The 49,343-nt window shown below is 72.2% G+C and carries 35 protein-coding genes and 1 pseudogene; 16 read left to right on the top strand and 20 right to left on the bottom strand.

What is annotated here, in order from left to right:
- Window positions 1-123: 123 nt before the first annotated feature.
- From AB0G16_RS06825 to AB0G16_RS06800, 6 genes are all read right to left on the bottom strand, one after another.
- A complete protein-coding gene (locus AB0G16_RS06825; protein WP_362799785.1) occupies window positions 124-966 on the bottom strand; it encodes a M55 family metallopeptidase in 843 nt (280 codons plus the stop codon).
- Window positions 963-2,186 (bottom strand): DUF6395 domain-containing protein, encoded by a 1,224-nt coding sequence (locus tag AB0G16_RS06820; protein WP_362799782.1) that lies wholly within the window; start codon window positions 2,184-2,186, stop codon window positions 963-965. The genes AB0G16_RS06825 and AB0G16_RS06820 overlap by 4 nt, the downstream gene beginning before the upstream one ends.
- Entirely contained in the window at window positions 2,183-2,674 is a 492-nt protein-coding gene (locus tag AB0G16_RS06815; RefSeq protein ID WP_362799779.1) for a hypothetical protein, read from the bottom strand. The genes AB0G16_RS06820 and AB0G16_RS06815 overlap by 4 nt, the downstream gene beginning before the upstream one ends.
- A gap of 136 nt (window positions 2,675-2,810) precedes the next feature.
- Window positions 2,811-3,581 carry an enoyl-CoA hydratase-related protein gene (locus AB0G16_RS06810; protein ID WP_362799776.1) on the bottom strand — a complete coding sequence of 257 codons (771 nt, stop codon included), beginning with the start codon at window positions 3,579-3,581 and terminating at the stop codon, window positions 2,811-2,813.
- 106 nt (window positions 3,582-3,687) lie between these two features.
- Complete coding sequence (locus AB0G16_RS06805; RefSeq protein WP_362799773.1) at window positions 3,688-4,875, bottom strand: glycosyltransferase family 4 protein; 1,188 nt, start codon at window positions 4,873-4,875, stop codon at window positions 3,688-3,690.
- A gap of 126 nt (window positions 4,876-5,001) precedes the next feature.
- Window positions 5,002-7,122: a glycogen debranching N-terminal domain-containing protein gene (locus AB0G16_RS06800; RefSeq protein WP_362799770.1), complete on the bottom strand. Its 2,121-nt coding sequence runs from the start codon at window positions 7,120-7,122 to the stop codon at window positions 5,002-5,004.
- Between the two features lie 289 nt (window positions 7,123-7,411).
- Here AB0G16_RS06800 and AB0G16_RS06795 point away from each other — a divergent pair, with 289 nt between their 5' ends.
- Entirely contained in the window at window positions 7,412-9,289 is a 1,878-nt protein-coding gene (locus AB0G16_RS06795; protein WP_362799767.1) for an FAD-dependent oxidoreductase, read from the top strand.
- A gap of 96 nt (window positions 9,290-9,385) precedes the next feature.
- Here the strand turns inward: AB0G16_RS06795 and glgP are convergent, their stop codons facing one another.
- Window positions 9,386-11,965 (bottom strand): alpha-glucan family phosphorylase, encoded by a 2,580-nt coding sequence (gene glgP, locus AB0G16_RS06790; RefSeq protein WP_362799764.1) that lies wholly within the window; start codon window positions 11,963-11,965, stop codon window positions 9,386-9,388.
- 349 nt (window positions 11,966-12,314) lie between these two features.
- Here glgP and AB0G16_RS06785 point away from each other — a divergent pair, with 349 nt between their 5' ends.
- The 3 genes from AB0G16_RS06785 to AB0G16_RS06775 are packed head-to-tail and all read left to right on the top strand — an operon-like array spanning window position 12,315 to window position 17,560.
- On the top strand, window positions 12,315-14,492 hold the full coding sequence (locus tag AB0G16_RS06785; protein WP_362799761.1) for an alpha-1,4-glucan--maltose-1-phosphate maltosyltransferase: 2,178 nt from the start codon (window positions 12,315-12,317) through the stop codon (window positions 14,490-14,492).
- 46 nt (window positions 14,493-14,538) lie between these two features.
- The gene (treS, locus tag AB0G16_RS06780; protein ID WP_344893948.1) at window positions 14,539-16,242 is read left to right on the top strand and encodes a maltose alpha-D-glucosyltransferase; all 1,704 of its coding nucleotides are present in this window, start codon (window positions 14,539-14,541) and stop codon (window positions 16,240-16,242) included.
- A 4-nt stretch (window positions 16,243-16,246) separates the two neighbouring features.
- The gene (locus AB0G16_RS06775) at window positions 16,247-17,560 is read left to right on the top strand and encodes a phosphotransferase (RefSeq protein ID WP_362799757.1); all 1,314 of its coding nucleotides are present in this window, start codon (window positions 16,247-16,249) and stop codon (window positions 17,558-17,560) included.
- Between the two features lie 108 nt (window positions 17,561-17,668).
- Here the strand turns inward: AB0G16_RS06775 and AB0G16_RS06770 are convergent, their stop codons facing one another.
- A complete protein-coding gene (locus AB0G16_RS06770) occupies window positions 17,669-18,574 on the bottom strand; it encodes a phytanoyl-CoA dioxygenase family protein (protein WP_362799754.1) in 906 nt (301 codons plus the stop codon).
- A 221-nt stretch (window positions 18,575-18,795) separates the two neighbouring features.
- Between AB0G16_RS06770 and AB0G16_RS06765 the strand changes: the two genes are divergently transcribed.
- The gene (locus AB0G16_RS06765; RefSeq protein WP_362799751.1) at window positions 18,796-19,854 is read left to right on the top strand and encodes a LacI family DNA-binding transcriptional regulator; all 1,059 of its coding nucleotides are present in this window, start codon (window positions 18,796-18,798) and stop codon (window positions 19,852-19,854) included.
- Between the two features lie 125 nt (window positions 19,855-19,979).
- On the opposite strand, the gene AB0G16_RS06760 is transcribed toward AB0G16_RS06765, so the two are convergent.
- Window positions 19,980-21,575 (bottom strand): glycoside hydrolase family 13 protein, encoded by a 1,596-nt coding sequence (locus AB0G16_RS06760; protein WP_362799749.1) that lies wholly within the window; start codon window positions 21,573-21,575, stop codon window positions 19,980-19,982.
- Window positions 21,559-21,894: a hypothetical protein gene (locus AB0G16_RS06755; RefSeq protein WP_362799746.1), complete on the bottom strand. Its 336-nt coding sequence runs from the start codon at window positions 21,892-21,894 to the stop codon at window positions 21,559-21,561. The genes AB0G16_RS06760 and AB0G16_RS06755 overlap by 17 nt, the downstream gene beginning before the upstream one ends.
- Window positions 21,895-22,223: 329 nt before the next feature.
- Here AB0G16_RS06755 and AB0G16_RS06750 point away from each other — a divergent pair, with 329 nt between their 5' ends.
- Window positions 22,224-23,543, top strand: coding sequence for a GNAT family N-acetyltransferase (locus tag AB0G16_RS06750; RefSeq protein ID WP_362799743.1), 1,320 nt, complete (start codon window positions 22,224-22,226; stop codon window positions 23,541-23,543).
- A 47-nt stretch (window positions 23,544-23,590) separates the two neighbouring features.
- Here AB0G16_RS06750 and AB0G16_RS06745 read toward each other — a convergent pair whose 3' ends face one another.
- On the bottom strand, window positions 23,591-24,280 hold the full coding sequence (locus tag AB0G16_RS06745) for a hypothetical protein (protein ID WP_362799741.1): 690 nt from the start codon (window positions 24,278-24,280) through the stop codon (window positions 23,591-23,593).
- A 37-nt stretch (window positions 24,281-24,317) separates the two neighbouring features.
- Here AB0G16_RS06745 and AB0G16_RS06740 point away from each other — a divergent pair, with 37 nt between their 5' ends.
- Window positions 24,318-24,959 carry a helix-turn-helix domain-containing protein gene (locus AB0G16_RS06740; RefSeq protein WP_362799738.1) on the top strand — a complete coding sequence of 214 codons (642 nt, stop codon included), beginning with the start codon at window positions 24,318-24,320 and terminating at the stop codon, window positions 24,957-24,959.
- 31 nt (window positions 24,960-24,990) lie between these two features.
- Here the strand turns inward: AB0G16_RS06740 and AB0G16_RS06735 are convergent, their stop codons facing one another.
- From AB0G16_RS06735 to AB0G16_RS06720, 4 genes are all read right to left on the bottom strand, one after another.
- Window positions 24,991-26,289: an amino acid permease gene (locus AB0G16_RS06735; RefSeq protein ID WP_362799735.1), complete on the bottom strand. Its 1,299-nt coding sequence runs from the start codon at window positions 26,287-26,289 to the stop codon at window positions 24,991-24,993.
- Between the two features lie 68 nt (window positions 26,290-26,357).
- Window positions 26,358-27,485, bottom strand: coding sequence for a 50S ribosomal protein L11 methyltransferase (locus AB0G16_RS06730; protein WP_362799732.1), 1,128 nt, complete (start codon window positions 27,483-27,485; stop codon window positions 26,358-26,360).
- A 9-nt stretch (window positions 27,486-27,494) separates the two neighbouring features.
- On the bottom strand, window positions 27,495-27,815 hold the full coding sequence (locus tag AB0G16_RS06725; RefSeq protein ID WP_362799729.1) for a Rieske (2Fe-2S) protein: 321 nt from the start codon (window positions 27,813-27,815) through the stop codon (window positions 27,495-27,497).
- Window positions 27,812-29,050, bottom strand: coding sequence for an iron-containing redox enzyme family protein (locus tag AB0G16_RS06720; protein WP_362799726.1), 1,239 nt, complete (start codon window positions 29,048-29,050; stop codon window positions 27,812-27,814). Before AB0G16_RS06720 ends, AB0G16_RS06725 begins: the two co-directional genes overlap by 4 nt.
- 813 nt (window positions 29,051-29,863) lie before the next feature.
- Here AB0G16_RS06720 and AB0G16_RS06715 point away from each other — a divergent pair.
- From AB0G16_RS06715 to sppA, 7 genes are all read left to right on the top strand, one after another.
- Entirely contained in the window at window positions 29,864-30,355 is a 492-nt protein-coding gene (locus AB0G16_RS06715) for a GNAT family N-acetyltransferase (protein WP_362799723.1), read from the top strand.
- Between the two features lie 394 nt (window positions 30,356-30,749).
- Window positions 30,750-31,436 (top strand): hypothetical protein, encoded by a 687-nt coding sequence (locus AB0G16_RS06710; protein ID WP_362799720.1) that lies wholly within the window; start codon window positions 30,750-30,752, stop codon window positions 31,434-31,436.
- 3 nt (window positions 31,437-31,439) lie between these two features.
- Window positions 31,440-32,708 (top strand): copper amine oxidase, encoded by a 1,269-nt coding sequence (locus AB0G16_RS06705; protein WP_362799718.1) that lies wholly within the window; start codon window positions 31,440-31,442, stop codon window positions 32,706-32,708.
- A 227-nt stretch (window positions 32,709-32,935) separates the two neighbouring features.
- A complete protein-coding gene (glgB, locus tag AB0G16_RS06700) occupies window positions 32,936-35,233 on the top strand; it encodes a 1,4-alpha-glucan branching protein GlgB (RefSeq protein ID WP_362799715.1) in 2,298 nt (765 codons plus the stop codon).
- A 322-nt stretch (window positions 35,234-35,555) separates the two neighbouring features.
- Window positions 35,556-37,166 carry a glycosyl hydrolase family 18 protein gene (locus AB0G16_RS06695; RefSeq protein ID WP_362799712.1) on the top strand — a complete coding sequence of 537 codons (1,611 nt, stop codon included), beginning with the start codon at window positions 35,556-35,558 and terminating at the stop codon, window positions 37,164-37,166.
- A 148-nt stretch (window positions 37,167-37,314) separates the two neighbouring features.
- Window positions 37,315-39,540: a S8 family serine peptidase gene (locus AB0G16_RS06690; RefSeq protein WP_362799710.1), complete on the top strand. Its 2,226-nt coding sequence runs from the start codon at window positions 37,315-37,317 to the stop codon at window positions 39,538-39,540.
- Window positions 39,541-39,698: 158 nt separating this feature from the next.
- Entirely contained in the window at window positions 39,699-41,399 is a 1,701-nt protein-coding gene (gene sppA, locus AB0G16_RS06685; protein WP_362799707.1) for a signal peptide peptidase SppA, read from the top strand.
- Between the two features lie 75 nt (window positions 41,400-41,474).
- Here the strand turns inward: sppA and AB0G16_RS06680 are convergent, their stop codons facing one another.
- Complete coding sequence (locus tag AB0G16_RS06680; RefSeq protein WP_362799704.1) at window positions 41,475-41,945, bottom strand: flavin reductase family protein; 471 nt, start codon at window positions 41,943-41,945, stop codon at window positions 41,475-41,477.
- A 230-nt stretch (window positions 41,946-42,175) separates the two neighbouring features.
- Here AB0G16_RS06680 and thrS point away from each other — a divergent pair, with 230 nt between their 5' ends.
- Entirely contained in the window at window positions 42,176-43,219 is a 1,044-nt protein-coding gene (gene thrS, locus AB0G16_RS06675) for a threonine--tRNA ligase (RefSeq protein WP_362799701.1), read from the top strand.
- Window positions 43,220-43,354: 135 nt separating this feature from the next.
- On the opposite strand, the gene AB0G16_RS06670 is transcribed toward thrS, so the two are convergent.
- The 4 genes from AB0G16_RS06670 to AB0G16_RS06655 are packed head-to-tail and all read right to left on the bottom strand — an operon-like array spanning window position 43,355 to window position 46,864.
- Complete coding sequence (locus AB0G16_RS06670) at window positions 43,355-44,272, bottom strand: ABC transporter substrate-binding protein (protein WP_362799698.1); 918 nt, start codon at window positions 44,270-44,272, stop codon at window positions 43,355-43,357.
- Window positions 44,273-44,308: 36 nt separating this feature from the next.
- On the bottom strand, window positions 44,309-44,980 hold the full coding sequence (locus AB0G16_RS06665) for an ABC transporter permease subunit (protein ID WP_362799695.1): 672 nt from the start codon (window positions 44,978-44,980) through the stop codon (window positions 44,309-44,311).
- Complete coding sequence (locus AB0G16_RS06660) at window positions 44,977-45,639, bottom strand: ABC transporter permease subunit (RefSeq protein ID WP_362799692.1); 663 nt, start codon at window positions 45,637-45,639, stop codon at window positions 44,977-44,979. The genes AB0G16_RS06665 and AB0G16_RS06660 overlap by 4 nt, the downstream gene beginning before the upstream one ends.
- The gene (locus AB0G16_RS06655; RefSeq protein WP_362799689.1) at window positions 45,632-46,864 is read right to left on the bottom strand and encodes an ABC transporter ATP-binding protein; all 1,233 of its coding nucleotides are present in this window, start codon (window positions 46,862-46,864) and stop codon (window positions 45,632-45,634) included. Before AB0G16_RS06655 ends, AB0G16_RS06660 begins: the two co-directional genes overlap by 8 nt.
- A gap of 290 nt (window positions 46,865-47,154) precedes the next feature.
- Here AB0G16_RS06655 and AB0G16_RS06650 point away from each other — a divergent pair.
- A pseudogene (locus tag AB0G16_RS06650) lies at window positions 47,155-49,343 on the top strand (hypothetical protein); the annotation flags it as partial.

Raw genomic sequence — 49,343 nt, 5'->3', positions numbered from 1 at the left:
GCAGTGGCGGCAGTGGCGGCAGTGGCGGCAGTGGCGGCAGTGGCGGCAGTGGCGGCAGTGGCGGCGGGAGCGCCCGGGGCGGGACGTGAGGGATCGGGGGGGATCGGGGAGGACATCGCGGGATCAGCCGTACGCGCCGCTGCCGCAGGCGACCTGGCCGCCGATCATGGCGAAGAGCCCCATGAGCGCCATGATCTGCGAGAAGTCGTCGGTGGTGAACTCGGTGTGCCGGGGGCCGGCGGCCGTCACGCCGGGCACCAGCGCGCACCCGGCGGCGATCGCGGTGGAGTTCCACTCGACGCCCAGGGTGAACGGCGGCTCGGGCGCGTACAGGCGGAAGTCGGCCACCCGGTCCAGCGCGCGGGCGGCGGCCTCGCGGATGCGCGCCTGGGCCACGGCGGGCGGCAGCAGCTCGGCGGCGAACCGGTCGACGCCCCGTTTGACCGCGACGGTCTCCACGTCGCCGAGCAGCTCCCTGGCCTCCTCGCAGACGGCCTCGTCCCCGGTCACCAGGACCACCGGCACGCCGAGCGACCCGGCGAAGGCGGCGACCAGGCGGGTCTCGCCGCACACCTCGCCGTTGAGGTGGACGTCCTGGATCTCCCTGCCCATCCAGGTGTGGTTGAGGACGCCGTGCCGCACCCCGGCCCGCGCGTGGTAGCCGGCGAAACAGGCCGCCCGGTAGCTCGCGTCGAGCCCCTGGCCCATCCGCAGCGGCTTGCCCGGCCCGCGCAGCAGGGTCGCCCGCTCGTCGAGCAGGTCGATCCTGAGGTTCTTCGTCGACCCGTGGGCGTCGTTGACCCGCACGGCGGTGGCGCCGCCGTCGAAGGCCCCGGCCACGACCGCGTTGACGTCCGCGGTCATCAGCTCGCAGCCGCGCTCGTAGCCGCGCCCGCCGGCGTGCATCTCCTCGGGGTCGGTCAGCCCGGTGACGCCCTCCATGTCGGCCGAGACGTAGACCTTCACGCCGCCCCCCAGGTCTCGACGCGCCGCGCCTCGTCCTCGCTCATGAGACCGATCTCCCCTGTCACGACGTCACGAATCCGCGCGCGCCACGGCTCGGGGATCTCCTCGATCGCGGGCGGGTAGCAGCGCTCCAGCCAGGCGGTGGAGGACTCGGTCGCGCCCAGGTACCGCGCCGCCGCGCCGAAGACCGTGTCCTCGACGCCGGGCACGCGGGCGCAACCGTACTCGATCATCTCCTGGCCCCCGTACGGGGGCGGCTCCTGCCACTTGCGCGCGACCGGGCGGCCCGCGGTGATCGTGGTGCGCAGCGGGCGGCGTTCGACGGCGGCCTGGATGAGCTCCTTGTACAGGCACTTGCCGCAGGTCCCGCAGGGGCCGCCGACGCCGCGCAGGCACCAGCGGAGCTGCTCGCGCAGGTCGGAGTTCAGGGCCAGGCGCATCGTGACGGCCTCGCTCACCCCGCCCACCGGGAGCACGATGTGTACCCCGGCCGCGGCGAACGCCCGCCCCCAGGCGCCGTGCGGGGCCCACATCGGGTTGTCGGGCGTGTAGCGCAGCAGGTAGCGGTCGCCCCCCAGCCAGCGTGAGCCCAGCTCGTAGCCGAAGGCCAGGCCGCCCAGGTCGAGCTCGTCGGCCATCAGCAGCGCGCCCGCGGCGACCGCGTGGTGCTCGGGGTAGCCGGGCCGGGGCTCGGCGAGCGTGAACTCCAGGTCCGAGCCGACCACGGTGAGGTCGCGGCCGGTCTTGCCCGCCAGCTCGGCGAGCACGTCGGCGCGGTAGTGGGTCCAGCGGTTGGGCACCCTCGGGTGGGAGAGCCGCCGGAAGTGCACGAACGGCGCGTCCGGCAGCATGGCGGCCACCGCGACCGAGTCCGCGCCGCCGCTGTAGGAGATCGCCAGCGTGCCGCCGGACCGCGCGCCCTCGCCGGCGGGACCGGCCTCGACCCCCCAGCCGTCGCCGATCGCCCCGGCCAGGCCGTCGGAGATCGGCCGGTCGAAGACGATCCGGCGCCTGGTCCACGGGGCCACCACGGTCCACGCGGCGAGGGCGAGCAGGTCGGGGTGGATCTCGCGCGGGGTCCGCGGCAGCTCGATCCGGAACGAGTTCGTGGCCAGCCTCAGCGGCTGGCCGTCGGCGCACAGGCCGGTGACGTCGTCCTCGGCGTCCAGGCGGAACACCATGCGCCAGACGTCGCCGCCGGCCGTCCAGGTCACCCTCACCCGGCGCTCCCCGCGAGCGCGGGCCCGCCGGCGGCGGGGCCGTCGGCGTCAGGGCCGTCGGCGGGCCCCGGCGCGGCGTTCTCCCGCGTGGCGCCCCCCCGTGCCGTGTTCTCCCGCTTCTCCCGCGCGGCGTCTCCCCGCGCGGCGTCCCCTCGCGCGGCGTCGGAGCGGTCCACGGCCTGCCAGAGCAGCACCTCGTTCCTGAGCACCTCCTCCAGCGCCACCGCGGTCTCCCGGGCCAGGCGGTGGGCGTCGTCCCAGCGTCCGGCCCGCGCCGGGTCGAGGCGGGTCCCGGCCACCTGCGCGCGCAGCTCGACGACCTCCGCGCGCAGCGAGGTGACCTCCCTGGCCAGCGTCCGGACCTCCCAGAGCGCGTCCTTGACGTCCTGCCGGTGGTCGGCCCTGGAGATGTACCGGGCGTCGAACCAGCCGAGGACGGCCCTCCGCAGCGGGGTGGGCACCAGCGCACGCCTCGTCAACCGCACCATGGTCGGCACGATACCGGCAACGCCGGACCAACCAGGACCAATCCCCGTAAGCCTCGGCGTTCCCTGCGGGTCCGGCGGACCCGACGGGCTCGGCGAACCCGGCGAACCCGGCGAACCGGCGGACTCGGCGGACTCGTCAGCGGCCGGTGAACTCCGCCTTCGACCTCTCGGAGAAGGCCCGCATGCCGGTCGTGGCGTCCTCGGTGGCGAACAGGCCGGAGAACTGCAGGCGCTCGATCTCCAGACCGGTGTCCAGATCGGTCTCCAGGCCGCGGTCGATCGCCTGCTTGGCCGCGCGCAGCGCCAGCACCGGGCCGCCGGTGAACCGGCCCGCGTAGGCGAGGGCCTCGGCGTGGACCTCCTCGTCGGGGACGACCCGGTCCACCAGACCGAGGGAGAGCGCCTCGGCGGCGGACACGTGGCGCCCGGTGAGGATGAGGTCCTTGGCCCGGGAGGGGCCGATCAGCCGGGGCAGCCGCTGGGTGCCGCCCGCGCCCGGGATGATGCCCAGCAGGATCTCCGGCTGGCCCAGCTTGGCCGACTCGCCGGCGATCCTGACGTCCGCGCACAGGGCCAGCTCGCAGCCGCCGCCCAGCGCGTACCCGTTGACCGCCGCGACCACGGGCTTGCCGATCCGCGCCACCGCGGTGAAGCAGTCCTGCAGGACGCGCGAGTGGGCCGCCATGTCGGCGTACGACATGCCGGCCATCTCCTTGACGTCCACCCCGGCCGCGAAGACCGGCCCCCCGTAGAGGACCACCGCGTACACGCCGGCGTCGGCGTCCACCTGCCGGGCGCACTCGGCCAGCTCCAGCTGGGCCTGCAGGTTGAGCGCGTTCATCTTCGGCCGGTCGATCCTGATCGTCGCGACCCCGCCGTCCGTCTCCACCCGTACGAACTCGCCCATGAGCGTCCCTTCGCCGAACCTCGCCCCACGCGGCCGGCCCGCGACCGGCCGCGGGTGTCCCACCGTGTCGTGGTCCACCGTGCCGTGGTCCAACATAGGGCGCGGCTCAGTTGACGGGCATCGCCAGGTCCCTGCTCTCCTCGGCGCCGCCGCCGGTGCCGTCCGTGCCGGCGGCGCCCTCGGCGGCGGCGCCGGTCGCGGCGCCGGTCGCGGCGGGCAGGGCGGCCAGGACGGACGGGGCGGCGATCGTCCTGCGGTAGATAGCCTCGTAGCCGCGGGCCATCGCCTCCACGCAGAAGAAGCGCTCCACCCGCGAGCGGCAGTCGCGCGGGGAGATCGCCCCCACCGCCTCGACGGCGGCGGGGAGATCGGCGGGGTCGCCGCGCACGAAGCCGGTGAGCCCGTCCACGACCACCTCGGGCACGGCGCCCCTGCCGAGGGCGACCACGGGCGTGCCGCAGGCCATGGCCTCGATCATGACCATGCCGAACGGCTCCTCCCAGAGGATCGGGAAGATCAGGCATCTGGCCGCCGCCAGCAGCTCGTGCTTGCGCGCGGTGCCGGCCTCGCCGAGGTACTCGGCGTCGGGGCCCAGCCTGGGCCTGACCTGGGCGTCGAAGTAGGCGTGCTCGCCCTTCTCGACGAGCTTGCCGGCCAGCAGGATGCGCCGCCCGGCCGCGCGGGCCGCGTCGATGGCCAGGTGGGCGCCCTTGTCCTCGTTGAACCTGCCCAGCCAGAGCACCCAGTCCTCCTTGTGCTCCCTGAACGGGAAGGTCCCGGCGTCGACGGCGTTGTGCACCACCCCCGCCCAGTTCAGCTCGGGGGCGACGCGCCGCTGGGCCTCGGAGATGGCGACCATCGAGGCCGTGGCGCCGAGCACCCGGTAGTAGTCGCCGAACTCGCCCCCCACGTCCCCGTGGCAGGTGACCACCGTCGGGGCGGTCCTGGCGGGCGCGGACAGCGGACCGGCCAGGGAGTGGTCGTGGACGACGTCCACCGCGAGCCCCCCGCTCATCGCGTGGACCCTGGCCGCGTGCAGCACCTCGGGCAGCGACTCCCCGATCCGCTCGGAGGGCGCCTGCCCGCAGGTGGCCAGGAAGCGGGCGGACGTGCCCGCCCTGCCCGCCCCGATCAGCGTGACGTCGTGCCCGCGCCGGGTCAGCCCGGTGACGAGACCGGCCACCATCGACTCGATGCCGCCGTAACCGCGGGGCGGCACGTCGTACCAGGGCGGCGCGACCATCAGGACGCGCATGCGCCCGGACCGGTCCGGGATGTCTGTGGAAGAGAACATGGCCACCTCACCTGCGAGGGCGCCGAACGACGCGTGGGACGCGTAGGGCACCGACGGACACGTGGGAACAGCGGGGAGCGACGGGAGCGCGTGCGGGCCGCGGAGGGGGCGCCGGGGACACGCGCGTCAGTGGGCCGGCCACATCGCCCTGGCCGGTGGCCCGCGCGGCTCGTCGATCAGCGTGATGCCCGGGGGCAGGCCGCGGACGGACGCGCCGGCGCCGCCCACCTCGATCGTGACGTCGGAGCCCGCCAGCGCGAGCCCGTCGATCCGCAGGCCCTCCAGCCCGGACGGGCACAGCCGGACGTACCCGCCGGGTATGGAGGGGTCGAACCGGAGCATGCTCCGCAGGAGCTGGATCGGGGCGGCGGCGGCCCACGCCTGCGGGGAGCACGAGGACGGGTAGGGCACCGGCCAGGTGAACTCGGCCCGGTCGAACCCGCAGAACAGCTCCGGCAGCCGCCAGCCGAACGCCTCGGCCGCGTCCAGCAGGCCGCAGGCGACCCGGTTCGCCTCCCGCTCGAGGCCGTAGCGCATCAGGCCCGCCGCGATCAGGGCGTTGTCGTGCGGCCAGACCGAGCCGTTGTGGTAGCTCATCGGGTTGTAGGCCCCCATGTCGCCGGCCAGGGTGCGCACCCCGTACCCGGTGAACATCCGCGGTGAGAGCAGCAGCTCGGCCACGGTCGCGGCGCGGTCCTCGTCCACGATGCCGGTCCACAGGCAGTGGCCCATGTTCGAGGCGAGGCTGTCGACGGCGCGCCCGGCACCGTCCAGCGCGACCGCGTAGTGGCCGCGGCCGGGCAGCCAGAAGCGCTCGTTGAAGGCGTCCCTGATCCGGCCGGCGCGGGCCGTCCACTCCGCCTCCGCCGCGCCCTCCCCCGCCTTGGCGGCGAAGTGGGCGCGCGCGAGGTAGGCGGCGTAGACGTAGCCCTGGACCTCGGCCAGCGCGACGGGCGGGCGGGCCAGGGTGCCGTCGGCGAAGCTGACGCCGTCGAAGGAGTCCTTCCACCCCTGGTTGACCAGCCCGTGGTCGGTCTTGCGGCGGTAGGACAGGAAGGGGTCGGCCGACCTGCGGATCCAGTCGAGGGCGGCGTCGGCGTGCGGCAGGAGCTCCTCCACGGCCTCGTCGTAGACGCCCCAGCGGCTCAGCTCGCCCAGGACCATCACGAACAGCGGGGTGGAGTCCACCGAGCCGTAGTAGGCGCGGCTCGCGTACGGCGAGGCGCCGCCCCGCCGGTCGAAGCGGAGCTCGTGCAGGATCTTGCCCGGCTCCTCCTCGGTCAGCGGGTCGCTCACCGCGCCCTGCAGCCTGGCCAGGCGGCGCAGCGTGCCCAGTGCCAGCGACTGGTCCATCAGGAGCGCCATCCACGAGGTGATCAGCGAGTCGCGGCCGAACAGGGTCATGAACCACGGCGCGCCCGCGGCGACCGTGGGAGGGTCGTCGGGCCGGTCCGGCTCGAAGAGCCGCAGCGCCCCGAGATCCTCGGCCGAGCGTTCCAGGACCTTGGACAGGATCCGGTCCGGAGTCGTGATCACCGGGCTCCGTCGCTCCCAGTCGGCGCGGCGCCTGGCCGGCTCGGCGTGCTCCAGCGGGCGATGGGCCGGGAACCGGCCCGGCGACTCCTCGCCCTCCAGGATGGGGGTGACCTGCAGGCCGGTCGTCCATTCGCCGCGCGCGGGAACCAGCACGCGGAAGACGAGCAGGCCGGGCACGGCGAACGGCGCCGGTTCGGCCACCACCCTGGTGCCGCGCGCGCGGCAGGCCGAGACGATCAGCAGCCCCGACCGGTCGGCCGTCGTCTCCATGTCGGTCACGTGCCGGACCCGTCCCGCCTTCACCTCGAACAGGTCGGCCATGTCGGAGCCGACGTGCAGGGCGACCACGCACCCGGCGGGCTCGTCGGCGAGGTTGCGCAGGGTCAGGTCCTCGCGCAGGCCGCCGCCGACGTAGCGCTCCCTGATCACGAGCAGGCTGCTCTCGACCCGTCCCGGGCGCGGCCCGGCCCGTCCGAGGAAGGTCGCGTGGTACGGCTCCCCCGACAGCACCCGCAGCGCCTCCACCGGCAGCTCGTCCACCCGCAGCTCCCAGCGCGACAGCAGCCGGGTGTCGGCGTGGTAGACCCCCTGCACCCCGCCCTGCAGGATGTCGCCGTTGCGCGCGGACACGCAGAACGAACCGCCCTCGACCAGGGTGACCGTGGTGTCGCCCAGCGCGGCCGGCTGTCCCTCGGACGTCCATGCGCTCACTGACCCGCCCCCAGCTTAGGGATATGTCGGTCATATGGGGATTCCCGGGATAAAGAGCGGAGAACGCCACAAAAGGCATTATTAGCGTCTTTTACCTGTTAAGAGGGGCCGTGGGTTCGCGTCCGGCGCCCGCCCGGCCCCGGGCCGGTCTCCCGCGTCCCGACAAAGGCCGCGAAAAGCGAAGCCTCCCCACATCGGTTGGAGTCACAGCCCGGCGGATCCTGGCATACCCGCTCGTTAACAGATAGTAGTCATCTCATTACCATTGGTGACGATCGAAGGAGGGCACGTGCCAGGTATCGACCGTCGGGGGTTCGCCAGGCTGGCCGGGCTGGGCGCGGTGGGGGCCGTGGGCTCGGCAGTGGGCTCGACCCCGGTGGCCCAGGCGGGGGTCCCGCTCGCCGATCCGGCCCCCGCGCGCACCGGACAGCGCAACGCGAGGCGCTGGGACACCTGCGTGTCCGTGGCGCGCGACCTGCTGCTGGTCGGCGAGGACGGCTCCGACCTCAAGCTGAGGTACCTCAAGGTGCTCATCGACGACGGCCTGCCCAGGGCCCGCTCGCCCAAGCGGGTCCTGGTCGTCGGCGCCGGGATCTCCGGGCTGGTGGCCGCCACCCTGCTCAAGCGGGCCGGGCACCGGGTCACCGTCATCGAGGCCAACGGCAACCGGATCGGCGGCCGGATCAAGACCTTCAGGTCCGGTTTCGCCGACCGGTCGCAGTACGCCGAGGCCGGGGCCATGCGCATCCCGGACTTCCACCCGCTCACGCTCGCGCTCATCGACAAGCTCGGCATCTCCCGCCGGCTGTTCTACAACGTGGACGTCCGCCCCGGCGACGCGGCCACCGGCCCGGTCCCGCCCGTCGTCTACACCCCGCGCCAGGGGCCGGCCTGGCGGTCGGGCCCCTCGCGCGGGGAGTTCACCGCGCCCGCGCGGGCCGACCACACCTGGATCCGGGTCAACGGCATCTCCCAGCGCCGCGACGAGTACGCCAGGGACCCGCGCCGGATCAACGCCTCGTTCGGGCTGGACGACCGCAGGACGGCCGGGAGGATCCTGGACGACGCGCTCGACCCGGTCCGCGACCTCTTCTCCGTCGTGCGCGGCTCCGGGCGGGTCGACAAACCGCTGCCCGAGCTGATCGAGGGCTGGGCCCGGGTGCTGCAGGAGTACGACGACCACTCGATGAACCGCTTCCTGCGGGAGCGGGCCGGGCTGAGCGACGCGGCGATCGACTGCATCGGCACCCTGGAGAACCTCACCTCCCGGCTGCCGCTGTCGTTCATGCACACCTTCCTCACCCGCAGCCTGGTCAACCCCTCGGCGACCTACTGGGAGATGAGCTCCGGGAGCTGGGAGCTGCCCCACCGCCTGCGTCCCGGGCTGGGCGGCGACATCCGGATGGACCGCCGGGCCACCCGGATCGAGCAGACCGCCCGCGGCGTGCGCGTCGAGACCGTCACCGAGACCGGCAGCACCGAGTCGGCCTCCCGGCCGCAGCGCAGGGGCGAGACGTTCGAGGGGGACGTGGCGATCATCACGATCCCGTTCTCGGCGCTGCGGCACGTGGAGATCGCCCCGGCCCTTCCCTACCCGAAGCGGCGCGCGATCATCGAGCTGCACTACGACTCGGCGACCAAGGTGCTGCTGGAGTTCCGCAGGCGCTGGTGGGAGTTCGACGAGCGCGACTGGCGGCGCGAGCTGGGCTCGCGCTACCGCCCGGGGCCCGCGAGCCACACCGTGGGCGGCGGCTCGGTCACCGACAACGCCAACCGGTTCGTCTACTTCCCCTCCCATCCGGTGCCCGGCAGCGAGGGCGGCGTCGTGCTGGCGAGCTACGCCTGGGCCGACGACGCCTCCCGCTGGGACTCCATGGACGACGCCGAGCGCTACGGTCACGCGCTGCGCGGCCTTCAGGAGGTGTACGGGGAGCGCGTCGCGGAGTTCTACACCGGCCGCGGCCGCACCCAGAGCTGGCTGCGCAACCGCTACGCCTTCGGCGAGGCCGCCGTCTTCACCCCCGGGCAGATGACCGAGATCCACCCGGCCATCGCCGCCCCGGCGGGACGGCTGCACTTCGCCGGGGAGCACACCTCGCTGAAGCACTCCTGGATCGAGGGCGCTCTGGAGTCGGCCGTCCGCACCGCCCTGGAGGTCAACGCCTGACCGCCGCGTGAGGTGGACGCCGGGAAAGGACCAGGAAAGGACGAGGCCCCGTCCCGCGACGTGAGCGCGGGGCGGGGCCTTCGGTTGTGCCGGACCTCAGCGCAGGGTGCCGTTGGTCATGCCGACCGGCTCCTCCGGGACGGTGACCAGGCCGAGCTCGGCCGAGGACGCCACCAGGGGGTGGTCGGGGACGACCCTGACCGTGTAGCCGAAGGGACCGGTCCGCTCCAGCGGGACGGTCCCGGCGAAGACGGCCCTGCCGTCGTCACCGGAGGACTCGACGGTCAGGTCGGCGTAGGCGGGGTCGGCGAGGTCGTCGTGGTCCCCGACCCGGCCGTAGGCCGCCTGCACCCGGATGTCGCCGGGCTCCAGCTCGCCCAGCGCGATGGTGGCCCTCAGCTCCAGCGACGAGCCCAGCTCCGGGGTGTCCCCCAGGCCCGAGGTCTCCACGTGCTCGACCCGCACGCCCGGCCAGGCCCGGCCGACCTTGAGCTTCCAGGCCGCGAAGCCCCTGGCCCGCTCGTAGCCGTCGCCGGACAGGGCCCGCGCCGAGGTCGCGGCCGGGGCGTACAGCCCGACCACGTAGTCGCGGAGCATCCGCCCGGCCAGCACCTTGGGACCGAGCGAGGCCAGCGTGTGCCTGACCATCTCCAGCCAGCGCCGGGGCAGGCCGTCGGCGCGGTCGTAGAAGCGGTCGGCCACCTCGTGCTCGATCAGGTCGTACAGGGCGGTGGCCTCCAGCTCGTCACGCCGGTCGGGGTCGGTGACGCCGTCGGCGGTGGGGATCGCCCAGCCGTTGGTGCCGTCGTACCACTCGTCCCACCAGCCGTCGCGGATCGACAGGTTGAGCCCGCCGTTGAGCGCGGCCTTCATGCCGGAGGTGCCGCACGCCTCCAGCGGGCGCAGCGGGTTGTTCATCCACACGTCGCAGCCCTGCACGAGCAGCTGGCCCAGGGCCATGTCGTAGTCGGGCAGGAACACGATGCGGTGCCGGACGTCCTCGGAGTCGGCGAACTTCACGATCTGCTGGATGAGCTTCTTGCCGCCCTCGTCGGCCGGGTGGGCCTTGCCCGCGATCACGATCTGGATCGGCTTGACCGGGTCGAGCAGCAGCGCGCGCAGGCGGTCGGGGTCCGACAGCATCAGGGTGAGCCGCTTGTAGGAGGGCACCCGGCGGGCGAAGCCGATGGTCAGCACCTCGGGGTCGAGGGCCTCGTCCACCCAGCCGAGCTCGGCCCGGGAGGCGCCCCGGTTCAGCCATGACTGGCGCAGCCGCTCGCGGGCCGCCCGGACCAGCCGCTCGCGCATCCTGCCGCGGATGCCCCACACGTCGCCGTCGCTGACCTTGGCGATGCTCTCCCAGCCCTGGGCGCGCTCGACCAGCGTGGGCAGCTCCTGGCCGGCCAGCTCCATGATCTCGCGGCCGACCCAGGTGGGGGCGTGCACGCCGTTGGTGATGAAGCCGATCGGCACCTCGGAGGTGTCGAAGCCCGGCCACAGGCCCTGGAACATCCCCCGGCTGACCTCGCCGTGCAGCTCGGAGACGCCGTTGACCCGCTGGGCCAGCCGCATGCCCATCGCGGCCATGTTGAACTTGCCGGCCTCCTCCTCGGCGCCGAGCGCGAGGATGCGGTCGACCGGGACCGTGGGCCAGGCGTTGTCGCCGCCGAACTGGCGGGCGATCATCTCGGCGGGGAAGCGGTCGATCCCGGCGGGCACCGGGGTGTGGGTGGTGAAGACGGTGCCGGCCCGGACCGCCTCCAGGGCCTCGTCGAAGGAGAGCCTGGCCTCGGTGAGCTCGCGGATGCGCTCCAGGCCCAGGAAGCCGGCGTGACCCTCGTTGGTGTGGAACACCTCGGGCTCGGCGTGCCCGGTGACCCGGCAGTAGGCGCGGATGGCGCGCACCCCGCCGACGCCGAGCAGCAGCTCCTGCAGCAGGCGGTGGTCGGTGCCGCCGCCGTAGAGGCGGTCGGTCACGTCGCGGGCGGCGGCGTCGTTCTCGGCCACGTCGGAGTCGAGCAGCAGCAGCGGCACCCTGCCGACCTGGAGCACCCAGACCTGGGAGTGCAGCGTGCGGCCCTCGGGGAGGCTGATCTTGATCCGGACGGGGGTGCCGTCCTGCTCGCGGAGCAGGGTCAGCGGCAGGCCGCCCGGGTCCAGCGAGGGGTAGTGCTCGAGCTGCCAGCCCTCCGGGGAGAGGGACTGGGTGAAGTAGCCGTGCCGGTAGAGCAGGCCGACGGCCAGGATGGGCACCCCCAGGTCGCTGGCGGCCTTGAGGTGGTCGCCGGCCAGGATGCCCAGGCCGCCGGAGTACTGCGGCAGGGCGGCGGCGATGCCGTACTCCGGGGAGAAGTAGGCGACGGCACGGGGCGCGTCCGCGATGGTCTGGTACCACCGGGGCGCGGTCATGTACTCACGGAGATCGTCGGCCGCGTCGGCCAGCCGCCGCAGGAAGCGGCGGTCGGCGGCGAGCTCGCGGAGCCGGTCGGCCTCCACGGCGCCCAGCAGGGCGACGGGATCGTGACCGACGCGCGCCCAGATGGCCGGATCGACCTCGCCGAAGAGGTCCAGCGTCTCCGGATGCCATGACCAGCGCAAGTTCAGGACGAGCTCGCCGAGGGAGGCCAGCTCCGGGGGCAGGACGGTGCGGACGGTAAACCTACGGATTGCTCTCACGGTGCCAGACCCTAGTTACTCAGCGCCACGAGGGCGACCTCAACACTCAACGCGTCTCCCCCTCACCGGTATCAAACCGTCCCAAACACATCAGAGACAGGTCATCAACTGTGAGGACGGCTCGCCGGAGAGTAAGAGGTCTCGCACTCTATCCAGAGCCACGCATGAAGATGGACTATTGGGGCACCGGACATACGAGCCAGCCGCACTGCCCTCGGGAACCGGCCGTCCCAGCTGGGCAGGGTTCAACCCTGCCCGAGGACGGCCGCCGGGAACGCTTGAAAAACGAAGATCTTCCTTGCTGACTTCCCCGGCGGCACCGGGCGTGCCGCCGCTACCTTGAGACGCGATGATCGGACGAATTCCCATTCAGGACATCCACCCCACGGTCGATTGCGGGCGCCGCCCCGCGAAGGCCGCCGCGGGTGAGACCTTCGAGATCTCCGCGACCGTGTTCCGTGAGGGACACGACGCGGTCGCCGCGGGCGTGGTGCTGACCGGCCCCGGCAAGGTACGCGGCCCGTTGCTGCCCATGGCCGAGCTCAATCCCGGCACCGACCGCTGGGGCGTGGAGGTGACGCTGCCCACCGAGGGCGAGTGGCGCTTCCGCGTGGAGGCGTGGGGCGACCCCATGGCCACCTGGCTGCACGACGCGGCCATCAAGATCCCTCGGGATCTGGACGCCGACCTGATGTGCGAGGAGGGGGCCCGTCTCTTCGAGCGCGCGGCCAAGGCCGTCCGCCCGGCCGACTGCCGCCCGGTGACCGCTCCGCTGGCCGCCACCGTGGCGACCGCCGGAGGGGCCGCCGCCGTGGCGACCGCCGGGGGGACCGCCGGGGGGACCGCCACGGCGGCGGGCCGCAAGGGCGGGCGGGCCAAGAAGCCCGAGGTCGCCCCGGAACAGCACGTCTGCGGGCACCGCGCCGCGCTCCAGGCGGTGGCCGCCCGGCTGCGCGACACCGGCATCGACCCGCGCGCCCGGTTCAGCGTCGCGCAGGCCCCGGAGACGGCGGCGCTGCTGCGCGCCCACCCGCTGCGGGACCTGGTGACGCGCTCGGCCCCGCGCACGATCCTGGTCCACCGCCGCAGGGCGCTGTTCGGGTCGTGGTACGAGTTCTTCCCGCGCTCCGAGGGCGCGATCGTCGAACACGGTGTCGCCCCCAAGTCCGGGACCTTCGCCACCGCGGCCGAACGCCTGCCCGCCGTGGCGAGGATGGGCTTCGACGTCGTCTACCTGCCGCCGATCCACCCGATCGGGCACAGTTTCCGCAAGGGGCGCAACAACACCCTGACGCCTGAGCCGTACGACCCGGGCTCGCCCTGGGCGATCGGCTCGGCCGAGGGCGGCCACGACGCCATCCACCCGGACCTGGGCACGTTCGACGACTTCGACGCCTTCGTGGCCAAGACCCGCGAGCTGGGCATGGAGGTCGCCATCGACCTCGCCCTGCAGTGCGCGCCCGACCACCCGTGGGTCAAGGAGCACCCGGAGTGGTTCAACATCCGCGCCGACGGCTCGATCGCCTACGCCGAGAACCCGCCCAAGAAGTACCAGGACATCTACCCGCTGAACTTCGACAAGGACCCCAAGGGGATCTACGAGGAGATCAGGCGGGTGGTGCGGCTCTGGATGGACCACGGGGTGCGGATCTTCCGGGTGGACAACCCGCACACCAAGCCGGTCTCCTTCTGGGAGAAGCTGCTGGCCGACATCCACACCACCGACCCGGACGTGCTCTTCCTGGCCGAGGCGTTCACCCGGCCGGCGATGATGCGGATGCTGGCCAAGGTCGGCTTCCACCAGTCGTACACGTACTACACGTGGAAGAACTCCCGCGCGGACGTGGAAGAATACCTGGGCGAGCTCTCCCATGAGACGTCGCACTACATGCGACCGAACGTGTTCGTGAACACCCCTGATATTCTCCACGAATACCTGCAACACGGGGGAGTCCCGGCATTTCGGATCAGAGCCATACTCGCGGCCACGTCCATGCCGACCTGGGGCGTGTACGCCGGATACGAACTTGCGGAGAATGTCCCGGTAAGACCAGGCAGTGAAGAATACCTGGATAGTGAGAAATACCAGTACAGACCCCGAGATTGGGAAGCGGCCGAACGAGAGGGCCATAGCCTGGCCCCGCTCATCACGCAACTCAACTTGTTCCGAAGAGCCCACCCGGCGCTCCAGGAACTGCGTAACCTACGTTTTCACAGCGTCAACAATCCGGACGTGGTCTGCTTCTCCAAGCGGCTGCCCGGCGCCTACGACACGGCCACACGACGGCACGGCCTGGGCGATGTGGTCCTCGTTGTCGTGAACCTGGACCCGCACCACACCCATGAGGCGACGGTGTCGCTGGACATGCCGGCCCTCGGTCTCGACTGGCAAGCCGAGTTCGTCGTGGACGACGAACTGTCGGGCGAGTCGTACCGCTGGCGGCAGGACAACTACGTGCGCCTCGATCCCCACATCCACCCAGCGCACGTCTTCACTCTGCGTGCCGCGGCGGCGAACCAGCGGTGAGCCGGCCGGGTACGCGTATACCGGCAGAACAGCGGGGAGTCCACTGGTGAGTCAGCTACACGAGCCCATCCCGAACACCTTCGACGAGGAAAAGCCGCGCGATCCGTACTGGTTCAAGCGTGCCGTCTTCTACGAGGTTCTCATCCGGGGCTTCGCCGATTCCAACGGCGACGGCACCGGAGACATCCGCGGTCTCATCCAGAAACTGGACTATCTCCAGTGGCTGGGCGTCGACTGCCTCTGGCTGCTGCCGTTGTACGAGTCGCCGTTGCGTGACGGCGGGTACGACATCGCCGACTTCATGAAGATCCTGCCGGACTTCGGCGACCTCGGGGACTTCGTGAAACTGGTCGACGAGGCGCACAAGCGCGGCATGCGGGTCATCGCCGACCTGGTGATGAACCACACCAGTGACCAGCACCCGTGGTTCCAGGCCTCCCGGCACGACCCCGAGGGGCCGTTCGGCGACTTCTACGTCTGGAACGACAACGACGAGCTCTACAAGGACGCCCGGATCATCTTCGTCGACACCGAGACGTCGAACTGGACCCACGACCCGGTGCGCGGGCAGTACTACTGGCACCGCTTCTTCAGCCACCAGCCCGACCTGAACTACGAGAACCCCGACGTCCAGGACGCGATGCTGGAGGTCCTGCGCTTCTGGCTGGACCTCGGCATCGACGGCTTCCGGATGGACGCCATCCCGTACCTGTTCGAGGTCGACGGCACCAACTGCGAGAACCTGCCCCGCACCCACGAGTACCTCAAGCGGGTCAGGGCCGAGGTCGACCGGCTCTACCCCGACCGGGTGCTGCTGGCCGAGGCCAACCAGTGGCCCGCCGACGTGGTGGAGTACTTCGGCGACCCCGCAACCGGGGGCGACGAGTGCCACATGGCGTTCCACTTCCCGCTGATGCCGCGCATCTTCATGGCGGTCAGGCGGGAGTCGCGCTACCCCATCTCCGAGATCATGGCCCAGACGCCGAAGATCCCGGAGAACTGCCAGTGGGGCATCTTCCTGCGCAACCACGACGAGCTCACGCTCGAGATGGTGACCGACGACGAGCGCGACTACATGTACTCGGAGTACGCCAAGGACCCGCGGATGCGGGCCAACGTCGGCATCCGGCGGCGGCTGGCCCCGCTGCTGGAGAACGACCGCAACCAGATCGAGCTGTTCACGGCGCTGCTGCTCTCCCTGCCGGGATCTCCCGTGCTCTACTACGGCGACGAGATCGGGATGGGCGACAACATCTGGCTGGGCGACCGCGACGGCGTCCGCACCCCGATGCAGTGGAGCCCGGACCGCAACGCGGGATTCTCCGAGTGCGACCCGGGCCGGCTCTACCTGCCGGTCATCATGGACCCGATCTACGGTTTCCAGGCGCTCAACGTCGAGGCCCAGCAGCGCAGCGCGGGCTCGCTGCTGCACTGGACCAAGCGGATGATCGACATCCGCAAGCGTCACCCGGTCTTCGGCCTGGGCGAGTTCACCGAGCTGAACTCCTCCAACCCGAGCGTCCTGGCGTTCGTCCGGGAGCTGGGCGACGACCGTATGCTCTGCGTCAACAACCTGTCACGGTTCCCCCAGCCGGTGGAGCTCGACCTCCGCCGTTTCGAGGGTTCCGTACCGGTGGAGACGATGGGCGGCGTCCCCTTCCCTTCAATCGGCGAACTTCCGTATCTTTTGACGCTTCCTGGGCATGGGTTCTACTGGTTCACCTTGCCGCCCGCGTCCCAGGAGGCGTAACGCCGTGTTGACGGAGCTCCTTACCGGTTGGATCACCCACCAGCGATGGTTCGCCGGTAAGGGGCGCCCGATCGACGATCTCGTCGTCGACTCGGACGTCGAGCTCTCACCCCGCCTGCGCCACCTGATCATCTCGGTCCACCAGGCCGGTGCCCGCGACCGCTACCAGCTCCTGCTGGGCAGCGAGGCACCGGACTGGGCCCACTTCAAGGCCGCCCACATCGGCGAGGGGTACTACGACGCCGCCTACGACGCCGACCTCACCGTGACCCTGCTGGAGGGCATGGCCGAGGGCCGCGACTCGGGGCCGCTGCGCTTCCGCCACGTCGAGGGCGCGGAGATCGACACCTCCCTGCGGAGCCTGGTGCTGGGCGCCGAGCAGTCCAACACCTCGCTGGTCTACGGCGAGACCTACATCTGCAAGCTTTTCCGCCGCCTGAACGCCGGGGTCAACCCCGAGCTGGAGATCGTCACCGCCCTGGCCCGCCGGGGCGGCGAGCACATCGCCCGCCCGTACGGCTGGATCGAGGCCGACCTCGACGGCGAGCCCACCACGCTGGCGATGATGCAGGAGTTCCTGCCGAACGCCAACGACGGCTGGGCCCTGGCACTGGCCAGCGTCCGCGACCTGTACGGGGCGCTGGAGGGGTCGGCCTCCGACGCGGGCGGCGACTTCAGCTCCGAGGCCTACCGCCTGGGGATCACCACCGCCCAGATCCACCACGAGCTCGCCACCGCCTTCCCGACGGAGACGATCGAGCCGCAGGAGGTCAAGCGGATGGTCGAGGAGTTCCGCCGCCGCCTGGCCGCCGCGGTCCAGGAGGTGCCCGAGCTGGGCGAGCACGCCCACGTGGCCGAGGAGGCCTACCAGCGCGTCGCCGACGTGGCCTCCGAGACGCGGGTCCAGCGCGTGCACGGCGACTACCACCTGGGCCAGGTGATGCGCACCACCACCGACTGGATCGTCCTGGACTTCGAGGGCGAGCCCGGGCAGCCCATGGCCGAGCGCCGGGCCCTGGCCTCCCCGCTGCGGGACGTGGCCGGCATGCTGCGCTCCTTCGACTACGCCGCCCGCCATCTGCTGGCCGACCACTCCAACGCCGACGAGCTGCGCCCCCGCGCGGTGGAGTGGGCCGAGCTGAACCGCTCGTCGTTCCTGGCCGGCTACTCCGCCGGGGGCGGCCACCTGCGCGCCGAGGACGCCGTCCTGCTCCGCGCCCTGGAGCTGGACAAGGCCGCCTACGAGGTCCTCTACGAGGCCCGCAACCGGCCGGCCTGGATGCACATCCCGATGTCGGCCTTCCAGATGGGCCGCTGACGCCGGCGGGCCGCGGCCCGCGACCGGGCGGTCACGACCGGCCCGCGACCGGCCCGCGACCGGTGTGGTCCGGAGGGCCCTCGACCGGAGGGCCCTCGGCCGGAGGGCTCACGCCTCCCCCATCACCAGGCCCTCGATCGTGTGCTTCTGCGTGATCGGCACCAGCTTCTCCACCACCGGGCAGGGCAGGTGGTCGCGCACCAGTTGCGGCAGGCTCTCCCGGTACCCGCGGGTGACCGCCATGTCGTGGTGGGCGGCGTTGCCCGCGCCGGGGGCGTCGACGCCCAGGACGAGCACGGGGCGGGCCTTCTCCGAGCGGTTGACCGTGCCCCGGTGGATCGTCAGGGCCGAGCGGGCCGAGATGTCGCCGCGCTGAGGGTACTTGCGGGTCGCGCGCTCGAAGTACCGCGACCAGGTGTCCCGGGGCGGGAACATGCCGTGGTCGAACGACGGCTCGTCGTCCCACTGGGTGCCCGGGGCGATCTCGAAGGGGCCCATGTCGGGCTCGGTGTCCACGGCGGTGAGGTTGAACGCCAGGGAGGTGAGCCTGCGGTGCGCCCGGGTCTCCTCGGGCATCGGGAAGTCGCGGTGCCACGGCTGGTCGACCGCCCCGGCGAACGGCACGTCGAAGCCCAGCTCGACGATCTCGTACCGGGGGCCGAGCACGGCCGTGCAGACCGCGACCACCCACGGGTGGGTGACCAGGTCGACGAAGCCGCGCAGTTGCTCGGGGTGGATCTCGACGTAGAACCGGTTCGGGCCGCGGCCCACCGCGCCGCCCTCGCGGGCGCGCGCCTCGTGGAAGGCGGCGTCGATGTCCTCGGCGACCCGGTCCACCCAGGCCGCGTCGAAGGCGCCCCTGCGGGCCGTGATGCCGTCACCGTAGAGGGCGGCCACGGCCTCGGCCGTGGCCGCCTCGTCCACGTGCGCGTTCTTCCAGCCCGGCCGTACGGGCCCCGCGAGCCCCTCGCCGGTCGTCGCCGGGGCCGTCGCCTGATGCGTCGTGTCGGTCATGGCACTCTCCTCCTCTACCGTTTCCCTCTATGTTGCAGCGTTGCATGCAACGCTGCAACAGCTTCCGGCAGAATAGGATCGTTGATCGGTGACGACCCCGGGTCCCGTGGCGGACAGCGGTCGCGATCGCCGGGTGCCGGACGTCGCGACACGCGCGGCCCGTCCGCGCGGGCGAGGCCGATCACGGCCGGGGACGAGGCGGACGCGAAGAAGGAGGGGCGATGGCCGGCCTGAAGGAGGTGGCGGCACGAGCCGGGGTCTCGGTGCGCACGGTGTCGAACGTCGTCAACGACTTCCCGCTCGTCGCCCCGGAGACCCGGCGGCGCGTGCTGGAGGCCCTCGAGGAACTGCAGTACCGCCCGAACGCGGCGGCGCGTCGGCTGCGCGGCGGCCGGTCCGGGCTCGTCGGGCTGGTCATCCCGGAGATCGACTCACCGTACTTCGGTGAGCTGGCCTCCCTGCTGGTCCAGGAGGCGCAGGAACACTCCTGGACGTTGCTGGTGGACCAGACCGACGGCGACCCCGACCGCGAGCGCCGGCTGCTCGAGGGCATGCCCGGCCAGATGATCGACGGACTGATCATGAGCCCCTGGGGCCTGTCCCCCGCCGACCTGCGGCGGCGCGCCGACGCCGTGCCCATGGTCCTGCTCGGCGAGCAGGACGCCGCCGGGCTGATCGACCACGTGAGCGTGGACTCGGTGGCCGCCTCCGCCGAGGCCACCGGGCACCTGATCGGCCTGGGCCGGCGCCGGATCGCCGCGATCGGCGTGCAGCCGCACCTGGCCAACGGCACGGCCCGGCAGCGGGTGGCGGGATACCGGCGCGCGCTGCGCGACGCCGGCGCCCCCCACGACCCCGCGCTCGAGGTGCCGGTGGACGCCCTGCACCGGGCCGACGGGGCGCGGGCGATGGGGCGGCTGCTGGACGAGGGGCACGCCCCGGACGCGGTCGTCTGCTTCAGCGACCAGCTCGCCCTGGGCGCGCTGCGGGTGGCACTGGAACGCGGCCTGACCGTGCCGGGGGACCTCGCGGTGTGCGGGTTCGACGACATCGAGGACGGCCGGTACGCCACCCCCTCGCTGACCACCGTGGCCCCGGACAAGGCGGAGATCGCCCGGCAGGCCGTCTCCTGCCTGGCCGACCGGCTCAGGCGCCCGGCCCCCGGTGCTCCCCGGACCGCCCCGGAGGCCGCTCCTCCGGCCGGCCTCCCTCCGGCGCGCAGGATCGTGACCCCGCACCGGCTGGTGATCCGCGAGAGCACCGCCGGCCGTTCCCGGTGACCCCGTACCGGTGATCACGAGAACGCCGCCGCCTCTTCCGCCGGCCCCGTGCCGGTGATCACCAGGACACCGTCGCCTCCTCGGGTGACCCCGCCCTGCGCGGGAGCCGCACCCCGCGGCCTCGCTCAGCGCAGGAGCCACACCCCGGTGTCGGGAGGCAGCCGCCCGTCGTCCAGCGGACCGCTCGCCAGCACGACGCTCTCGTACGGCGGCAGCGCCACCGCGTCGCCGGAGAGGTTGATCACGCAGGTGAAGCCCGCGTCCCTGGAGAAGGCCAGCACGTCCGGCGGGGCGTCGATCCAGGTCACGTCGCCGGTGACGCCGCGCCGGGCGTGCAGGGCCGCGCGGTAGAGGGCGAGCGTCGAGTCCGGGTCCGCGGCCTGCGCCTCGGCGGTGCGCGCGGCCCATCCGGCGGGTTGCGGCAGCCAGGGCTCGCCCGTACCGAACCCGAACGGCGGCTCCGTACCCGACCAGGGCAGCGGAACCCGGGAGCCGTCGCGGCCCTTGACCGTGTGGCCGGAGCGGGTCCACGTCGGATCCCGCAGCACCTCCGGCGGCAGGTCCTCGACGCCGGGCAGGCCGAGCTCCTCGCCCTGGTAGACGTACACGCCGCCGGGCAGGGCGGTGCTCAGCAGCGCGGCGGCCCTGGCGCGCCGGGTGCCGAGTTCGAGGTCGGCGGGCGTGCCGTGCACGTCCGCGAAGTAGCGGGGGCCGAAGGTGGTGTCCGCCCGGCCGTAGCGGGTGACGAGGCGGGGGACGTCGTGGTTGGACAGCACCCAGGTCGGCGGGGCGCCCACCCGCGCGTGCTCGGTCAGCGTCGTGTCGATCACCTCGCGCAGGTCGCCCGCGTCCCAGGCGCAGGTGAGCATGGCGAAGTTGAAGGCCGTGTGCAGCTCGTCCGGCCGCAGGTAGCGCGCGATGCGCGCCTGGTCGGGCAGCCAGATCTCGCCCACGAAGATCCGCTCGCCCGGGTAGGAGTCGGCCACCGCCCGCCACGCGCGGTAGATCCCGTGCACCGCCTCCTGGTCCTTCCAGGGCAGATGCCCCCGGTAGCCGGCCAGGTCGGGCAGCCCCTCGGCCTTCACCAGGGCGGGGGCGACGTCGATCCGGAAGCCGTCCACCCCGCGGTCGAACCAGAACCGCAGGGTGCGCTCGAAGTCCGCGTGCACGTCGGGATGGTTCCAGTTGAGGTCGGGCTGCTCGGGCGCGTACAGGTGCAGGTACCACTCGCCGTCCGCCACCCGGGTCCACGCGCGCCCGCCGAAGGCCGCGGGCCAGTCGTTCGGCGGCCCGTCCCCGGCGTGGAACCAGAACCGCTCGCGCGCGGGCGACCCCGGCCCGGCCGCGAGCGCCTCCTGGAACCACGGGTGCCGGTCGGAGCAGTGGTTGGGCACGATGTCGATGACGATCCTGACGCCCAGCGCGTGGGCCTCCTCGATCAGCGCCTCGGCGTCGGCGAGCGTGCCGAAGAGCGGGTCGATGTCGCGGTGGTCGGCCACGTCGTAGCCGCCGTCGACCATCGGCGACGGGTACCACGGGGTGATCCACACCGCGTCCACGCCAAGCTCCGCCAGGTAGGGCAGACGGTCGCGCAGCCCCGCCAGGTCCCCGACGCCGTCACCGTCGCCGTCGGCGAAGCTGCGCAGGTAGACCTGGTAGATGGCGGCGGTACGCCACCAGGACTCCCGCCCCGCGGGGAGCCGGTCAGCCACCGAGCTCACGGACCACGGTGTCCAGCCGGTGCGCCAGCTCGTCGAGCCGCTCGTCGCTCACCTCGCCGGCCGCGCCGGCGCCCGCCCCGCCCCCGCCTCGGCCCCCGACCCGACCCTGGCCCTCGTTACCCTGGCCCTCGTTCCGGCCCTCGCCCTCGCCCCCGCCCTCGCTGAGCTGGCCCTGCAGCTCGCGGCGGCTGACGACGACCAGTCCCTCGACCTGGTCCGCCGGGACGACCCGGCACGCGCCCCCGACGAAGATCAGCGTCGCGTCGGGGTCCGGCGACGTCAGCAGCTCGCGGACGTCGTCTCGATCGACCAGTGCCATGGTTGTCGTCCTTTTCCTGTTCGTCGTGTGGTGTGCCGTTCCGCCTCGTCCGCACGTCCCGCTCCGCCCGGGTGTTCCGCGTGTCCCGCCGGGGGCGGTGCCCGGAAGACGGGAGCGGTGCCCGGGAAGGGGGTGAGACGCGCGGCCCCGGCGAACCGGCGAATCCCGGCCCGGTCCGGTGCTACCCGTGAGGCCCCGCCGTACACCGGGCGGAGGTTCGTCCCCGGAGCCCGGGAGCCGGTCCGGGAGACCCCGCGAGTCCCCCGGGGGGCATGGCCGGTCGCGGAAAAGCGGTGGACGGGCCGTCCGGGCGGTGGGACAGTCCCCCCGTGACCGTGACCCCTACTCCCCCGCCGGTCCCGCTGCCCGGTGGCCTCGTCCTGAGACAGGCGCGTCCGGCCGACCTCGACCAGATCGGGGCGCTTCTCACCGACCGCGGGGAGCCCGCCGACGCCCTCGACCACCGGCTGGTCGTGACCGATCCCGACGCCGGATGGGCGTCGTGCGCCGTGGTCGCCGACGGTGACCGGATCGTCTCCACCGCGACGCTCCTGGACGAGGAGACGCGTCTCGCCGACGTGCGGCTTCCCGCCGGTCAGGTCGAGCTGGTGGCCACCCACCGGGAGTACGAGGGCCGCGGGCTCGTGCGGGCCCTGATGGGGTGGGCGCACGAGCGCTCCGCCGCCCGGGGCCACGTCCTGCAGATGATGATCGGCATACCGTACTTCTACCGGCTGTTCGGGTACGAGTACGCCGTCGGCATACCGCCCGCGCCGCTCGTGCGCGTCCCGCCGGCCGGCGACGCCCGCTCACCGGCGCTACGAGCCGCCCGGCCCTCGGACATCCCCGCGATGACGGCGTTGCAGGAGTCGGCGCAGAGCCGGTTCGACGTGGCCGTGCCGCATTCGGCGCCGCGCCGGCGGTGGTTGCTGGCCCACGAGGCGAGCACGACCTGGGTGGTGGAGCGCGGCGGTGCCGGCACCGACGACGTCGGCGGCGTCAGTGGCGTCAGTGGCGGCGTCGGCGGCGCAGGCGTCGGTGGCGTCGCAGGTGGCGTCGTCGCCACCGGGCGCACCACACCGCCGGACGACGGCGAGGTGCTCCTGGCCGAGGCCGCCGCGCTCGACGGGGCGGCGGCGCTGGATCTGCTCCGTGGCGTGGCCGCCCTCGTCCCCGGCGGGCGGGTACGGGCCGTGGAGCGGGCCGGCACGGTGACCGCGGCGGCCTGGAGCGACCTGTTCTCCGACGGGCGGCGGACCGAGGCCGAGCAGTACTACCTCCGTGTCCCGGACGTGACGGCACTGCTGACCCGGTTGCGACCGGTGCTGTGGCGCCGCCTCGTCGCGGCCGGGATCGACCGTACCGGCCGTGACATCGTCATCTCCACCTTCGGCGCCCACCACCGGATACCCGTCCGCGCCGACGGCCTGGGCGAGGTCGTCGCCGGCGGCACGATGCAGGGGCCCGGGGCCGAAGGCGGCGCCGGGGTGGCGCCCGACCACCTGGCGGCCCTGCTGTTCGGCCCGCACGGGATGGACGGGCTGTCCCGGATCAGGCCCGACGTCTACCCCGGTCCCGACCGTGAGCTGTTCCGCGCGCTGTTCCCGCCGCTCACCGCCGACGTGCTCAGCTACTACCTGCCGTACTAGCGCCGGATCCCCGCGTCCGGGCCGCGCGGCGCGTCGTCACCGTGTCGTCACCGCGCCGGGTTCAGGCGGATCAGGGTGACGCCGTACGCGAGGATCCAGATCACCCACATCGACCAGCCGGCGAGGCCGAGGAGCCCGAGGGGACCGGTGTGGTCGATGATCAGAGGGGTGAGCGTGGCCGAGACGAACAGCAGCGCGGCCGACACCAGCCCGAGGGTGCCGTGCCAGGTCCGGATGACGCCGGCACGCAGGCCCGCCACCGACAGGCCGAGGAGGGCGAGTGCCAGGAAGGTGCCGTTGAGGGTGAACAGCGCGTCGTGCAGGGCCCACAGTCCCCCGGTCGTGGTGCCATCGTCGCCGGTCGTCGCCGAGAGTGCCAGGCGGATCGCGACGACCCCGGCGAACGTGACGTTCTGCAGCGCCAGGCCGGTGAATCCGACCAGGGACCAGGCCTCGCCCCGGTCGCGTTCGGAGCGCCGCAGCGCGGAGACCGCACCCGCGCCGAACAGCGTGGCCAGCACCCAGGCGGCGGGGGTGAGCGCCGACGCGACGGCGACGGCGCCGCCTTCGGTTCCGAAGAAGGTGTCGACCGCGCCGATCTCGGCTCCGGTGAGCGGAAGTCCCGCGGGCACCATGACCGCGTTGGCGAGGACGATCGCGACGGCGAACCCGAGGGCGGCGGCGCCGGTGACGCGCGAGAAGCCCGGCGAGGACTCCGCGAATGGCTGACGTGGCATATATTCATTATAAGCATCGTAAAGTAGCGGAGGGGCAGTGAGCTCAGAGCCGGAACGGCGTCGTTACGACTCGTTGCGCCGGGCGGCGCAGGCGCGGGAGACACGGACGGCGATCGCCGACGCCGCCCTCCGGCTGTTCGTCTCCCGGGGGTGGGCGGTGACGACCGTCCGGGAGGTCGCCCGCGAGGCGGGCGTCTCCGCGCCGACGGTCTACGCGACGTACGGGAACAAGGCGGGTCTGACCCGGGCCCTGGCGGACGCGGCCGACCTGTCGGCCGACGTGCCGAGGATGCTGGAGGAGCTGGAGAGCACGACGGTCCCCGAGCGGCACCTGGCGGCGATGGCCGCCTACGACCGGCGGCTGTTCGAGCGGGCGGGGGACGTCATCTCGCTGGTGCGCGAGGCGGCCCGCACCGAGCCGGAGCTGGCGGCGGCCTACGAGGACGGCCGCAGGCGGGGTGACGAGACCCGCGTGCTGGTGTTCTCCTCCTGGCCGGCCGGCGTTCTGCGGCACGGCCTGGACGTGCCGTCGGCCGTCGACGTCTACGGGGCCATGTGCAACATCGACGTCTACGCCACGCTCACCGGCGAGCGTGGCTGGTCCCCCGACCGGGTCGAACAGTGGTGGGGCGAGGCCCTGGCCCGCGAGCTCCTGGCCCGACGCCGCACCGGCCCGTGAACTTCCGGGCCGGTGCGGCCGCGACGTGCTCTCAGTCGGCCGGGGGTGCCACCGGCACCGGGTCCTTCTCGGCGGTCAGCACGTGCACCACCGTGCCGGCGACCAGGAGCGCCAGGGGGTAGAGCAGCATCCAGCCGAAGCCGATCAGGAGCACCACCACCGGGGCGCACGCCAGCACCACCAGCAGCAGATTCCTCGGGCCCTTGAACAGCTTGCCGTACGCCAGGGCCGACATGGCGTAGCCGATGATGAAGTTCACCGCCGACAGCCGGAAGACCTGGTCGAGCGTGAGCACCTCGGCGCCGTACAGGACCACGACCGTGCCGAACATCAGGACGGCGACCACGATGGCGGCGACGGGGGCACCGTTGACCTTGTTGCAGGCGGTCAGCCGCGCGGGCAGCAGGCGCTCCCGCGCGGTGGCGAACACGATCCGCGAGGTCGCCCAGGTGCCGCCCATCAGCGTCGCGAAGACGATCAGGGCGCCGAGCACCGCGGCCGCGGTCCCGGCGGCGGCGCCGAAGACCTGCCGCAGGACCGCCGCCACCGGCGCCTGGCGGACCATCGGGTCGTTCGGGTCCAGGGACACCTGCACCGCGGTGGCGATGCCCACGTACAGGACCACGATGACGACGAAGGAGATGATCAGCACCAGCGGCAGGTCGCGCCGGGGGTTGTGGTACTCCTCGGTGGTCGAGGCGACCAGTTCCCAGCCGGTGAAGGCGAAGAAGACCAGTCCGACCGCGGGGAGCAGGTCGAGCCAGCTCATCGGCAGCGTCACCGTGCCCGGTGTCTCGAAGCCGGGCGTGATGAACGGTACGGCCGCGACGACCGCGATGAGCAGCACCAGCAGCGCGGTGACGACCGTCTGGACCCCGCCCGCCAGGCGCGACCCCAGGGCGTTCAGCACCGCCACCAGCGCCAGGTAACCCAGCGTCGCCGGGAAGACGGCGTCGGGCATGCCGAGCAGCACCGCCGTGTAGTTGCCCCCGGTGATCGCCATCGCCGCCCCGCCGCACGCCGTGGCGCCGAGCAGCACGTAGGCGACGGGCGAGGCGACGCTCCTTCCGAAGGCGGCCTGCATGAAGCCGATCACCCCGCCCGCGCTGGGGTAGCGCGAGCCGAGCTTCGAGAAGACCAGCAGCAGGGGGATCACCATGATCGCCGCCGCGACCCAGGCGAAGACCGCCGCGGATCCGACGGAGGCGTACGCGAGCCCCGGCAACACCAGCAATCCACTGCCGACGATCATGCTGACCGCCAGGCCGACGCCCCGGCTGATGGTCAGGGTCTTGCGCAGTTCCTTGGATGAATCAGCCGTGGTACTCATCTTCTCCTCAAAATGGGCGGAGGTACGGGGACGACGGTGGACGCCCGCCCATCCTCGGTGGTTGTCGGCTACCTGTGTCCGGAAACGGACTCTTCGGCCGCGGTGGCACCGAGAGGCTCGGGCCGCACCAGCACCCGGTCGTTGTCGTGGGAGACGAGCAGCCGCAGCGGCTCGCCGGCGCGGCAGGACAGGGGCCGCTCGAAGGTCTGCACCGCCTGCCGCCAGTGCGTCCCGTGGTCCTCGATGCCGTTGGACAGTGTGACGCCGCCGGCCAGGTCGAGCTCGAACCACATGACGATCGCGTGGCAGGTCCCGTCGGCCGACACCGGCGCCGGGATGAGGCGCTCCTGCTCGCACTTGCCGGTACGGAAGTCGAAGTCGAACAGCGGGAACGCCTCGCCGAGCAGCCGGTGCCGGTAGCCGGTGAGATAGGTGGAGAAGTACTCCATCGACCTGAACTGCTGGAAGAGCGTCATGTCGAAGTCGTAGACGGTGTCCACGTGGTTGTGGGCGAACAGGTCCTCGCTCTCGACCAGCCGCCCCCACAACCGGGCGCCCTGCGGCACGATGGCGGCGTCCGGCCGCAGCAGTTCCTGGCGGGCGTGCTCGATGCTCGGCAGGGCGCCCTCGCCGAGCAGTCCGCAGTCGAAGATCTCGGTGACCAGCACGTCCGCCGGACGCGGCAGGTCGACGCCGACCCGCAGGTCCGTCGACTTCGCCTCCACCACCTTCACCCGCGAGTCCACGCCGTTCACGGCCATGGTCCGGCGGGCGATGGCGGCGATGACCGGTTCCATCTCGCAGGTGACCACCATGCCGGCGCCGGCCTCGATGGCGAGCAGGGACAGCAGCCCGGCTCCGGTCCCGATGTCCAGCACGAGGTCGCCGGGCCGCACGACGGCCGAGATGGCCTTGCGGTAGGCCTCGTTGCGGGCCTGGTCGTTGAGCATCGCGAAGTGCCAGCGCGGCACGAGCTGACGCACCGCGCGGTTGAACAGGAGGTTGGCCGGGCCGTATCCGGGCCGGGCACCGCCCGCCCCCGCGAACAGGTTGGCGGCGGTGGCGTAGTCCCGCCGGTTCAGCGCGTCCATGCCGTGCTTCAGCATGGCCTCGGAACCGACGACCTCGTCCCAGAAGAGCGACTCGGCCTCGGAGTCGTTCGGTGAGCCCTCGACGTTCTTGATGATGGATGTCATGGATCGCCCTTAGCTCGCGAACACGATCTGCTGTACCGGAACCGCCTCGCCGGCGTCGGCCGGCAGGTAGGCGACGACACTGGAACCTCGCTGGATCGTGGGGACAGCGCGGTCACAGAGGCGGTCGACGCGAAAGGTGCTGCCGTGCCAGGGGCAGCGCAACCGTTCGGCCTCGATCTCGCCGAGATGGAGCGGGCCGCCGCGGTGCGGGCAGCGGCTGTGGATCAGGTGGACGGAACCGGCCCGCTCCAGGAAGAAGTAGGTCTCGTCACCGGCGCGCACGGCGTTGTGCCGGGGCCATTCGAGTTCCACCCGGACGCGGGCGCTCACGAGCCGGCCCGCGCCGGCGACCGGGTGAAGGCGATCGTGGCGCCCGCACCGGCCCGCAGGCCGTGGAGCCGCCCCTTGGGGACGCGCACCGCCTGGCCCGCGGCCACCTCCAGCGGCCCGCCGGTGGCGCTCCAGTGCAGCTCGGCGGTGCCGTCCAGCACCGAGACGGTCATGTCGTGGTCGCTGATCATCGTCTCGAACGGCGTGCCGGCGTCGATCTCGCACGGTTCGTCCTGTCCGTCGCGGCCGGTGTCCGCGGTCACGACCTCCGGTCGCCAGGAGAGCTGCCCGATCAGGTCGGCGTCGTTGAGCCGCCCCAGGGCGCGGACGTCCTCGATGCCGCGCAACAGCTCGCGGACGGCGTAGTCGCCGTGCTTGCGGGCGAGCGGCAGCAGGAGGTCGTACACCGCCATCCTGCCGTGGTGCTGGTCGATGTGGGCGTGCTCGTCGAAGTACCGGGTGTCGATCCCGTCGCCGTAGACCGCGCGGTAGGTCTTGGTCATGGCCGCGAAGGACGGGGCGAACGTCGCCTCCAGGAAGGCCATGCCGCCGATGTAGCGGAAGAACTGGGAGCGGTTCCTGGTGACCTTGTAGAAGTAGTTGTTCCCGGCGATCCAGCTCGGCAGGTAGTAGAACCAGTAGTGGTGCGGCTCGGTGCTCATGCCCACGCTGCGGCAGAGCTCCACGAACAGGGTGCTGTGCTTGGCGTCGAAGACGCCGTAGCCGAACTCGTCGATGAAGATCTTGAAGACCTCGCTCTGCTCCGGGCCGTACGCGCCCCCGAGGTTCTGCGACATCGCGGTCGCCTCGGTCAGGCCGTCGAGCGCCATCTGAGCGATCATCATCTCGGCCGCGCGCCGCGGGTCCGCCGCCTCCTCGATCGCGCGCAGCGCCGGCCGGTCCCCGTTCACCGCCTCGTCGATCGCCGCCAGGACGTGCGCCTCAAGGGCGTCGCAGTCCCAGCGTCCGTTTATTCGGACATCGGAGCCGAGGGAGTCGAAGACGTAGGACTCCACGGCCGGCCGTACGAGATCGGAATGCAGCCGTGCTTTCCGGCCGTAGAACTCGGTGAACTGCTTCTCTTTTCCGGCGAGTCCGCCGGAGGGAAGAAAGAGCGCATCGCTCTCGTAAATGTTCATCAGCAGCCGATTGGCCACCAGGCTGTCGTCCGAGAGCAATCCCTCTTCGGTGAGCGGCTGATCCCACTTGATTCTGGAAAGCCGGTCGGCGTCCAATGGGCGATGATATGGAGTGTCGTCGACATATGGATTCCCCGTCGGCCGGTAACTCGATGCCGCGGTCAGTTCCGACACCGAATCCCTGACGGAGACGGGCTCTTCGAGCGGTCCTACGAGCGTCATGTCAAGAGCGCCTTCCACAAGAGAAGAACAGTTTCTGGAGCATGGTCGAGCGCAGGTCGGAGCGCACCTCTGAAAAAGGCACGCCCGAGCCTGCGTTGAGATCGGATTGCGTTGTATCGGACTGGATGACCCCGTGCTTCGCGTCCCCGTACCCTTACCGCTTCACATCTCCGCACTTCGCATCGAGGATGCTAATACAGCACTCCAACCAGAGCAAGACGGTCTTACGGAGATTCTCCCGATCCCCGCCGCCCGGACGGAGAACCTGCGTGCAGAGCAGGAGAGACGCGCAAATCCTCACTCACGGTAGACCGTGCTCCACGAGAAATCCACACCTTTACCGCCTCCGGAAAGCGTCGCATCCGGATGGGTTGTCAACTCACGCTCCCGACCTGCGGTTGATGAGCGGAGTTTCACCGTGCGGCATCCTTTCATCACGGCGAGACAGGGAAATCGGAAAGCGGCATCCCATTACTTCCACCCGCCGGAACCGAAAGGTCGTGGCCGTATTCCATAACGGACATGTTTTCGGTCCTTCCCGGCGTACCGGGCGGGACGCCGGGAGCTGCCCTCGGGGCGGCGGGAGCGGCCCTCCGGACGACGGGAGCGGCCGTCCGGACGGACGGGCACGCCCCCGGGCAAGCGCGAATTCAGCCGGCGCCAAGACGGTCGCGCCAGGGTGGGCGCATGCCGTTCCTACCGAGAACCCACGAGATCCCCCCGGGTGTCCGGCACCCCAGGTTCCACATCCGGCCCATCACCGTGCACGACGCGGTGCGCGACTTCGACGCCGTGATGAGCAGCGCCGCCCGCCTGCGGGAGCGCTTCCCGCTGGGCGGCGGCTGGCCGCCGGACACCATGACGCTGGAGGAGAACCTCATCGACCTGGCCTGGCACCAGAAGGAGGCCCTGCTGCGCAGGTCGTTCAACTACGCGGTCACGAGTCCCGACGGGTCGCGCCTGCTCGGGTGCGTCTACGTCGAGCCTCCGGAGAAGCGCGGAGCCGACGCCGACGTGTCGTTCTGGGTGCGCGACGAGGAGGAGGGCACCGGCCTGGAGGAGGAGCTGGAGGCGGCGGTCCGCGCCTGGCTGGCCACCTCCTGGCCGTACGCCTCGGTCCGCTGGCCGGGCCGGGACATCTCCTGGGAGGAGTGGGATCTCCTCCCGGACGCGGAATGAGGAATCGACGGCCGTCGCGGAAGCGGCGGCGCGGCGGGGAATCCCCGATGCGTCACGGACGGCGCCCGGCGCGCCGCGCGAAATCCTGGATATGACAGAAATCCGCAGAACGTGCGGTGAAATGACAGATCCGTTGTACGCACCGGACGCGCCGCGAGGCCCCGCACCCGACCGGAAACCTCGCACGCCACACAAGACCGAAAGACGCCCCGAACGCCCCGAGGAAGGCGAAAGTCGGCACGGCCGGAGGAAATAGGCCGGATCATCAAAAGGGATCGAATACGCAAAGACCAGCGATAACGACCAATGACGCAATACCCCTTTCAAGCCGCCACGACTTTCCCCGATCGCTACCCTTCGCAAGGGAATGTCAACGGTGAGTAAAGGGGCGCTGATGGGACGAAGGCTGATCGTCATGGCCGCCGCGGGGTCGGGGGTGGTCGCGGCCGCCGGGGCGATGCTGCTCGCCGGGCTGCTCGTCTCCGGCGAGCAGGGGTCGCGGGCCGCCGGGTCCTCCGCGCGCCTGCCGGCGCTGGAGGACCCGCTGACCGGCCAGGAGGTGGCACGGGCCGGCGCCATCGCGTCGGCCGGCTCCCGGTCGCACATGGCCGCCGGCCGGACCAAGCTGCTCTACGTGGAGCGCGACGACGACAAGGACTCCCCCGGTCACCGCCGCGCCGACGCCTACCTGTACGACTACGGCGGCGACCGGCTCATCGTGCGGACCGTCGACCTCGGCCGGGGCACGGTCGTGCGCGAGACCGTGGAGCGGGGGGTGCAGCCGCCGCCCTCCAAGGAGGAGGAGACCGTGGCGGCCGGGCTCCTGCTGGCCGACCCCGGGTTCGGCAGGGGGCTGCGCGAGGCCTACGCCAAGGCGGGGGGCGGGCCGCTGCGGTCCGCGGCGGCCCTGGGGCTGCGCGGACTGATCTTCACCCCGTCCGGGGAGAGCGGGACCGCGCGCCAGTGCGAGACCCACCGGTGCCTGCGGCTGTTCGTACGGCTGCCCGACGGCACCTGGCTGGACACCAGCCGGATCGTCGTCGACCTGTCCGCCAAGAAGATCCACACCCTGGAGTGGTGACCGGTGTTCCTGCGCCTCGCCCTGTTCTGCGCCCTGCTCGCCGTGACCCTCACCGCGCCCGCGCGGGCTTCCGCCGGAGCCCTCGCCGCGCCGCGGGCTCCCGCCGCGGGCCTCGCCGCGCCACCGGAAGCCTCCGCCGGAGCCCTCGCCGCGCCACCGGGAGCGCCCACCGGGTCCGCCGCGCCCGCCGCGTCCCCCCGGGCCGCCGCGGCGTCGTGCAACGCGCCGTACCGGATCGACAAGACCCTGCCGAACGGGGCCCGCTGGCAGCTCTGCTGGGAGATGCGCAACGTCGAGGGGCTGACCCTGAGCAGGGTCGTCTACACCCCCCGGGGCCAGCGCGCGCTCACCGTGCTGCGCAGCACCTCGCTGGCCCAGATCCACGTGCCCTACGACCGGGGCCGCCCGCGCTACCACGACATCGGGTCGCTGGGCCAGACCGCCGTCCCGCTGCGGGCCGCCGACTGCCCGCTCGGCGAGCGGCGCGAGCAGTTCGTCTGCGTGACGACCAGGGCCAGGGGTCACGCCCACCTCAAGGCGGTCCCCGACCGGCTGAACGTGACGGCCCAGGGACGTGAGCTGGTGGTCTTCGCCGCCTTCCAGGTCGGCTGGTACACCTACCTCGCCGAGTGGGCCTTCGCCGACGACGGCTCGATCACCCCGCGCGTGGGGGCCACCGGGTCCCTCGCGGGGTTCACCACCACCCCCGAGTACGGCTGGCCGATCGGGGTGGGCGACACCGGGTTCGAGGCCAGTCACACCCACAACGTCTTCTGGCGGCTGGACTTCGACGTGGCGGGACGGGCCGACGACGTGGTGGAGCAGTACGACTTCACCGGTTCCGGCACCGCGAACCGGCGCCTGGCCAGGACGGCGTTCACCACCGAGACCGGCACGGTGAGCAAGCCGATGCGCTGGTGGAGGGTGGTCGACCGCAAGGTGCGCAACGCCGACCGGCACCCCGTCTCCTGGGAGATCAACAACTCCGACAGCGACCAGTACCGCGGTCCGGCGGACGAGGCCTTCACCCGGGCCGACCTCTACGTCACCGACTACCGCTCCTGCGAGCGCCTGGCGACGGTCAACCCGTCCCCGCGGTGCGCCCGGTCCGTCGACCGCTACACCAACGGGGAGCGGCTCACCGACCCCGTCCTGTGGGTCAACGTCGGCTTCCACCACGTCCCGCGCGACGAGGACGCCGATCCGATGCCGAGCCACTGGCAGGGGTTCCGCATCACCCCGCGCGACGTCACCGCCAAGAACCCGTACTAGCGGCACGACCGTTCGGCCGCCGGTCCGGAGCGTCCTCGCCGGAGCCGGTCCATGATCGGATACGGTCGGCGGAGAGCGCTGGTGACAGGCCCCTCACAACCGACGATCGTGACTTTCACCTCACTCCGATCCGCACTTTTCGCAACGCGCATGGTGATAGCGGACAGGGGCATGGGTGGAGCACCCGAGTAGGGCAAGGTAGGGGCCAACGATCTACGGGAGTAAGCATGAACGCGCACCTGGACCTGGACCGGCTCGCGGGCGGAGCACACCATGATCCGCACTCGATCCTCGGGTCCCATCCGGGTCCCGAGGGCGTGACGATCCGGACCTTGCGGCCGATGGCGCAGCAGGTCCAGGCCATCGTGGACGGCGAGGCCCACGAGATGGAGCACGTCGCCCACGGCGTGTTCGCGGTGACGATCCCCGGCCTGGACAAGGTCCCCGACTACCGGCTCCGGGTCTCCTACCCCGGCACCGAGCCGTACGAGGCCCTCGACCCCTACCGGCACTGGCCCACACTGGGCGAGGTGGACCTGCACCTCATCGGCGAGGGACGGCACGAGCGGCTCTGGGAGGTCCTCGGCGCGCGGGTCATGCGGCACGAGGACGTCGAGGGCACCGCCTTCGCCGTGTGGGCGCCCAACGCCCGCGGCGTCCGGGTCATCGGCGACTTCAACCACTGGGACGGCGGCGCGTACCCGATGCGCTCGCTCGGCAGGTCGGGCGTGTGGGAGCTCTTCGTTCCCGGACTGGGCCCCGGTGACCGGTACAAGTTCAGCATCCTGGGCGCCGACGGTGTCTGGCGGGCCAAGGCCGACCCCATGGCCCGGCGCACCGAGCTGCCGCCGGCGACCGCCTCGGTGATCGAGAGGTCGGAGTACACCTGGCAGGACGAGGAGTGGATGCGGCGCCGGGCCGAGGGCGGCGCGACGCACGAGCCGATGAGCGTCTACGAGGTGCACCTCGGCTCGTGGCGGCCGGGTCTGTCGTACCGGGAACTGGCCGTCGAGCTCGTCGAGTACGTGAAGGAGATGGGCTTCACCCACGTGGAGCTCATGCCGGTGGCCGAGCACCCGTTCGGCGGGTCGTGGGGCTACCAGGTGACGTCCTACTACGCGCCGACGTCCCGCTTCGGCTCCCCCGACGACTTCCGCCACCTGGTCGACAGCCTGCACGCCGCGGGCATCGGCGTGCTGGTCGACTGGGTGCCCGCGCACTTCCCGATGGACGACTGGGCGCTGGCCCGGTTCGACGGCACCCCGCTGTACGAGCACGCCGACCCGGCGCGCGGCGAGCACCCGGAGTGGGGCACCTACATCTTCGACTTCGGCCGCCGGGAGGTGCGCAACTTCCTGGTCGCCAACGCGGTGTACTGGCTGCGCGAGTTCCACGTCGACGGGCTGCGCGTCGACGCGGTCGCCTCGATGCTCTACCTGGACTACTCGCGGCGCGAGGGCGAGTGGACGCCCAACGAGTACGGCGGCCGGGAGAACCTCGACGCCGTCGCGTTCCTCAAGGAGATGAACGCGGTCGCCTACCGCGAGGCACCGGGCATCGTGACCATCGCCGAGGAGTCGACCGCGTGGCCGGGCGTCTCCCGCCCGGTCCACCTGGGCGGGCTCGGCTTCGGGTTCAAGTGGAACATGGGCTGGATGCACGACACCCTGGCCTACCTCAAGCACGAGCCGGTCTTCCGGCAGTACCACCACCACCAGATGACGTTCTCCTTGATGTACGCGTACTCGGAGAACTTCGTGCTGCCGCTGTCGCACGACGAGGTGGTGCACGGCAAGGGGTCGCTGCTCGGCAAGATGTCCGGTGACGAGTGGCAGCGGTTCGCGAACCTGCGCGCGCTCTACGCCTTCATGTGGGCGCACCCGGGCAAGCAGCTCCTGTTCATGGGGTGCGAGTTCGGGCAGGGCTCGGAGTGGTCGGAGGAGCGCGGCCTCGACTGGTGGGTGCTGGACTTCGACGGCCACCGGGGCGTGCAGCGGCTGGTCCGCGACCTCAACCGGGTCTACCGGGAATCCCCCGCGCTGTGGAGCCTGGACACCTCCCCGGAGGGTTTCCGCTGGATCGACGCCGACGACGCGCTGGGCAACACGTTCTCCTTCCTCCGCTACGCCGAGGACGGTTCGGCGGTGGCCTGCGTGGCCAACTTCTCCGGCGCGCCCCACCAGGAGTACCGCCTCGGGCTGCCCTTCCCGGGCCGGTGGGAGGAGGTGCTCAACACCGACGCCTACGACTACGCGGGCAGCGGCGTGGGCAACCTCGGCAGTGTCGAGGCCGTCGAGGAGGCGCGCCACGGCCTGCCGTACTCGGCCACGCTGAGCGTCCCGCCGCTGGGCGCCATCTGGCTGCGCCACGCCGGTGTCCCGAAGCCGGTCGTCATCGAGGAGCAGGCGGCGGAGACCGTCCGGGCCACGGAGCGGGAGATGGCCGTGGAGCGGCTGGAGGCGGCGGCCGAGCCGCCCCCCACGCTCGCCCCGGCCGCCGACCGTGACGAGGCCACGCCGGCCTGACGGGGGCGCCCCGGCCTGACAGGGGCGCCCTTCCGGCGGCGTCCGCGTCCGCGCTCCCCACCGCCAGGCCAGATTCCCCTCGCCTCCGCGACACACACCGGTGCCCCCGGGACGGACTCCAGCGTCCCGGGGGCACCTCTCTGCCCCCGGACATCCCTGGGCGCACCGGGCGGGCCGGGCGCACCGCCAAAAACCTTAAATCGGCCTTATATCCGCGAACAAGGCATTGACCGTCGGTGCACCGGAGACCTACGCTCTGGAAACTAATAGGAAACTTTCCTATGAATACGGGGGCTAGGCACTCTCTGACCTGGAGCGACCCTTGCGACGAATTACCATCGGCTCCTTCATCGCGGCGGCAGCGCTGCTGGTTCCCCTGGGAATCGGTACCGCGACGGCCGCCACACCCGCCACCGCGACCTATTCAACCTCCTCGAACTGGGGCTCCGGCTTCGAGGGCAAGGTCGTCGTGAAGGCCGGAACAAGCGCGCTGACGAGCTGGAAGGTGGAGTTCGACCTCCCCTCCGGCACGTCCATCGGCTCCTCCTGGGACGCCGACCTGACGAAGAGCGGCAACCACTACACCTTCGTCAACAAGGCGTGGAACGGCGCGCTGGCCGCGGGCGCCTCGACGAGCTTCGGCTTCAACGGCACGGGCGGCGGGATCTCCGGCGTGCTGAACTGCAAGCTCAACGGCGCCCCCTGCAGCGGCGGCGGGACCACGGACCCGACCCCCACCCCGACGCCGACGGTCACCCCCACGGTGACGCCGACGCCGACGCCGACCCCGACGGTCACCCCGACCGTCCAGCCGCCCGGCGGCAAGAAGATCGTCGGCTACTTCACCCAGTGGGGCGTCTACGGCCGTAACTTCCACGTGAAGAACCTGGTCACCAACGGCTCCGCGCAGAAGCTGACGCACATCCTGTACGCCTTCGGCAACACCACCGGCGGCAGGTGCACGATCGGCGACTCCTACGCCGACTACGACAAGGCCTACACCGCCGACCAGAGCGTCGACGGCGTGGCCGACACCTGGGACCAGCCGCTGCGCGGCAACTTCAACCAGCTGCGCAAGCTGAAGAAGGCCTACCCGAACATCAAGGTCATCTGGTCCTTCGGCGGCTGGACCTGGTCCGGCGGCTTCACCCAGGCCGCGCAGAACCCGGCCGCGTTCGCCGACTCCTGCTACAACCTGGTCGAGGACCCGCGCTGGGCCGACGTGTTCGACGGCATCGACATCGACTGGGAGTACCCCAACGCCTGTGGCCTGACCTGTGACACCAGCGGCCCGGCGGCGTTCAAGAACATCATCTCCGCGCTGCGCTCCAAGTTCGGCTCCAGCGCCCTGATCACCGCGGCCACCACGGCCGACGGCTCCAACGGCGGCAAGATCGACGCCGCCGACTACGCCGGGGCCATCAACGACCTGAACTGGCTCATGCCGATGACGTACGACTACTTCGGCGCGTTCAACGCCCAGGGTCCGACGGCTCCGCACTCGCCCCTCACCTCCTACACCGGCATCCCCCAGGCCGGCTTCAACTCCGACGCGGCGATCCAGAAGTTCAAGGCCAAGGGGATCCCGGCCAGCAAGCTGCTGCTGGGCATCGGCTTCTACGGCCGCGGCTGGACCGGCGTGACCCAGGCGGCTCCGGGCGGCACCGCCACCGGCGCGGCCCAGGGCACCTACGAGGCCGGGATCGACGACTACAAGGTCCTCAAGACCAAGTGCCCGGCCACCGGCACCGTCGGCGGCACGGCGTACGGCTTCTGCAACGGCAACTGGTGGAGCTACGACACCCCCGCCACCATCGCCGGGAAGATGACCTACGCCAAGAACCAGGGTCTGGGCGGTGCGTTCTTCTGGGAGACCAGCGGCGACACCACCAACGGCGAACTCATCACCGCGATCGCCAACGGGCTCAAGTAATATTTCGACCACTCGACCCTCCGTGCGCGTCACGCCGCGGAGGGTCGAGCATTTCTCCGAAGATCCCCTGAATTCAGGGCAGGGTATTCACGCGGGACATACGTCTGCTTAGACTCCGAATCGCCTGTTTCATCCCCCCGGAGGACGCGTGCGACTTCGAGCTCTCGTGGCCATGGCGATGATCTTCAGCGTCGCTCCGGCGGTGCCCGCCCTCGCCGAGGACGCCCCCGCCCCGCCCGCGGCCTCGGCGAGCGCGACCTCGCCACCGCCCGCGACGCCCCCGCCCGCGACACCTCCGGACGACGGGACGGCGGGCGGCACCGCTCCTCCCCCCGGACCCCCCGCCCCCGCGGACGAGGGCCAGGGGCCTCCCGGGGACGGCGAGACCCCCGCCGCCCCCGTCGCCCGGCCGAAGCTGGAGGCGGGGCTCGCCGGTGACGGTGACGGGACCCGGGTCATCGTCGAGCTGGCCGCCCCCGCCGAGGCGGCCCCGGTGGCCGGCGAGGCGCGGTCCCTGCCCGGCGCCGAGGTCGTCCTGGAACCGGCGGACACCTCGTTCATCGTGGTCGAGGCCACCGGCGAGTCCCTGGCCCGGCTGGCCGAGGACCCGCGCGTCCGCTCCATCCGGCGCGACCGCGTCTACTCCCCGGTCGCCCTGGGCTCCCCGGGCCTCTTGAGCTCCCTGGGCTCCCGGGGCGCGCGGGAATCGCCCGGCTCCCTCACGGCGGCCTCCGCCGCGGCCTCCCTGGCCTCCAGCCTCCAGGTGATCGGCGCGGACAGGGCACACGCCGCCGGGACCAGGGGGCAGGGCCAGACGATCGCGATCATCGACACCGGGATCGACGCCGACCACCCCGACCTCGGGGGCAAGGTCGTGGAACAGGCCTGCTTCTCCGCCACCGACGACGGCGCGCGGTCCCTGTGTCCCAACGGGCAGACCGGCGACCCCGCCTCCGCCGACGCCGAGACCCCCGCCTGCGTGGACGGCCAGGTCAACCTGTGCGACCACGGCACCCACGTCGCCGGTATCGCCCACGCCGTCGCGCCGGACGCCGACATCGTGGCGCTCCAGGTCTTCAGCAGGGTCGACGACTGCGACGGCACCGGCGCGGCCTGCCTGACCGCCTTCGAGTCCACGATCCTGCTCGCCCTGGAGCACGTCGCGAAGCTCAAGGAGGGCGGCAGGAACATCGCCGCGGTGAACATGAGCCTCGGCGGCGGCCTGTACGAGGGAGCGTGCGACACCGAGCCCGAGCTGAGCTCGATGAAAGGCCGCGTCGACGACCTCCGCGCCAGGGGCGTGGCCGTCGTGGCCGCCGCCGGGAACGAGGGCGTCGCCGGAGCCGGAGCGCCCGGCTGCTTCTCCGCGGCGGTGACCGTGGGCGCGACGGGCGACGACGACACCGTTCCCGCATGGTCCAACCACGGTTCCGTGCTCGACCTCTTCGCCCCCGGCCTGGAGATCGACTCCGCGGTGCCGGGCGGCGGCCACCAGGTCTACAGCGGGACGTCGATGTCCGCCCCGTTCGTCACCGGCGCCCTGGCCCTGGCGGCCCAGAAGGCCCCGGGCACCCCGGACGCGCTGGCCGAGGTGCTCACCAAGGCGGGCCGGCCGATCGTCCACGGCACGGTGACCACCCCGCGCCTCGACCTGAACGCCGCGCTCGCCGGCGGCACCCCCGGCTCGCCCGTCACCCCGCCGCCGCCCGCCGCCGACGACCCGGGCGATCCTGGCGACCCGCCGTCCGCCCCTCCCGCCGACGACCCCGGCACCGACCCCAGCCCCGAGCCGAGCTCGGGTCCCTCCCCGACGGTCACGCCGGACGACCCGGTGCCCAGCCCGATCCCGCTGCCGACGGTGACGATCACCGTGACCGTGACCGTCCCCGCGCCCGGGGCGCCGAGGGCGGGGGCGCCGGCGGTGTGCACGCGCGGCAGCTCCACGAGGAGCGTGGGAACCGCGGGAGGCGCCGGGGCCGCACGGACCACGAGGACGCTCACGGCCGCGCAGTGGGCGACCGAGATGACCCGGGGCAAGGGCACGATCCCGGACGCGACGCTCGGCTGCTACCTCGGCCTGGTGGGCAAGGCCAGCAAGGTGTTCCCCGAGGTCACCCCCGCCTCCAGCCTGGCGACCGCGTACCGGGTGCTCAAGCCGGCCAAGAGGACCGCGCGGGCCGCGATGGAACGCGAGCTGCTCGCCTCCTGGCTGAACTGGGCGAACGGCGCGGTGAACCTCACCGCCACGATCAAGGGGAGGACGACCCTGAAGGTCGTCCTCACCTCGGTGGAGGGGCAGCGCCTGAAGGGTTCCGCCCCGGCCGCGTCCACCTCGCTGCTGAAGAAGCGGGTGAACGCCCGCAGGGCCGCCTGACCTCGCCGCCGAGGAGCGGGTGGCCGCCCGCGACGCCGTCTCGTCCGGCGATCGCGGGCGGACGGCCGCGCGCAGTCACGGACCCGGCGGAAGGTGCGGAACAGGCTCACCACCGCCGGGCCGCGTAAGCCCGGTATGTGTCGCTTAGGGTGAAGAGCATGGACGCGACCAAGGTGATCATCGATTCCGTCGACCGGTTCCGGCAGCGGCGCACCGCCCCGCTGGTTCTTGAGCTCGACCTCACCGAGGGCCTCACCGACGGTCCTCCCTCCGACCCGCTGACCGCGATCATGGCGATGCGCAGGACGAGCCTGACCGACGTGCTCTCCGGCCTGAAGCGGGCCAGGACGGACGACAGGGTCAAGGCACTGATCGTCAAGATCGGTTCCCGGTCCCCGGGGCTGGCGGTCGTCCAGGAGCTCCGCCAGGCCGTGGCCTACCTCCGGGCCGCGGGCAAGCTGACCGTCGCGTACGCCGAGAGCTTCGGCGAGCTCGGCGCGGGCACCGTCCCCTACTACCTGGCCAGTGGCTTCGAGCGGATCTACCTCCAGCCCTCGGGCGACGTCGGGCTCACCGGTGTCGCCATGGAGCAGCGCTTCCTGCGCGGGGCGCTCGGCAAGCTCGGCGTCGAGTACCAGGTCGGCCAGCGGCACGAGTACAAGACGGCCGCCAACACCTTCACCCAGGACCACATGACCGAGGCCCACCGCGAGTCGATGAGCCGCATCACCGAGTCGGTCACCGAGCAGGTCGTCGCCGGCATCGCCGAGGGGCGCGGCATCGACGCGACCAGGGTGCGCGAGCTCATCGACCAGGGCCCGTTCATCGGCGCCGAGGCACTCGAGGCCGGGCTCGTGGACCGGATGGCCTACCGCGACGAGGTCTACGACGAGGTCAAGAGCGCCGTCGGCGAGGACGCGACGCTGCAGTACGTCGGCCGCTACGCCAAGGCGCTGACCTCCAGGAAGCTCCCGCGCCCGGGTGAGCAGACCGTCGCGCTGGTCCACGGCAGCGGCGCGATCCGGCTCGGCCGCAGCGGCCGCAGCCCGCTCGGCGGTGGCGGCGCCATGGGCTCCGACACCATCTGCGCCGCCCTGCGCGCGGCCCGCCGCGACGACAACGTCAAGGCCGTGGTCTTCCGCGTCGACAGCCCGGGCGGCTCGTACACCGCCTCCGACGCCATCTGGCGCGAGGTCGTGCTGACCCGCAAGGCCGGCAAGCCCATCGTGATCTCCATGGGGGACCTGGCGGCCTCCGGCGGTTACATGGTCTCGATGGCGGCCGACGTGATCGTGGCCCAGCCGGGCACGCTCACCGGCTCCATCGGCGTCTTCGGCGGCAAGGCGGTCATCAGCGGGCTGCTTGAGAAGATCGGCGTCTCCTCCGAGACCGTCGGCGAGGGCGAGAACTCCGGCATGCTCTCGGCCACCAAGGGCTTCTCCGAGGCGCAGTGGGCGCGGATCAACGCCTGGCTCGACCGGGTCTACGACGACTTCGTGAACAAGGTCGCCGAGGGGCGCGGCCTGTCCCGCGAGCGCGCCCACGAGCTGGCCAAGGGCCGGGTCTGGACCGGGGCCGACGCCCTGGAGAGGGGCCTGGTCGACGAGCTCGGCGGCCTGGAGGACGCGCTGTCGCTGGCCCGGAAGAAGGCCGGGCTCGCCGCCGACGCGCCGGTGCGCCCCTACCCCAGGCTGAGCCCGCTGGAGCGGCTGCGGCCCGCGGAGTCCAGCGAGGACAAGGCCGCCGCCCTGACCCAGGTCCGCCTGGAGGCGTGGGGCCCGATCGCCCACCTGGCCGGCGAGCTGGGCCTGCCGTCGTACGGCCCGCTGATGCTTCCGGGCTGGTGGACCATCCGCTGACCCGTCCCGGACACCGCGCCGGGTCCCGCAACCGGTCCCGCACCGGGGGCGACCGCGGCGGCCCCGGGCGGGCCGTCAGCGGTAGCGGCCCCGGTAGCGGGACAGCGGCGTGGCCGACGCGTCGACGTAGTCGACGCCGAGCACCTTCGCGATGAAGAGCGTGTGGTCCCCGGCCGGGACGACCTTGACCGTCTCGGCCTCCAGCGCGGTGACGCCGCCGTCCACCACCAGGGCGTCGCTCAGCCTGCCCCGGTGGTGCGGGGTGCCCGCGAGCAGCAGCCGGGCCCCCGGCCGTCCCGCCGTGGAGAACCGGCTGGCGATCGCCTTCTGCCCGGCCGACAGCACGCTGGCGGCCCAGCGGTCGTGCCGCAGCAGCAGTTCGTTGAGGTATCCCTCGTTGTCCAGGCTCACCATCACCAGCGGCGGGTCCAGCGAGATCGACGTGAAGGTGGCGACCGTGACCCCCACGTCGTCGCGCTCGTCCTTCACCGTGACGACCGTCACCCCGGTCACCACCTGGGCCATGGACTCGACGAAGTGGTTCATGGGCCCATCATCCCGGAGCCGGGCCGATGCCCGCCCCCCGGGCGCCGCGCGGAACGGCCGGTGGGCGTCGCGACGCCTCTGCTACCGTTCTTCCCATGAAGCGCGCCACCATGACGACGACGCCGGAGAGTGTCCCGGCGCGCTGACCGATGTCCTAGTCGAAGCCCCGGGGCGAGTGCCCCGGGGCTTCGTCTTGCGGTCACTCGCCCGACGTACGCGAGGAGACCGCCATGCACGACCACGACCACCGCAGGCTCGGCCGCGAGCTGGACCTGTTCGACACCGACCCGCTGATCGGAGCGGGACTGCCCTACTGGCTGCCCGACGGCGCGACCGTGCGCCACGCCCTGGAGGAGTACGTCCGCGCCGCCGAACGGCGGGCGGGCTACCGGCACGTGTACTCGCCGGTGCTGGGCAAACGGGAGCTGTACGAGATCTCCGGGCACTGGTCGCACTACGGCGACGACATGTTCCCGCCCATGGCGCTGGGGTCCGAGCAGGTCGTGCTGCGGCCGAGCCTGTGCCCGCACCACGCGCTGATCTACCGTTCCCGATCCCGCAGCCATCGTGAGCTGCCGTTGCGCATCGCCGAGCTGGGCGGCATGTACCGCTCGGAGCCGTCGGGCGTGCTCGGCGGGCTGACCCGGGTGCGGGCCGTCCAGCTCAACGACGCGCACATCTTCTGCACCCCCGGCCAGGTCGCCGGCGAGGCGCTGGGAGCCCTGGAGATGATCCGCCGGGCGCACGAGGCCCTCGGCCTCACCCGGTCCCGCTACCGGCTCTCCCTGCCCGGCGCCGGAGGGAAGTACGTCGCCGACCCGGAGATGTGGCGGCGCTCCACCGCCCTGCTGACCGACGTCCTCGACCGCTCCGGCCTGCCGTACGAGGCCGCCGAGGGGGAGGCCGCGTTCTACGGGCCCAAGATCGACGTCCAGGTCGTCGACGGCGCCGGGCGGGAGTCCACCCTGTCCACCGTTCAGGTCGACCTCCACCAGCCCGAGCGGTTCGACCTGCGCTACATCGGGCCGGACGGCGCGAGGCACCGGCCCGTCATGGTGCACCGCAGCGTCATCGGCAGCGTGGAACGGGCCGTCGCCCATCTGATCGAGCAGCACGGTGGCGCCTTCCCCGCCTGGCTCGCCCCCGTCCAGCTCGTGATCCTGCCGGTCACCGAGGCCGAGCTGCCGGACGCCGACGCCCTGGCCCGCGTCGGGGCGCTCGTCGGTGCCCACGGCACCGTCCTGTGGGACGACGCCGTCCCGGCGGGGGGCTAGACGACAAGACCACTCCGGCGCGGGCCCTCGCCGGGACGTCCGGCCCATCGGGATCCGCGCCGGAGACGGCGGAAGGCGGGTGGAGATCCACCCGCCTTCTCTTTCAGGACGGCCGTGCGGAGGAGTCCGCCGGCGTCACAGCAGGCCGTTCTGGGTCAGCCAGTCCTTGGCGACCGTGGCCGCGTCGTCCTTGTCGACCGCGACGCGCTTCATCAGCGTGACCAGGCCGGGGGTGTCGAGCTTGGCCGAGACCGCGTCCAGCGTGGTACGGACGGTGTCGTTCACACCCGCCTTGTTGACCAGCGGGGCGATGTTCTCGGCGGCGAAGGCGCTCTTGGTGTCCTGGAGGGAGACCAGGTCGTTGACGATGATCTTCGGGTCGGTGGTGAAGACGTTGCCGACCTGGACGGTGCCGTCCTTGATGGCGTCGGCGGTGGCGTCGCCGGTCTTCTTCCACTCCTTGAACTCCAGGCCGTAGGTGTCCTTGAAGTTCTTCTCCTGGCGGCTCTGGAACTCCGGCGGGCCGCCGACCACGTAGTTCTTGGAGACCTTGACCAGGTCCTCGATGGTGGCCAGACCGTTCTTGGTGGCGGTCTCCTTGGTGACGGTCAGCGAGTTGTTGTCCTCGGCCGCGGCCGGGGTCAGCACCTCCAGCTCGGCGGGGAGCTTCTCCTTCAGGCCGGCCACGACGTCGTCCTTGGACTTGGCCGTGGTCGACTTGTCGACGAAGGCCAGCAGCGAGCCGATGTACTCGGGCAGGACGGTCAGGCCACCACTCTTGACCTGGTCGTACAGGACCTCACGGCTGCCGATGTTGAGCTTCTCCTCGACCTGGACGCCCTTGGCCTCCAGGGCCTGGGAGTAGATCTCGGCGAGCAGGACGTTCTCCGGGAAGTTGGCCGAACCGATGACGACCTTCCCCCCGGCCGCCGGCGCGGAGCCGGATCCGGCGGGCGCCGGGGAGGCGCTGGTGAGCGGATCTCCTCCGCCGCACGCGGAAAGTGTGAGCGCCGCGGACAGCAGGACCGCCGCGGTGCCGAAAAAGCGCTTCATCGTGCTATTCCCTTCCAAAACGGGGGGTATAGGAGACTATCGGATGGACTGGCGCTCGCTCACCCCCGGGGAGACCGTTACGCGCTGCACCAGAGTGAACCCGAGCTGGACGAGAAGCGCCAACAGGGCCACGAGGACCGCCCCGCCGATCGTGCTCGGGAAGTTCTTGGTGGCCAGGCCGTCGATGATGAACCGGCCCAGCCCGCCCAGGCCCACGTACGCGGCCACGGTCGCGGTCGCGACCACCTGGATCGCGGCCAGCCGCAGGCCCAGCAGGATGAGCGGCAGGGCGACCGGCACCAGCACCCTCCCGAGGACCTGCCCGCCCTTGAGCCCCATCCCGTACGCGGCGTCGCGCAGCTCGGGGTCGACCCCGCGGATGCCCTCGTAGGTGTTGACCAGGATGGGCGGGATGGCCAGCGCCACCAGCGGGATCAGCACGGGCAGGATCGTCCCGACGCCCATGAGGAGCACGATGAGGACCAGCAGGCCGAGCGTGGGCAGGGCGCGGGCCGCGTTGGCGGCGAGGATCACCAGCAGGGCGCCCCTGCCGGTGTGGCCGATCAGCAGCCCCAGCGGGAGCGCGATCAGCGTCGCCAGCAGCAGCGAGAGCCCGGCGAACTCCAGGTGCTCCAGCAGCCGGATCGGGATCCCGTCGGGCCCCGACCAGTTGGCCGGGTTCCCGAAGAAGTCGAGCAGCCAGTTCACGCGGACCCCCTCGCCCTCGACCACGGGGTGAGCAGGCGCTGCGCCAGGATCAGCAGCAGGTCCGCGATCCCGGCGAGCAGCACGACCAGCACGATGCCCACGACGATCGGGGTGTAGAACTGCCGCTGCCAGCCGTCGATGAACAGGTAGCCGAGCCCGCCCCTGCCGACCAGCGCGCCGACGCTGACCAGGCTGACGCCGGCGACCGTCGCCACCCGGAGCCCGGCCAGCACCACCGGCACCGCGATCGGCAGCTCCACCTGGAGCAGCCTGCGCAACGGGGTGAAGCCCATGGCCACCGCGGACTGCCGTACGTGGTCGGGGACCGAGGCGAGACCGTCCACGACCGCGGGGATGAGCACCGCCATGGCGTAGAAGGTGAGCGGGATCATGACGGTCGTGCGGGTCGCGAGGCCGGTCAGCGGGATGAGCACGATGAAGACGGCCAGCGAGGGCAGCGAGTAGACCACGTTCATCAGGCCGACGGTCGGCTGGTAGAGCCAGCGCCAGCGGACCCCGGCCAGTCCGAGCGGGAGCGCGATGAGCAGCCCCACCAGGACCGGCACCAGGGCCATCACGACGTGGTCGGCGAGGAGCTCCTGGATCGTGGGCCAGTTACGCCCGATCCAGTCCCATCGGACCAGCGGCTCCTCATCCATCGACGCCTCCCGTACCGCCGGTGCCGGCGCCGTTCGGGGCGCCGCCGTCCGGAGCACCGGTGCCACCGGTGCCACCGGCGGTTCCCCCGGCGTCCTTCGTGGTCGTGCCGGTGTCCCCGGCGGCTCCGCCGGTGGCTGTCGCGACCTCGGTCAGCGCCTCGTCCAGCGCCCGGCGGGTGGCGACGCCCACCGCCCGGCCCGAGGCGTCCACCGCGACGGCGTTGCCCGAGGGCGACAGCAGCGTCGCGTCCAGCGCGCCGCGCAGCGAGTCGCGCCCGCTGACGTACGACCCGTACGGGGCGAGTTCCAGGTCGGCGAGGGTGCCGGTCCCGGGTAGCTCACGGGTCGAGACCCAGCCCAGCGGCCGTTCCCTCTCGTCCAGCACGGCCAGCCACTCCTCGCCGGAGGCGCGCGCCGAGGCGACGTCGGAGGAGACCGGGACGAGCAGGTCGGTGCGGAGGCGCAGCCCCTCGTCGGAGACGAACGACAGGCGCCGGATGCCGCGGTCCCGGCCCAGGAACTCGCTGACGAAGTCGTCGGCGGGCCGGGCCAGCAGGGTCGCGGGGGTGTCGAGCTGCGCCAGCCGCCCGCCGACGCGGAGCACCGCCACCCGGTCGCCGAGCTTCATGGCCTCGTCGATGTCGTGGGTGACGAACACGATGGTCTTGTTCAGCTCCGCCTGGAGGCGGAGCAACTCGTCCTGCAGGCTGGTGCGCACGATCGGGTCGACCGCGCTGAACGGCTCGTCCATCAGCAACACGGGCGGGTCGGCGGCGAGCGCGCGGGCCACACCGACGCGCTGCTGCTGGCCGCCGGAGAGCTGGAAGGGATAGCGGCCGGCCATCTTGGTGTCGAGCCCGACCCTCTCCAGCAGCTCCATCGCCCGGTCACGGGCCTTCTTCTTCTCCCAGCCGAGCAGGAGGGGCACCGTCGCGATGTTGTCCACGATCTTCCGGTGCGGGAAGAGGCCGGCCTGCTGGATGACGTACCCGATGCCACGGCGCAACGTGGGCGGGTCGATCGTCGTGACGTCCACGCCGTCCAGCAGGATCCGCCCGCTGGTGGGGTCGATCATCCGGTTGATCATCCGGAGGGACGTGGTCTTGCCGCATCCCGAGGGGCCGACGAAGACGGTCATCTCCCCGGTGGGCACCTCAAGGCTCAGATCGTCCACGGCGACGGTCCCGTCGGCGTAGCGCTTGGTGACATCGTTGAATGTGATCATGCGCAACCTCTTTTTTCGACAGGATTGTGGACCCCTGCCCCAACCGTCCCCATGATTCCGCGCGGGTCAGCCTATGCCCCCCTTAACCGGTCTGTCTTCCCTGCTTTGCCGAGCCAGATCGTCAGGTGTATTTCTCGGCAAAAGGGCATTCTGTAGTGCGGGAGGCGCCCATGACTTGACATGATTACCCACATCGTCGAACTTGATCCCACCGGCACCGTACGTCTCAGGCTTCACGGACGTCCCCTGCTTCTCCCCCCGCTCGCCGAAACACCAGAGGAACCGGTCCTGTGACCCAACCGCTCCTCGGTCAACGCTCGCGCGCCGAACTGATCGCCGAGCTCTACGACCGCCACGCAGCAGGGCTGTTCGCCTACGCCCACGACCAGCTCGGCGACGCGGGCCCGGCCTCCGACGTCCTGGTGGCCGTCCTCTCCAACGTCCTGGACACCGAACCGCCGCGCGCGGCGCTGTACGCGCTCGCCCGCCGCGAGATCTACCAGCGCGACATCGTCTACTCGCCGCCCCTCACCGGGCTCGACCCGGTCGCGACCCTGGTCCAGCGCGTCCTCGGCGACCTGCGCACCCACCAGCGCGAGGTGCTGTACCTGTCGGGCGTGTGCGAGATGGACGCCGCCGAGCTCTCCTGGGTGCTGGACGTGGCGGTCGACACCGCCGACGAGCTGACCGTGAGCGCCTGCCGCCGGTTCGCCCAGTCGCTGGGCCTCGCCCTGGCCTCGGCCCGGATCCCCGAGAACCTGGCCGAGGTGTTCGGCGCCCTCGCCGTCGCGCCGGTCCGCGACGTGCTCAACCTCGCCCCCTGGGCCACCCCTGCGGCGCGGCTGCGCTCGGCGGTGCTGGGCCCGCGGGCCCCGATCGCCCCCACGGCGGGGCGGCCCATGTCCCCCCTGGTCAGGCAGCTCTGGCCGACGACGCCCCAGTGGCCCCTGCCGTCGCCGGGGAACGGCACCGCGCCCGGCACCCCTCCCGGCCCGCTCTCCGGCACACCGAGCCTTCCCGGCGTTCCGAGCCTTCCCGGCGTTCCGAGCCTTCCCGGCGTTCCGGACCTCCCCGGCCTCGGTGACGCGGCCGGGACGAACGGGACGGCCGAGGACCGCTTCCCCGACCCCTTCGCACCGCCGGACCGGGACACGGTCTCCGCGCACGAGGCCAGCACGCAGCCGATTCCGAAGATCAGGGACTCGGTCCTCACCGACCTGGACGCCGCGTCCCTGCGCCCTCGCCGCAGGCTCCAGCGCCCCCGGCCGCGCCGGGCCGCTCCGCTGTCCGCCCCGATCCCCGGGGACGTGCTGGACGACGCCCCCGCGCGACAGGACGGGCGACGGGAGCCGTCCCACCCGCTCACCCCGGAGACGCGGGCGGCCCGCGCCTACACCGACAGGCTGGTCGCCGCCGCCCCGCGGGACGGGGAACGATGCCCCGAGCAGCGGCCGGACGAGGTCACGCTCCCCGAGGCCGCCGGCCTCTCGCCCGCGGAGGTCCTCCGTACACCCGCCGCCGAAGCCCTGCGCCCGCCGCCCGCCGCGCCCTCCGTGTCCTCCGTGTCCTCCGTCCCCGCCCCGCCTGCGCGTACCCCCGGCGTCTACGGGGACGTGCTCGACGACCCGCCCGGCGCGCGCCCGCTGCCCGGCTGGCCCCTGCAGACCGACCAGCTCGACGCCCTCGCCGCCCTCGACGCCGACGAGCGCGAGCGCCGCGCGCGGTCGTCGTTCCCGGGTGCGGCCGCGCCGCCCGCACCCGCGGCCTCCCCCGCCCCGGCCTTCCCCCCCTCGGCCTCCTCGGACCCGGTCTTCCCCGCCCCCGTCTCCTCGGGCCCGGCCTTTCCCGCCCCGGCCTCCTCGGGCCCGCCCTTCGCCCCCTCGCCGGTCGTTCCGATCGTGTCACGGAGCGTCCCCGCCCCCTCGGTGTCCGACGGGTTCCCGACGTCCGAGGCACCCGGGAGGTCCGGTGCCTCCAGAGGGCCGGAGGTGCCCGAGACACATCGGGCCTTCGAGCCGCCCCGCGCGCCCGGGGCCGCGCCGTCGTCCGCCGTCGACTGGTTCGCGGACACCAATGTCTCCCACGGCTCCCACGGTTCCCCGTCCGAGGAGATGCCCACCGCCCTTCCGCTCTGGACGCCCCGGCCGGACCATCTGAGCACCCCGGCGAACCGGGCGCGCTTCCGCCTGCCCAGCTGGGTGGCGCGCGAGGAGCACCTCTCCCAGGACCGGCCCGCCGAGCCCCCGCTCCGGCCCGGCCCGCCGAGGCGCACGCCGACGTCGTACGAGGCGCGGCAGGACAGGGGGACGACCGCGCCGGAGAACATGTTCGGGGCGACGCCCCCGGCGCCCCCGGCGCCCCCGGCGCTTCCGGTGTCGCCGGTGTCGCCGGTGTCGCCGGTGTCGTCGGTGTCGCCGGTGTCGTCGGTGTCGTCGGTGTCGTCGGTGTCGTCGGTGTCGTCGGTGTCGTCGGTGTCGTC

It is taken from the genome of Streptosporangium sp. NPDC023615 (genome assembly GCF_040640155.1).
GTDB lineage: Bacteria > Actinomycetota > Actinomycetes > Streptosporangiales > Streptosporangiaceae > Streptosporangium.
Note: the sequence above shows the minus strand (reverse complement) of the source record. Positions and strands in the feature narration are given on the sequence as shown.

Coding starts and splice junctions, on each gene's coding strand:
- AB0G16_RS06655 (WP_362799689.1), bottom strand. CDS start 46,864: ATGATCACATTCAACGATGTCACCAAGCGCTACGCCGACGGGACCGTC.
- AB0G16_RS06730 (WP_362799732.1), bottom strand. CDS start 27,485: ATGACATCCATCATCAAGAACGTCGAGGGCTCACCGAACGACTCCGAG.
- AB0G16_RS06765 (WP_362799751.1), top strand. CDS start 18,796: ATGGCCGGCCTGAAGGAGGTGGCGGCACGAGCCGGGGTCTCGGTGCGC.
- AB0G16_RS06670 (WP_362799698.1), bottom strand. CDS start 44,272: ATGAAGCGCTTTTTCGGCACCGCGGCGGTCCTGCTGTCCGCGGCGCTC.
- AB0G16_RS06660 (WP_362799692.1), bottom strand. CDS start 45,639: ATGGATGAGGAGCCGCTGGTCCGATGGGACTGGATCGGGCGTAACTGG.
- AB0G16_RS06770 (WP_362799754.1), bottom strand. CDS start 18,574: ATGACCGACACGACGCATCAGGCGACGGCCCCGGCGACGACCGGCGAG.
- glgB (WP_362799715.1), top strand. CDS start 32,936: ATGAACGCGCACCTGGACCTGGACCGGCTCGCGGGCGGAGCACACCAT.
- sppA (WP_362799707.1), top strand. CDS start 39,699: ATGGACGCGACCAAGGTGATCATCGATTCCGTCGACCGGTTCCGGCAG.
- AB0G16_RS06715 (WP_362799723.1), top strand. CDS start 29,864: ATGCCGTTCCTACCGAGAACCCACGAGATCCCCCCGGGTGTCCGGCAC.
- AB0G16_RS06755 (WP_362799746.1), bottom strand. CDS start 21,894: ATGGCACTGGTCGATCGAGACGACGTCCGCGAGCTGCTGACGTCGCCG.
- AB0G16_RS06815 (WP_362799779.1), bottom strand. CDS start 2,674: ATGGTGCGGTTGACGAGGCGTGCGCTGGTGCCCACCCCGCTGCGGAGG.
- AB0G16_RS06745 (WP_362799741.1), bottom strand. CDS start 24,280: ATGCCACGTCAGCCATTCGCGGAGTCCTCGCCGGGCTTCTCGCGCGTC.
- AB0G16_RS06735 (WP_362799735.1), bottom strand. CDS start 26,289: ATGAGTACCACGGCTGATTCATCCAAGGAACTGCGCAAGACCCTGACC.
- AB0G16_RS06810 (WP_362799776.1), bottom strand. CDS start 3,581: ATGGGCGAGTTCGTACGGGTGGAGACGGACGGCGGGGTCGCGACGATC.
- thrS (WP_362799701.1), top strand. CDS start 42,176: ATGCACGACCACGACCACCGCAGGCTCGGCCGCGAGCTGGACCTGTTC.
- AB0G16_RS06785 (WP_362799761.1), top strand. CDS start 12,315: ATGATCGGACGAATTCCCATTCAGGACATCCACCCCACGGTCGATTGC.
- AB0G16_RS06805 (WP_362799773.1), bottom strand. CDS start 4,875: ATGTTCTCTTCCACAGACATCCCGGACCGGTCCGGGCGCATGCGCGTC.
- AB0G16_RS06710 (WP_362799720.1), top strand. CDS start 30,750: ATGGGACGAAGGCTGATCGTCATGGCCGCCGCGGGGTCGGGGGTGGTC.
- AB0G16_RS06680 (WP_362799704.1), bottom strand. CDS start 41,945: ATGAACCACTTCGTCGAGTCCATGGCCCAGGTGGTGACCGGGGTGACG.